The organism is Teichococcus coralli (assembly GCF_009829925.1).
GTDB classification, from domain to species: domain Bacteria; phylum Pseudomonadota; class Alphaproteobacteria; order Acetobacterales; family Acetobacteraceae; genus Pseudoroseomonas; species Pseudoroseomonas coralli.
On the sequence record NZ_SNVJ01000018.1, the window covers coordinates 1 to 54976 of the forward strand.

54 protein-coding genes and 1 tRNA gene (1 of these 55 cut by a window edge) are annotated in these 54976 nt (G+C 71.1%); 29 read left to right on the forward strand and 26 right to left on the reverse strand.

Annotated features, from left to right (window positions below; translation table 11 throughout):
* Window positions 1–783: 783 nt before the first annotated feature.
* Window positions 784–859 (reverse strand) — tRNA-Glu (locus tag E0493_RS17360).
* A 690-nt stretch (window positions 860–1549) separates the two neighbouring features.
* Here E0493_RS17360 and E0493_RS17365 point away from each other — a divergent pair.
* Genes E0493_RS17365 through E0493_RS17390 form a run of 6 tightly spaced genes read left to right on the forward strand, consistent with a single transcriptional unit; the run spans window position 1550 to window position 6281 of the window.
* Window positions 1550–2362: an IclR family transcriptional regulator gene (locus E0493_RS17365; protein ID WP_160938515.1), complete on the forward strand. Its 813-nt coding sequence runs from the start codon at window positions 1550–1552 to the stop codon at window positions 2360–2362.
* A 30-nt stretch (window positions 2363–2392) separates the two neighbouring features.
* A complete protein-coding gene (locus E0493_RS17370; RefSeq protein ID WP_160938516.1) occupies window positions 2393–2971 on the forward strand; it encodes a carboxymuconolactone decarboxylase family protein in 579 nt (192 codons plus the stop codon).
* A gap of 5 nt (window positions 2972–2976) precedes the next feature.
* Window positions 2977–3918, forward strand: a complete 942-nt coding sequence (locus E0493_RS17375; RefSeq protein WP_202397193.1) for an SMP-30/gluconolactonase/LRE family protein — start codon at window positions 2977–2979, stop codon at window positions 3916–3918.
* Between the two features lie 47 nt (window positions 3919–3965).
* Complete coding sequence (locus tag E0493_RS17380; RefSeq protein WP_160938517.1) at window positions 3966–4961, forward strand: Bug family tripartite tricarboxylate transporter substrate binding protein; 996 nt, start codon at window positions 3966–3968, stop codon at window positions 4959–4961.
* A 4-nt stretch (window positions 4962–4965) separates the two neighbouring features.
* The gene (locus tag E0493_RS17385; protein WP_160938518.1) at window positions 4966–5457 is read left to right on the forward strand and encodes a DUF4286 family protein; all 492 of its coding nucleotides are present in this window, start codon (window positions 4966–4968) and stop codon (window positions 5455–5457) included.
* A 20-nt stretch (window positions 5458–5477) separates the two neighbouring features.
* The gene (locus tag E0493_RS17390) at window positions 5478–6281 is read left to right on the forward strand and encodes an SDR family NAD(P)-dependent oxidoreductase (protein WP_160938519.1); all 804 of its coding nucleotides are present in this window, start codon (window positions 5478–5480) and stop codon (window positions 6279–6281) included.
* 305 nt (window positions 6282–6586) lie between these two features.
* Here E0493_RS17390 and efeO read toward each other — a convergent pair whose 3' ends face one another.
* Genes efeO through efeU form a run of 4 tightly spaced genes read right to left on the reverse strand, consistent with a single transcriptional unit; the run spans window position 6587 to window position 10661 of the window.
* Complete coding sequence (efeO, locus tag E0493_RS17395) at window positions 6587–7426, reverse strand: iron uptake system protein EfeO (RefSeq protein WP_202397194.1); 840 nt, start codon at window positions 7424–7426, stop codon at window positions 6587–6589.
* Between the two features lie 44 nt (window positions 7427–7470).
* Window positions 7471–8766: an iron uptake transporter deferrochelatase/peroxidase subunit gene (gene efeB / locus E0493_RS17400; protein ID WP_160938521.1), complete on the reverse strand. Its 1296-nt coding sequence runs from the start codon at window positions 8764–8766 to the stop codon at window positions 7471–7473.
* On the reverse strand, window positions 8763–9839 hold the full coding sequence (locus E0493_RS17405; RefSeq protein WP_160938522.1) for a cupredoxin domain-containing protein: 1077 nt from the start codon (window positions 9837–9839) through the stop codon (window positions 8763–8765). The genes efeB and E0493_RS17405 overlap by 4 nt, the downstream gene beginning before the upstream one ends.
* Before the next feature lie 6 nt (window positions 9840–9845).
* On the reverse strand, window positions 9846–10661 hold the full coding sequence (efeU, locus tag E0493_RS17410; protein WP_160938523.1) for an iron uptake transporter permease EfeU: 816 nt from the start codon (window positions 10659–10661) through the stop codon (window positions 9846–9848).
* A gap of 260 nt (window positions 10662–10921) precedes the next feature.
* Between efeU and E0493_RS17415 the strand changes: the two genes are divergently transcribed.
* A complete protein-coding gene (locus tag E0493_RS17415; RefSeq protein ID WP_160938524.1) occupies window positions 10922–11911 on the forward strand; it encodes a Bug family tripartite tricarboxylate transporter substrate binding protein in 990 nt (329 codons plus the stop codon).
* A gap of 160 nt (window positions 11912–12071) precedes the next feature.
* Here E0493_RS17415 and E0493_RS17420 read toward each other — a convergent pair whose 3' ends face one another.
* On the reverse strand, window positions 12072–13565 hold the full coding sequence (locus E0493_RS17420; protein ID WP_160938525.1) for a polysaccharide biosynthesis protein: 1494 nt from the start codon (window positions 13563–13565) through the stop codon (window positions 12072–12074).
* Between the two features lie 731 nt (window positions 13566–14296).
* On the opposite strand from E0493_RS17420, the gene E0493_RS17425 reads away from it, so the two are divergent.
* Window positions 14297–15532 (forward strand): acyltransferase family protein, encoded by a 1236-nt coding sequence (locus tag E0493_RS17425; protein ID WP_160938526.1) that lies wholly within the window; start codon window positions 14297–14299, stop codon window positions 15530–15532.
* 105 nt (window positions 15533–15637) lie between these two features.
* On the opposite strand, the gene E0493_RS17430 is transcribed toward E0493_RS17425, so the two are convergent.
* Window positions 15638–16099: a DUF4142 domain-containing protein gene (locus E0493_RS17430; protein WP_160938527.1), complete on the reverse strand. Its 462-nt coding sequence runs from the start codon at window positions 16097–16099 to the stop codon at window positions 15638–15640.
* A 566-nt stretch (window positions 16100–16665) separates the two neighbouring features.
* On the opposite strand from E0493_RS17430, the gene E0493_RS17435 reads away from it, so the two are divergent.
* The 3 genes from E0493_RS17435 to E0493_RS17445 all read left to right on the forward strand — a co-directional run bounded on the left by E0493_RS17435 (window position 16666) and on the right by E0493_RS17445 (window position 19003).
* On the forward strand, window positions 16666–17106 hold the full coding sequence (locus E0493_RS17435; RefSeq protein ID WP_160938528.1) for an NUDIX hydrolase: 441 nt from the start codon (window positions 16666–16668) through the stop codon (window positions 17104–17106).
* Between the two features lie 231 nt (window positions 17107–17337).
* On the forward strand, window positions 17338–17982 hold the full coding sequence (locus E0493_RS17440) for a DUF47 domain-containing protein (RefSeq protein WP_160938529.1): 645 nt from the start codon (window positions 17338–17340) through the stop codon (window positions 17980–17982).
* Window positions 17983–17998: 16 nt separating this feature from the next.
* Window positions 17999–19003 carry an inorganic phosphate transporter gene (locus tag E0493_RS17445; RefSeq protein WP_160938530.1) on the forward strand — a complete coding sequence of 335 codons (1005 nt, stop codon included), beginning with the start codon at window positions 17999–18001 and terminating at the stop codon, window positions 19001–19003.
* A 60-nt stretch (window positions 19004–19063) separates the two neighbouring features.
* On the opposite strand, the gene E0493_RS17450 is transcribed toward E0493_RS17445, so the two are convergent.
* The 3 genes from E0493_RS17450 to E0493_RS17460 are packed head-to-tail and all read right to left on the reverse strand — an operon-like array spanning window position 19064 to window position 20574.
* Complete coding sequence (locus E0493_RS17450) at window positions 19064–19504, reverse strand: PAS domain-containing protein (RefSeq protein WP_367614537.1); 441 nt, start codon at window positions 19502–19504, stop codon at window positions 19064–19066.
* On the reverse strand, window positions 19497–20129 hold the full coding sequence (locus E0493_RS17455) for a 5-formyltetrahydrofolate cyclo-ligase (protein ID WP_160938531.1): 633 nt from the start codon (window positions 20127–20129) through the stop codon (window positions 19497–19499). The genes E0493_RS17450 and E0493_RS17455 overlap by 8 nt, the downstream gene beginning before the upstream one ends.
* Before the next feature lie 4 nt (window positions 20130–20133).
* Complete coding sequence (locus tag E0493_RS17460; protein ID WP_160938532.1) at window positions 20134–20574, reverse strand: hypothetical protein; 441 nt, start codon at window positions 20572–20574, stop codon at window positions 20134–20136.
* Between the two features lie 223 nt (window positions 20575–20797).
* Here E0493_RS17460 and E0493_RS17465 point away from each other — a divergent pair, with 223 nt between their 5' ends.
* Window positions 20798–21667: a LysR family transcriptional regulator gene (locus E0493_RS17465; protein ID WP_160938533.1), complete on the forward strand. Its 870-nt coding sequence runs from the start codon at window positions 20798–20800 to the stop codon at window positions 21665–21667.
* 55 nt (window positions 21668–21722) lie between these two features.
* Here the strand turns inward: E0493_RS17465 and E0493_RS17470 are convergent, their stop codons facing one another.
* From E0493_RS17470 to E0493_RS17485, 4 genes are all read right to left on the reverse strand, one after another.
* Entirely contained in the window at window positions 21723–23297 is a 1575-nt protein-coding gene (locus E0493_RS17470; RefSeq protein WP_160938534.1) for an ABC transporter substrate-binding protein, read from the reverse strand.
* Window positions 23298–23934: 637 nt separating this feature from the next.
* A complete protein-coding gene (locus tag E0493_RS17475) occupies window positions 23935–24141 on the reverse strand; it encodes a hypothetical protein (protein WP_160938535.1) in 207 nt (68 codons plus the stop codon).
* Between the two features lie 65 nt (window positions 24142–24206).
* Window positions 24207–24629 carry a DUF3830 family protein gene (locus tag E0493_RS17480; RefSeq protein ID WP_202397196.1) on the reverse strand — a complete coding sequence of 141 codons (423 nt, stop codon included), beginning with the start codon at window positions 24627–24629 and terminating at the stop codon, window positions 24207–24209.
* 185 nt (window positions 24630–24814) lie between these two features.
* Complete coding sequence (locus tag E0493_RS17485) at window positions 24815–25015, reverse strand: DUF1127 domain-containing protein (protein ID WP_160938537.1); 201 nt, start codon at window positions 25013–25015, stop codon at window positions 24815–24817.
* A 125-nt stretch (window positions 25016–25140) separates the two neighbouring features.
* Here E0493_RS17485 and E0493_RS17490 point away from each other — a divergent pair, with 125 nt between their 5' ends.
* Entirely contained in the window at window positions 25141–25863 is a 723-nt protein-coding gene (locus E0493_RS17490) for an ArsR/SmtB family transcription factor (protein ID WP_160938538.1), read from the forward strand.
* Between the two features lie 71 nt (window positions 25864–25934).
* On the opposite strand, the gene E0493_RS17495 is transcribed toward E0493_RS17490, so the two are convergent.
* Both E0493_RS17495 and E0493_RS17500 read right to left on the reverse strand, forming a co-directional pair.
* Window positions 25935–26597, reverse strand: coding sequence for a TIGR04282 family arsenosugar biosynthesis glycosyltransferase (locus E0493_RS17495; RefSeq protein ID WP_160938539.1), 663 nt, complete (start codon window positions 26595–26597; stop codon window positions 25935–25937).
* Window positions 26590–27261, reverse strand: coding sequence for a TIGR04283 family arsenosugar biosynthesis glycosyltransferase (locus E0493_RS17500; RefSeq protein WP_367614538.1), 672 nt, complete (start codon window positions 27259–27261; stop codon window positions 26590–26592). Before E0493_RS17500 ends, E0493_RS17495 begins: the two co-directional genes overlap by 8 nt.
* Before the next feature lie 82 nt (window positions 27262–27343).
* On the opposite strand from E0493_RS17500, the gene E0493_RS17505 reads away from it, so the two are divergent.
* Window positions 27344–28465, forward strand: coding sequence for a PA0069 family radical SAM protein (locus tag E0493_RS17505; RefSeq protein ID WP_160938540.1), 1122 nt, complete (start codon window positions 27344–27346; stop codon window positions 28463–28465).
* 22 nt (window positions 28466–28487) lie between these two features.
* Here E0493_RS17505 and E0493_RS17510 read toward each other — a convergent pair whose 3' ends face one another.
* Entirely contained in the window at window positions 28488–29759 is a 1272-nt protein-coding gene (locus E0493_RS17510; RefSeq protein WP_235913851.1) for a CCA tRNA nucleotidyltransferase, read from the reverse strand.
* Window positions 29760–29847: 88 nt separating this feature from the next.
* Here E0493_RS17510 and E0493_RS17515 point away from each other — a divergent pair, with 88 nt between their 5' ends.
* From E0493_RS17515 to E0493_RS17550, 8 genes are all read left to right on the forward strand, one after another.
* Window positions 29848–30084 (forward strand): CsbD family protein, encoded by a 237-nt coding sequence (locus tag E0493_RS17515; protein ID WP_160938541.1) that lies wholly within the window; start codon window positions 29848–29850, stop codon window positions 30082–30084.
* 124 nt (window positions 30085–30208) lie between these two features.
* Entirely contained in the window at window positions 30209–31564 is a 1356-nt protein-coding gene (locus E0493_RS17520) for a dihydrolipoyl dehydrogenase family protein (protein ID WP_160938542.1), read from the forward strand.
* Between the two features lie 3 nt (window positions 31565–31567).
* On the forward strand, window positions 31568–32497 hold the full coding sequence (locus E0493_RS17525; protein ID WP_160938543.1) for an NAD(P)/FAD-dependent oxidoreductase: 930 nt from the start codon (window positions 31568–31570) through the stop codon (window positions 32495–32497).
* Between the two features lie 77 nt (window positions 32498–32574).
* Window positions 32575–32964 carry a DUF6152 family protein gene (locus E0493_RS17530; protein WP_160938544.1) on the forward strand — a complete coding sequence of 130 codons (390 nt, stop codon included), beginning with the start codon at window positions 32575–32577 and terminating at the stop codon, window positions 32962–32964.
* Window positions 32965–32977: 13 nt separating this feature from the next.
* The gene (locus E0493_RS17535) at window positions 32978–33454 is read left to right on the forward strand and encodes a DUF2214 domain-containing protein (RefSeq protein WP_160938545.1); all 477 of its coding nucleotides are present in this window, start codon (window positions 32978–32980) and stop codon (window positions 33452–33454) included.
* Between the two features lie 60 nt (window positions 33455–33514).
* On the forward strand, window positions 33515–33682 hold the full coding sequence (locus tag E0493_RS17540) for a hypothetical protein (RefSeq protein ID WP_160938546.1): 168 nt from the start codon (window positions 33515–33517) through the stop codon (window positions 33680–33682).
* A gap of 41 nt (window positions 33683–33723) precedes the next feature.
* Window positions 33724–34164 carry a GNAT family N-acetyltransferase gene (locus tag E0493_RS17545; RefSeq protein WP_160938547.1) on the forward strand — a complete coding sequence of 147 codons (441 nt, stop codon included), beginning with the start codon at window positions 33724–33726 and terminating at the stop codon, window positions 34162–34164.
* Between the two features lie 343 nt (window positions 34165–34507).
* The gene (locus E0493_RS17550) at window positions 34508–36265 is read left to right on the forward strand and encodes an ABC transporter ATP-binding protein (RefSeq protein ID WP_160938548.1); all 1758 of its coding nucleotides are present in this window, start codon (window positions 34508–34510) and stop codon (window positions 36263–36265) included.
* Between the two features lie 247 nt (window positions 36266–36512).
* Here E0493_RS17550 and E0493_RS17555 read toward each other — a convergent pair whose 3' ends face one another.
* Window positions 36513–37181: a tyrosine-protein phosphatase gene (locus tag E0493_RS17555; RefSeq protein WP_160938549.1), complete on the reverse strand. Its 669-nt coding sequence runs from the start codon at window positions 37179–37181 to the stop codon at window positions 36513–36515.
* Window positions 37182–37302: 121 nt separating this feature from the next.
* On the opposite strand from E0493_RS17555, the gene E0493_RS23170 reads away from it, so the two are divergent.
* Complete coding sequence (locus E0493_RS23170; RefSeq protein ID WP_202397197.1) at window positions 37303–37485, forward strand: hypothetical protein; 183 nt, start codon at window positions 37303–37305, stop codon at window positions 37483–37485.
* Window positions 37486–37626: 141 nt separating this feature from the next.
* On the opposite strand, the gene E0493_RS17560 is transcribed toward E0493_RS23170, so the two are convergent.
* Together E0493_RS17560 and hemF are read right to left on the reverse strand one after the other, a co-directional pair.
* Window positions 37627–38625 carry a Bug family tripartite tricarboxylate transporter substrate binding protein gene (locus tag E0493_RS17560; protein ID WP_160938550.1) on the reverse strand — a complete coding sequence of 333 codons (999 nt, stop codon included), beginning with the start codon at window positions 38623–38625 and terminating at the stop codon, window positions 37627–37629.
* Window positions 38626–38705: 80 nt separating this feature from the next.
* Window positions 38706–39602, reverse strand: coding sequence for an oxygen-dependent coproporphyrinogen oxidase (gene hemF / locus E0493_RS17565; protein ID WP_160938551.1), 897 nt, complete (start codon window positions 39600–39602; stop codon window positions 38706–38708).
* Between the two features lie 280 nt (window positions 39603–39882).
* Here hemF and petA point away from each other — a divergent pair, with 280 nt between their 5' ends.
* The 4 genes from petA (at window position 39883) to E0493_RS17585 (ending at window position 43649) form a co-directional block, all read left to right on the forward strand.
* The gene (petA, locus tag E0493_RS17570; protein ID WP_160938552.1) at window positions 39883–40455 is read left to right on the forward strand and encodes a ubiquinol-cytochrome c reductase iron-sulfur subunit; all 573 of its coding nucleotides are present in this window, start codon (window positions 39883–39885) and stop codon (window positions 40453–40455) included.
* Between the two features lie 12 nt (window positions 40456–40467).
* Complete coding sequence (locus E0493_RS17575) at window positions 40468–41739, forward strand: cytochrome b (RefSeq protein WP_160938553.1); 1272 nt, start codon at window positions 40468–40470, stop codon at window positions 41737–41739.
* On the forward strand, window positions 41736–42551 hold the full coding sequence (locus tag E0493_RS17580) for a cytochrome c1 (RefSeq protein WP_235913852.1): 816 nt from the start codon (window positions 41736–41738) through the stop codon (window positions 42549–42551). Before E0493_RS17575 ends, E0493_RS17580 begins: the two co-directional genes overlap by 4 nt.
* Window positions 42552–42746: 195 nt before the next feature.
* Window positions 42747–43649 (forward strand): S-methyl-5'-thioadenosine phosphorylase, encoded by a 903-nt coding sequence (locus E0493_RS17585; RefSeq protein WP_160938554.1) that lies wholly within the window; start codon window positions 42747–42749, stop codon window positions 43647–43649.
* Between the two features lie 61 nt (window positions 43650–43710).
* On the opposite strand, the gene E0493_RS17590 is transcribed toward E0493_RS17585, so the two are convergent.
* The 5 genes from E0493_RS17590 to E0493_RS17610 all read right to left on the reverse strand — a co-directional run bounded on the left by E0493_RS17590 (window position 43711) and on the right by E0493_RS17610 (window position 51832).
* Window positions 43711–44070 (reverse strand): response regulator, encoded by a 360-nt coding sequence (locus E0493_RS17590; RefSeq protein ID WP_160938555.1) that lies wholly within the window; start codon window positions 44068–44070, stop codon window positions 43711–43713.
* Window positions 44067–47357, reverse strand: a complete 3291-nt coding sequence (locus E0493_RS17595) for a PAS domain S-box protein (protein ID WP_160938556.1) — start codon at window positions 47355–47357, stop codon at window positions 44067–44069. Before E0493_RS17595 ends, E0493_RS17590 begins: the two co-directional genes overlap by 4 nt.
* A gap of 297 nt (window positions 47358–47654) precedes the next feature.
* Window positions 47655–48629 carry a tripartite tricarboxylate transporter substrate-binding protein gene (locus E0493_RS17600; RefSeq protein WP_235913853.1) on the reverse strand — a complete coding sequence of 325 codons (975 nt, stop codon included), beginning with the start codon at window positions 48627–48629 and terminating at the stop codon, window positions 47655–47657.
* A 162-nt stretch (window positions 48630–48791) separates the two neighbouring features.
* The gene (lepA, locus tag E0493_RS17605; RefSeq protein WP_160938557.1) at window positions 48792–50597 is read right to left on the reverse strand and encodes a translation elongation factor 4; all 1806 of its coding nucleotides are present in this window, start codon (window positions 50595–50597) and stop codon (window positions 48792–48794) included.
* A gap of 173 nt (window positions 50598–50770) precedes the next feature.
* Window positions 50771–51832 carry a glycosyltransferase family 4 protein gene (locus tag E0493_RS17610; protein ID WP_160938558.1) on the reverse strand — a complete coding sequence of 354 codons (1062 nt, stop codon included), beginning with the start codon at window positions 51830–51832 and terminating at the stop codon, window positions 50771–50773.
* 171 nt (window positions 51833–52003) lie between these two features.
* On the opposite strand from E0493_RS17610, the gene E0493_RS17615 reads away from it, so the two are divergent.
* Window positions 52004–53800: an ABC transporter ATP-binding protein gene (locus E0493_RS17615; protein WP_160938559.1), complete on the forward strand. Its 1797-nt coding sequence runs from the start codon at window positions 52004–52006 to the stop codon at window positions 53798–53800.
* Between the two features lie 466 nt (window positions 53801–54266).
* Here E0493_RS17615 and E0493_RS17620 read toward each other — a convergent pair whose 3' ends face one another.
* Entirely contained in the window at window positions 54267–54449 is a 183-nt protein-coding gene (locus tag E0493_RS17620; protein WP_367614539.1) for a hypothetical protein, read from the reverse strand.
* A gap of 203 nt (window positions 54450–54652) precedes the next feature.
* Between E0493_RS17620 and rpsD the strand changes: the two genes are divergently transcribed.
* On the forward strand, window positions 54653–54976 hold the 5' portion of the coding sequence (gene rpsD, locus E0493_RS17625; protein ID WP_160938561.1) for a 30S ribosomal protein S4. It continues 294 nt past the right edge of the window; the window shows 324 of its 618 coding nt (coding positions 1–324); the start codon lies at window positions 54653–54655; the stop codon falls past the right edge of the window.

Here is a 54976-nt window from a genome sequence, read left to right on the forward strand (position 1 = left end):
TCCGGAGGTTCTGTTAGACGTTCTAAGTCGGCGACGCAAGCTCCACAAGCTCGGACGCGCAGCACGCTCCGACAAAGATAGCCTCGCCGTCCTTGTTGTATCCAGCAAAGGTTGGCCGCCCATGGGGCGCTTCCGAGTGGCAGATGCTACATCTGTCCCACTGGTTCACCATTAACCTTTTTAGGCTCCGGGTGATTCGCCCTGAAGATTTCAGACGGGCAAAGACAGCCCGGTCCTCCTCCGTGATCTGAATGCCCGTCATACAACCCTCCAACCGGTGGATGCCGTAGCAGAATAGGCAACATATGTCCGCTCAGGGTCGGAAGCGGCCGTCGCTGATTGGGTTTTCACCCCAGGATGCCCATGGGCCTGCCCGAGTATCCCCGGATGAGACTGGCCACAGACTTCCTCCTGGGAGCTTCCCAGGCCCCGTTTCAAGGCAGATTAGCTCAGATCAGAATACTCACTGCCCCAATCAGCCATGCCCCCAGGTGTTTCAAGAACGCCGGCAGACGCTCTCTTTCCGGGTGGGTGGGGGAGGGCCGGGGGTGGGCCGCCTCTGGGAGGTGGTCGAATGCGCCGAAGGCTGATGCGAAGCGGCGACGGTTGTCGTGTACAGGGTCGGAACGTCTGAGGAGGTCTCGGGAGCGCCGCGCTAAACTTCGGACAGCAATGGCCCGCCCCACGTCAAGGTGCTTAGGTGGGTAAAGTAGGTGGGTAATCTGAAACCCGACGCCCAGAAAAAGCCTTCTAAAACAGAGGCTTGGTGTGTGCTGGATTGGATGGCGTCCCCAACGGGATTCGAACCCGTGTTACCAACGTGAAAGGCTGGTGTCCTAGGCCTCTAGACGATGGGGACCGCTAGCAAGTGGCTGCCTTTGCAGGAGAATCGCGCCTCCGGCAGGCGGGGGGCTTACTACCTCACGCGCCACGGGCCGTCTAGGGCCGATCGACGTTCGCGGGGAACTGCCGCGAGCGGCCGGGGAACGCGGTCCAGTGGCGCGGGGAACGGAGGACCGGCAAGCGGCGCTCCTCCCTGGATGTGCCCAGGGCAGGAACGAATGGGAAGTGGATCCTCCCGCTGAATTCCTCTCGTCCCTGAAGGATCATGCAGCGCCAGCCGCAGGCCTCTGCGCCGCTGCCGGGCCGATTGAGCGGCTCTCAGCGGCAGAGTTGGCCCAGGAACACCGGAGCTTGCGAAGGCAAGGCCGCAGAAGACCAAGGAGGAACTCTGCGGAAACTCCGCCCCCTGCGGTTGTCGCACCTGCCCTCTGCCTTGCTTGACCGCGTGGCATGGCCAGGCAGCCCAGGTCTCCAGCGAAGGTCGGTGCGTGCGGACTTGCCAGGATGAACTCCGGCGCGATGGAGCGCCGGAGAAGCCTTCGGCGCGGCGTCGCCCCCGCCCGGAGCGATCGAAGGTGAGCAGGGCACCGGCCAGACGGCGGCATTCCTGCCCGAGAACCGCGCGGAAACGCGACGGCACCCGTGCTGACTTCCACGCTGCGAAATTGATTTTCACCACACGGATGTGCCGTGCTAGGACCGATCCATGGCCAGCCAGGCTTCCTCCCGCCCGAGGCTTTCCGGTCGGCACGCCGTTCAGGAGGCGGAGCGGACTTCTGCCATCCAGGACGGCGCGCTGCGGGCCGTCGAGCCTACCGCTCCAGTCGGCAGCCTCGGTGGCGACAGCGTGCGCGCGGTGGACCGGGCGCTGGCCCTTCTCCGCGCCTTCCGCGAGGAAGACGGCCCACTCGGCCTGACCGAGCTTTCCCGCCGGGCCGGGCTCAACATGACCACCGCCCTGCGCCTGCTCGGCACGCTGGAGGGGCATGGCTTCGTCAAGCGCCTGCCCGCCGGCGGCTACCTGCTCGGCCCGACCTTGCTGCTGCTGGGCGACCTGTTCCGCCGCTCGCTGCGGCTGGAGCATCATGTGATGCCCGCGCTGGAGCGGCTGCGCGCCGAGAGCCGCGAGAGCGCCACCTTCTTCGTGCGCGAGGGCGACCAGCGCCGCTGCGTCTTCCGCCTGGATTCGCCGCAACTGGTGCGCGACGTCGCCCATGTCGGCGAGGCGCAGCCGCTCGGCCGCGGCGCGCATGGCCGCGCGCTGATCGCGCTGGAGGACCCGGCGGCGCGGCTGCCGGTGGTGAGCCGGGGCGAGCGCCTGCCGCAGATCGCCGCCATCGCCTGCCCGGTGCTGGACGCCGAGGGGCGGGTGGCCGGCTCCATCGGCGTCTCCATGCCGCTCTACCGCTTCACCGCCGAGGCCGAGGCGCTTTGCGTGCCTCTGGTGCTGCGCGAGGCCATCGCCATGACGCGTGACCTGGGCGGCGATCCATCAAGGCTGGAACAGGCCGCGGGCTGACGCGACCGGCAGGGAGGAACAAGAAACACAATGGCCCGCATCGAACTGACGCCCGAGGCCGCGCGCACGCCGGAAGAGCAGGCCGCCTGCCAGGAGGCGATCTCCGGCATCCGCGGCCGCGTGCCGGCGCCGATGATCGCCTGGCTGAAGAACCCCGAGCTGGCGCGCCGTGGCCAGAAGCTCGGCGAGCTGCTGCGCTACCAGACCACTCTGGAGCCGCGCCTTTCGGAACTGGCCATCCTGATCGTCGGCCGGCACTGGACCGCGCATTACGAATGGACGGCCCACAAGCGCGAGGGGCTGAAGGCGGGGATGGACCCGGAGGTGGTCGCCGCCATCGCGGAGCGCCGCACCCCGAAGCTGCGCGACGCGCAGGAGCAGGCGATCCACGACGTCGCCACCACGCTGCTCGCCACCCGCCGCGTGCCGGAGGCGCTCTACCGCCGGGGCGTCGAGGCGCTGGGCGAGCGCGGCATGGTCGAGCTGGTGGCGCTGCTCGGCTACTACACGCTGGTCGCGATGACGCTGAACGTCTTCGAGATCGGCCTGCCCGACGCCTTCGCGCCGGAACTCGGCGCCGAGCCCGGCGATCCGGTGCCGGGGGGCTGAGCGCCATGTGGGAACCGAGCCTCCGCTACCCCGATCCGGCGATCCGCGCGCTGGACCCGAGCTTCGAGGCGTATCACCTCGCTTTGGCCGGCGTGGAGCGGCTCCACACCGGCTGCCGCTGGGCGGAGGGGCCGGTCTGGTTCGGCGCCTGGCGCAGCCTGCTCTGGAGCGACGTGCCGGGCGACCGCATCCTGCGCTGGGACGAGGTGACCGGCCAGGTCACGCCCTTCCGTGCGCCGTCAAACTACGCCAACGGCAACACGCGCGACCGCGAGGGACGGCTCGTCACCTGCGAGCATGGCGGCGAGACGGGCGGCCGGCGGGTGACGCGCACCGAGCATGACGGCGCCATCACCGTGTTGCTCGACCGCTTCGAGGGCAAGCGGTTGAACTCCCCGAACGACGTGGTGGTGAAGTCCGACGGCTCCATCTGGTTCACCGACCCGCCCTTCGGCATCCTCGGCCACTACCAGGGCCTGAAGGCGGCGCAGGAACTGCCGGAGCGCGTCTACCGCATCGACGGGCAGACCGGCCGCGCCACCGTGGTCGCGGACGACGTGAAAGGGCCCAACGGCTTGGCCTTCTCGCCCGACGAGGCGAAGCTCTACGTCATCGAATCCCGCGCCCGACCGCGCACCATCCGCGTCTTCGACGTGGCGGGCGACAGGCTGCGCAACGGCCGCGTGCTGCTGCAGGCCGGCACCGGCACGCCGGACGGCTTCCGGGTGGACGTGGACGGCAACCTCTGGTGCGGCTGGGGCATGGACGCGGAGCAGGACGGCGTCCGCGTCTTCAACCCGGCGGGCGAGCCGATCGGCCACATCGCGCTGCCCGAGCGCTGCGCCAACCTCTGCTTCGGCGGCCGCCACCGCAACCGGCTGTTCATGGCCGCCAGCCACTCGCTCTACGCGCTCTACGTCAACACCCAGGGGGCGCCCGGCGGCTGAGCCGAACCGCCCGACGTCCAAGCGACCACAAGAAGGAACGCCAGACCATGACGACCCGACGCCACTTGGCCGGCCTGCTCGCCGCCGCCGCAACCGTGCCGCTCGGCCTCCCGCTGGCCCGCCCGGCCCTCGCGCAACCCGCCACGCTGCCCGAGGGGCCGATCCGCCTCGTCGTGCCCTTCCCGCCGGGCGGGCCGAACGACCTTGTCGCCCGCGTGCTGGCGCAGAAGCTCGGCCCGCTGCTCGACCGCACGGTGGTGATCGAGAACCGCTCCGGCGCCGGCGGCGTGGTCGGCACCGACAACGTCGCGAAGTCGGAGCCGGACGGGCGCAGCATGGTGCTGACCAGCGCCGGCGCCATCGCCATCTCGCCGCCGCTCGGGGCGCCGATGTCCTTCGACGTCGAGAAGGACCTCGCGCCCATCACGCTCGTCGCGCTGATGCCGGAGCTGCTGGCGGTGAACCCGAAGCTGCCGGTGAAGACCCTCGCCGAGCTGATCGACCACGCGAAGAAGAACCCGGGAAAGCTGAACTTCGCCTCCTCGGGCAACGGCTCCATGCCGCACCTGGCCGGCGAATCCCTCCGCGCGGCGGCGGGCATCGACATCGTGCACGTGCCCTATCGCGGCGCCGCGCCCGCGGTGACCGACCTGATGGCCGGGCAGGTGCAGATGATGTTCGCCGACATCCCGGCGCTGCTCGCGCAGGTGCAGGCCGGCGCGCTGCGCCCTATCGCCATCGGCAGCAAGGAGCGCACGCCGCTGCTGCCCGAGGTGCCGACCATGGCCGAGGCCGGCCTCCCCGGCGTGGAGGCGGACAACTGGTACGGGCTCGTCGCCCCCGCCGGCACGCCCAAGCCGATCCTCGATCGGCTGCACGACGCCGCCGTGCGCGCGCTGAACGACCCCGAGCTGCGCAAGGCCTATGCCGAGCAGGGGGCGCGCCCGGTCGGCAATACGCCGGAGGAATTCCGCGCCTTCATCGCCTCGGAAACCAAGCGCTGGGGCGAGATCGGCCGCCGCGCCGACGTGCGGATGGATTGAGCCGATGGCCGACCTCGCGCTCCTTGACGGCGCCGGCGCCACCGGCCTGGTCTTCGCCCTGGCCGACGACCCGGGCACCCGCCTCGCCTGGGTGGAGCCGGCGCCCGGCGCGGCCCCAACTGGCGGGACCCCAACCGGCGCGTTGCTCTACCGCGCCATTCTTCGTGTCGGCGCGGAGGGGGTGGAGGCGCCCTTCCTCTACACCGTGGAGCAGGATGTCGAGCCCGGCCGCGAGGAGGAGCTGAACGCCTGGTACGCCGACGAGCACATCCCGCGCCTCGCCGCCGTGCCCGGCGTGCTCTCGGCGCGGCGCTTCCTCGCGCTCGATGCCGGCACCAGCCCGCGCTACCTCGCCGCCTACCGGCTGGAGCGGCGGGAGGTCTTCGAATCCCCCACCTGGATCGAGGCGCGCGAAACGCCCTGGACGCGCCGCGCGCGCACCTTCTTCCGCAACCCGCGCCGCACCATGCGGCGCCTCGTGCCGGCCGGCGCGTGACGGCCGGGGAGGGAAGCACCATGGCGGGACGCCTGGCCGGCAAGGTCGCGATCATCACCGGGGCCGGCTCGGTCGGCCCGGGCTGGGGCAACGGGCGCGCGGCGGCCGTGCTCTTCGCGCGCGAGGGCGCGCTGGTCTATGGCGTGGACAGGAACCCCGCCGCCATGGAGGAAACCGCCGCCCGCATCCGCGAGGAGGGCGGCCGCTTCGCCACGGGCCAATGCGACGTGACCGACAGCGCCTCGGTGGCCGCCATGGTGGACGCCGCGAAGGCAGCCTATGGCGGTCGCATCGACATCCTGGTGAACAATGTCGGCGGCTCCGCCAAGGGCGGGCCGGTGGCGATGAGCGAGGAGGTCTGGGACAGCCAGATCGACTACAATCTCAAGAGCGTCTTCCTCACCTGCAAGCACGTGCTGCCGGTCATGGAGGCGCAGGGCGGCGGCGCCATCGTCAACACCGCCTCCACCTCCGGCCTCCGCTGGACCGGCGCGGCGCAGGTCGCCTATGCTGCGGCCAAGGCGGGCATCATCCAGTTCTCCCGCGTCGTGGCCGTCGAATATGCCGGCCGCAACATCCGGGTGAACACGGTGGTGCCGGGCCAGATGCACACGCCGATGGTGGAGGTGCGCCTCGCCGGCCAGCGCGCCGGCGGCGACGTGCAGGCGCTGCTCGAACAACGGCAGAAGCGCATCCCGATGGGCTTCGCCGGCGACGGGCGGGACACGGCCAATGCCGCCCTGTTCCTCGCCTCCGACGAGGCGCGCTTCATCACCGGCACGGAAATCGTGGTGGATGGGGGCATGTCGGTGCGATGCGACTGAACGCCGTGCTTCCAGGCCACCCCGCCGGAAGGGGTTGTCTGGGGCACAGACGTCCCGCATGCGAACCCGCGCCGCCGGGCGGGGGATGGCGCCGCCCTGCTCGACCTGCTGCCGTGGAGGGCGGCGGAAGCGGGGCTCCGGCGCCTGCTCGTCGGGGGTCCCGGCCGGCGCCAGAACTTCCGCTCCTTCGTTCGCGCCGTTCGGGAGGCGATGCCTCCCGGATCCTCCGCCAGGAACCCCGGATGCCTGGACCTCCCCTTCGTTCGGGCTGAAAGCGAGGCCAGGCAGCCTCTCGGCCCGCCGCCTCAGTCGAGGCCGAGCGTGCCGCGCAGCCGAGAAAGATCCTCGGCCAGCGCGGTGATCGGCGCCTGCAGCGCGTTGCGGTCGTCGCGGGTCAGCGCCTCGTAGTTCTTGAAGCCCTCCGGCGTGCGGTAGCGCGCCAGCACCGTGTCCACCTTGCCGAAGTTGGCGTCCACCTTGGCCAGCAGCGGCGCATCGGCCCTGACCAGGAGCGGCCGCAGGAGGTCCACGATCTTCTTCGAGCCGTCCACATTGGCCTGGACGTCGGAAAGGTCGGCGCCGCTGTAGCGGTCCTCCTCGCCGGAGATCTTGGTGGCCGCCACCTCCTCGATCAGCGCGGCGGCGCCGCCCACCACCTTCTCGGGCGGGGTGGTCAGGTCCTGCAGGCGGGTCTGCAACTCCTGCACGTCGGCCAGCAGCTTGTCGGCGAAGGGCGCGAGGCCCTCGGTGCTCTTTTGCGCGAACAGCCCGTACTCCAGGCGGTGGAAGCCGGTGAAGCCCGGGTCCTTCTCCGCCTCGGCATGGTCGTCGGCGCGGGAGTCGATGGAGCTGTCGAGGTCGCTGAACAGCTCGGCCAGCGGCTCGATCCGCTCGTAATGCACGCGGGTGGGTGCGTAGAGCGCCTGCGCCCTCTTGAGGTCGCCGGCCTTGATGGCGGCGGTGAAGGCGCGCGTGCCTTCAACGAGCCGCTTCGCCTCGCCGATCACGTAGAGCTTGTACTGCGCGATCGGCCCGGCGAGTTCCAGCGGCGAGACCGCCGCAGCCCGGGCGGCATGCACGGGCGGCAGGGCGGCGGCGAGCGACAGGGCCAGCAGGCCCGCGCCCGGGAGGAGCAGTCGGCGCATCGGAGTGTCCTTGCGGGGAGGGGTTGGGCGCGGGCAGGGCGGTGTCATGCCTCAAGCAGCCCCTGGGCGAGATAGCCGCCCTCGGTGGGCACGCCGGGCAGGGCGAAGTAATATCCGCCGCCGGTGGGCTTGATGTACTCCTCCAGCGGCTCGCCGTTCAGCCGCCGCTGCACGGCGATGAAGCCGGCTTCCAGGTCCGCCTGGAAGCAGATGAACAGCAGGCCCATGTCGAGCTGGCCGGAGCGGGTGATGCCGCGGCTGTAGTTGAAGGGGCGGCGCAGGATGCGGCTGCCGGCCGTCTCCGCCGTGCGGGGGTTGGCCAGGCGGATATGCGCGTCGAGCGGCGTTCGGGCACCCTCCGGGTCGCGGGCGAAGTCCGGCTCGTCGTGCTCGTGCTCGCCGTCGAGCGGGGCGCCGGAATCCCTCAGGCGCCCCATGATCCGCTCCTGCTCGCGCAGCGGCGTGCGGTCCCAGCGCTCGACCAGGTTGCGAATGATGCGCACCACCTGGTAGCTGCCGCCCGCCGCCCAGCCCGGCTCGCCCGCGCCCGGCGTGGTCCAGACCAGCTCCCGCATCAGCGCCGCATCGGCCGGATCGGGATTGGCGGTGCCGTCCTTGAAGCCGAGCAGGTTGCGCGGCGTCTCCCGCTTGGCTTCGCCGAGGGCAGGGGGCAGGAAGCCTTCCATCTTCCAGCGCAGGCGCAGCAGGTCCGGCGTCGCCTTGATCACGTCGCGCAGCGCATGCAGCGTCGTGGCGGGCGTGTTGGCGCAGATCTGCAGCAGCAGGTCGCCATGGCACCAGTCGCGGTCCAGCGCGTCGTTGGGGAAGCGCGCCATGCGCGTCAGGTGGCGCGGCTTGTGGGCTGCCAGCCCGTAGCGGTCGTCGAACAGCGCGGCGCCGACAGCCACCGTCAGCGTCAGCGCGTCAGGCAGGATCAGCGGGCCGAGGATGCCGGAATCCGCCGGCGGGAAGCGGGGATCCTCGGCGGGCGGCGTGCCGCCGGCCATCAGGAAGGCGGCGCGCTCGGTCAGCAGGCGGAACAGCCGCTCCAGCTCCTTCCGCGAGGTGGCCAGCACGTCGAAAGCCGCGACCATGCCCGCGGCCGGCGGCGGGTTGAGGATGCCGGGCTGGTGCGCGCCATGGAAGGCAATGGAACGGTTCGCCGCCCGCCCGTCGCGGCCGGGCGGGGACTGCATCAGCTCCTCGGCCCGCGCCTCGCGGGCGCTGGCGGCGGAGGGCAGGCCGAGCGCGGCGCCGCCGGCGGCGAGGCCGCGCAGCAGGGCGCGCCGCCTGGTGTCCAGAGGAGCGGAGCCGCCCAGGTGGAAGGGGCACTTGCTCATGCCGCGCCAAGCCTCTCCCGCAGGGAAGTCAGGGATTCCGCCAGCGCCCTGGCGGCTTCGCGCCAGCCGGCCTCGTCGCCGGCGGCGAGGGCCGCGCGGGCGGCGGCAAGCTGCGCCGTGGCCTGTTGGGCCGGCTCCGGCGCGGTGCGGCCAAGCGGCGGTGCCAGCAGCGCGACGACCTTTCCCACCCCATCCAGCATGGCACCGGCCAGCGCGGGGTCCTGGGCGGCGGCCGCCTCGCCCGCCACCAGCGCGGCGCCGGCGAGCATCCGGTCGGGCGGGACGGAGGCGGCGCCCAGCCGCTGCGCCAGCGCGGTGGCATCGGCCTGGATGCCTCGCTCCAGCGCGGGCACGGTGGGGTCGGCGTCGCGCAGCGCCAGGGCGAGGCGGCGGAAGCCGGTGAAGGCAGGGTCGTCCGCGCCGCCGGCGAAGTCCGCTGCGCGGGCGTCCAGCGCCGCGTCGAGATCGGCCTGCAGCAGCTTCGCGGCGGGCCGCAGGCGCTGATAGGCGGCCTGCGCCTCGGCCAGGGCGGCGGGCGCCGCAGGCCCCCGGCCGGCTTCCGCAAGCCGCGCGGCGGCCTCGGCCAGCGCCGCGCCCTCCAGGGTCAGATAGACCTGGTACTCGGCCATGGGGCCGATCAGCTCGCGCAGGTCCGGCGCCGCCGGGGCGGTGCCCTCCGCCGCGGGGCGGACCACCAGCCGGCCGCGCGGGTTGCTCAGCAGCCCGCAGGTGATGGCGTACTCGCCGGGCGCGAGGCGGGCGGTCACCCGCTGGCTGAGGCCGGGGGCGATGTTCTCCCGCTCCTCGATCACCATCACGCCGTCCAGGATCTCCCACTCCAGCGCCCGGTCGCTGCGGTTGACGACGCGGAAGGCCACGCGCCCGGCCGGCACCTCCAGGTGGTCCGGCTCGCAGGCGCCGGCGGTGACGGTCACCACCACCGCGTCGTCCGCCTCAGGCTGCGCGGCGCGGCGTTGGTGCTGCCGCCAATCCAGCACGCCAAGCGCGGCGACGCCGAGCGCCAGCACGCCGACCAGCCCGTAGCCGATCCGGATGGTGCGCTTCAGCGACATGCCGCCTCAGCGCCCGGCCACCGCGGCCGGCTGCCGCGGGCTGGACAGGAAGGCCGGCAGCAGCACGCCGAGAAAGGCCAGGTAGAGCATCACCTCGCCGATGCTGGGACGGGCGGCATAGCCGAACAGGCCGGCCAGCACGGAGCCGAGAACGCTGTCTTCCGGCAGCACGTTGCTGAGGTCGAAGGCGAGCTGCTGGAGCTGGTTCCAGATGCCGGCCTCATGCAGCGCGCGCAGGGCGCCGGCCGCCAGCCCGGCGGCGGCGAAAAGCAGCACCACGCCGGTCCAGCGGAAGAAGCGGCCGTAGTTCAGGCGCATGCCGCCCCAGGCGATCAGCACGCCGGCCACGGCCGCAACGGCGAGGCCAAGCAGCCCGCCCACCGGCACCGACCAGCCGGCGCCCTGCTGCATCAATGCCAGCAGGAACACCACCGCCTCCACGCCTTCCCGTGCGACGGCCAGGAAAACCAGCGCGATCAGCGCGGCGCCGGAGCCGGCGGCCGCCTCCATCCGTCCGCGCAGGTCATGGCCCATGGAGCGGGCGGCGCGGCGCATCCAGAAGGCCATGCCGGCCAACATGCCGGCGGCCAGCAAGCCGACCACGCTCTCGAAGATTTCCTGCTGCCGCTGCGGGAACTCCAGGCTCAGCAGGTCCAGCGAAAGGCCAAGGCCGAGGCAGGCCAGCGCCGCGGCGGCGGTGCCGATCCAGACCAGCGGCATCTGGCCGGAGCGGCCGGTGCGGGCGAGATACCCGGCAGCGATGCCGACGATCAGGGCGGCTTCCAGGCCTTCACGCAGCAGAATCAGAAATGCGACCAGCACGGGCAATGGCTCCCGATGGGGCACCGCGAGCGGGGCGGCGCCGGGCGTCTTCTCGCTGGCGAATAGGCCCCCTGCGAATGCTTCGCAAGCTCGATGATGTCCTCCCTGTGAAAGCCGCATGGCTGCGCCCGGCGCGGCGCAACCGTTCGGCGCGACGGACGGCGCCGGCCTGCCGGCGCGGCACGGCCCTCGCGCAGGGCGAAATTGACCCGCCCGCGCAACGGACGCGATACTGTTCCGATCAACAGGGAGGAGCGCCAATGAAGCGCCGAGGTCTTTTTGCGTCCGCCGCGGGTCTGGCGCTGGGTCCGCTCGCCACGACGCCCCGCCCCGCCGCCGCGCAGGCCGCCGCCTGGCCCAACCAGCCGGTGCGGCTGGTCGTGCCCTTCGCGGCCGGCGGTCCGACCGATGTCGCCGCCCGGCTGGTCGCGGAAGAGCTGGGCAAGGTCCTGCCGCAGCGCATCATTGTGGAGAACCGTACCGGAGCCGGGGTGGTGGTCGGCAGCGAATACGTCGCGAAGGCGCCCAAGGACGGCTATACGCTGCTCTACACCACCATCGCGCATTCGGTGCTGCGCCCGCTCTTTCCGCAACTGACCTTCGACCCGATCGCGGATTTCGCCCCGGTGGCGCTGATCGGCCAGGTCCCGATGGTGCTCTACGTGAACCCGAAGCTGCCGGCGAAAAGCCTGCAGGAGCTGATCACCCTGTTCCGGGAGCATCCCGGCGAGTACCACTACGCCTCCTCCGGCATCGGCGGCGCGGTTCACCTGGCGACCGAGCTGTTCCTCAGCATGGCCGGTGGCCTGAAGGTGCAGCACGTGCCCTACCGCGGCAGCTCGGCCGCCATGCCGGACCTGTTGAGCGGCAATGTGGACATGCTGATGGATGTCGGCACCGGGGCCATGCCGTATGTCGAGCGCGGCGAGCTGCGGGCGCTCGGCGTTGGTTCGCCCACGCGCTCGCCGGCGGCCCCGGATGTGCCGGCGATCAGCGAGGCGGGTGTGCCGGGCTACGAGGCCTATAGCTGGCACATGGTGATGGCGCCGGCCGGCACCCCGGCAGCGGTGATCACCGCGCTGAACGATGCGGTGAACCGCGTCACCGGGCAGGAGGCCTTCCGGCAGCGCCTGCTGGAGATGGCGATGCAGGTGCGGCCTCGCAGTTCACCGGATGAGGCCGCCGCCTTCCTGGCCTCTGAAACGGCGAAATGGGAGCCGATCCTGCGCCGCGTCGGCATGGCGGGATAGCGCCGCCGCCGGCCCTGGGCGGCGGCAGCCCCCGGGGCCGGCAAGGCAGGACGTGGCGGGGGCGCCGGTTATCCCCAGTTTTCGGGGGCAACCTTGTGGATATCCGCGGGGACGGCCTGTGATTTCCCTGGGGGCCGGCGGCTTCGGTGCCGCCGGTGCCTCAGGCGGCGCAGAGCGGTTGCGTCACCGCCTGGAAGCGTTCCGCCCGGCTGCCCAGGCCTGGAATCCCCGCAAACGTCGCCGCGATGTCCTGCAGCTTGCCGTGGGCCGAGCTGTCCCAGTGAAGTCCTGGCTGTGACAGGAGGGGGAGCAGCAGGTCCGCCAGCATGGTCATGATGGGGCGGAAGCGGGTGGTCCCGGCCTCGATCCAGCCAGGCGCCGCGCCCCACCAGAGGATGTCGAGCAGGTGGCCGGGGCTGACGCCGCGGAAGACGGCCTCGGTGACGCCGGAGACGCTTTGCAGCAGCGCCTCCTTCAGGGCCGCATCCGTTTCCGCGCTGCGCAGCCGGGTGTGCAGCCGGTCCAGCGCCTGTTGCAGCGCCGCCTCGGGGCAGGGCGCGATCCGCGCGCCGATCATGGTGCCCGTGCTGTCGTTGACGACGGTCGGCGCCTCCAGCGCGTTCACCAGCGGGTGGTAGTCGCAAGCGCCGCTCCAGTCGAACTGGCCGCGGAAGAAGCTCTCGTCGTAGCCCTTGGGAATGCCGAGGAACCGCACCCCGACATCCCGCCCGCTGCGAACGATCTCGAACAGCGCCAGCTCCAGCGTGTTCACCGGCCAGCCGAGGTCCACGGCGCTCCAGAAGCTGTCCGGCGCCTGGGTGCCGGCCAGGGCAAGCGCATTGACCAGCAGATGCGTGGCCTGGCGCAGGTTCTGGATGTTGAAGTGGCGATCGGGGCCGTGCAGGCCGACCATGCCCTGCGCGATGCCGGCGGCGATGTCGCGCGAGACGATGCCGTTCTCCAGCACATGCGTGAAGCGCGTCATGGCGAAGCTGGTCTCGCCGCCTTCGCGCGCGGCGGCCATCCATTGCAGTTCCGCGAGTTTCTTGCTGGCCGTGTAGACGTGGTCGGTCAGGTAGGCATAGCACTTGCCGGTGGAGGAGTAGACGGCATGGCCGACGCCGTGCCGGCGGCAGGCGGCGATGACGTTGGCCGTGCCGAAGACGTTGGTGTCCACCGCTTCCTGGACCACCAGCTCCGCCTTGCCCGGCTCGCGGATGCTCGCCAGGTGAAAGACCACTTCCGGCCGCGCCGCGCGGAAGGCGGCATCGAGCATGGCGGCGTCGCGGATGTCGGCCTGGAGCCAGCGGCCCTCTCCCTCGTGCGGCGCGATGTCGAGGTTGATCAGGGTGGCCGGGCCGAAGCCGGCGAGAAGCTGGCGCAGCCGGCTGCCGACACACCCGGAGCCGCCCGTCACCAGCACGCGCTTGCCCCGCAGCCGCTGCTCCGCCGCCGCATGGTGCAGCTCCACCGTGCGGGTCAGCGCGAGCTGCATGGGGCTCTCCGCCAGCCGCCCCTCCTTCTGCATCGAGCGGATCAAGGCACGGGTCGCACGCCGGAGCGCGACCTCGGCCCCTCCGCCCGGTGTGGCGGGCACGGCCTGCGAGAGTTCGGCGATCGTGCGGATGAGATCGGCGCTCATGGGAGAGGGCATGGCAGGGATCCGCTTGCTGAAGGTCAATCAGGGGGTGGCGCACCCGGAAAGGCACGTCAGGGTTGTTGCAACTACCGCGTTCTTAAGAGCCTGCTGATGATCTGAACCGGCGGGCGAAGCGCGCTTGGCCGGAGGTGGCGCGCCAGGCCGGGAAATCGCCCGGCCGGGCTGGTTGCAGCACCGCTCCGGCGGCCCGGTTTCAACCGCGCGGCAGAAGTGCAGCCGAACGCCAGGCGCCAGCGGAAGTCGGGCGCCGCCGCGCCAGAACAAGCCGCTGCGGCAAGGGGAAACCAGCCATGCGGCGAGCCACGCGCCCCGGCGGAACGGCATTCTGGATGCGCGAGGGATGCGGAACTCGTCTGCGGAGCATGGTCGATTCCTTTGAGTTGCGAAGCGGCAGGGGCCTCAATGCGGCCATATTGCCGTCCCGTCTCTTGAATGCGACGGAAATCACGTGGTGATCGTTATCAACCCCTGGTGAGATGTGCCTTCCTTGCGCCCTAACCCGTGAGGTGATGAAGCTCTGCTGAACTGTACATTAAAAAGATGAAAGGCAAGGCGGACTCGCGCTGCCCGTGCAACAGGATTCTCACGAATCCTTGACTTCATGGCATGCGGAAATTCCATAATCCTTGCATCAGTCGCAAAATTGCATAATAGCGGTGACGCATGACGCTTCGCGGCATGCGCGCCTTCAGTAAGGCGATATGCGCGTGGTGGGAGAAGGATCGATGTCCGCAGCAACAATCCCGATCGCGCCGGCCGCCGCCGCACCGGCAACGGCTCCGCCCCAGCCTGGCGGCCCGCGCTGGGACTATCTTGATCAGCTGCGCGCGATCCTGATGCTGGCCGGCGTTCCCTACCATGTTGGCCTGGTCTACGCCTCCCATGCCGTCTGGATCGTCGCCTCGCCCGAGCGCAGCACGGCCATGACCTGGTTCGTGCAGTTCAGCCACACCTTCCGCATGCCGGCCTTCTTCCTGCTGGCAGGGCTGTTCGGCATGCTGCTGGTCCGACGGCGGGGCAGCGCGGCCTGGTTGCGGGACCGCCTGCGGCGCCTTGGTGTTCCGCTCGCCACCGCGCTGCTGCTCGTCAGCCCGCTGCTGGTGCTCGCGGGCGCGGTGGCGGAGGGCGGAACGGCGAACGCGGCGCCAGGCCTGCTCCAGGCGCTCCGCGAACCCGGCGCGAACTGGACCGTACATCTGTGGTTCCTGATCTATCTGCTCCTCTATGTGAGCCTGCTGGCCGGCCTCTGGCAGGTGCGGGAGCGACTGCGGCTGGGACGGATCCTTTCCGCCTTCCAGGATGCGGTTGAGCGCCGGCCCCTGCTGGGTGTGCTGGCCGTTCTGGGCCTGGGCCTCGGCACGCTCGCGGTGGCGGTGGCCGCCAAGCTGCTCGATGCCAGCTATCTCCTGGGGGGCATCCTCGTTCCCGCGGAATTCGCCGCCAACGGGCTGGTGTTCCTGTGCGGCGCCCTGCTCGCCTATCGCCCCGCCTGGCTGGAGGCCTTCACGCGGCCCTGCTGGCCCGTTTGGGCTCTCGCATTGGCGGCGGCGGTGCTGATGGCTGTCTGCGAGGGTCTCGGCAACAATGCCGGCCGCGCCGGAACCTACTTCCTGATGCCGGTCGTAGGCATCCTCTTCTCGCACCTGCTGCTCTCGGCCGCGCGGCGCTGGCTCAACCGCTCCACGCCGCTGTCACGGGCGATGGTGGACGGTGCGATGACGATCTATCTCGTGCATGTCGTCTTCGTGCTGTGGCTATCGGTGGCCTTCCTGGCGATCGCGCTGCCGCCGGAGGTCGAGATCCTGATCATCGTCACGCTCTCGGCCGCTCTTTCCTACGGCTTTCACCGCCTCATCCGGCGTAGTCCGCTGCTGATGCTGCTGTTCAACGGCGTCTGGCCCGAGCCGCGCCGGAGGGAGGCCACGGCGCTCGGGCTGCCCTTTCCGGGCGCCCTGCGCTGAGGCGCAGCGGCGCCGAACTCTCGTGCCGTTCCGGCTGGCAAGGTCCGGGGTGAAGCTGTCACCCCGGCGGAGTTCCAGGGCAGGGGCCCGCCCCTGCGCCCGCGTTCAGCGCCGCGGCAACTGTTGCGCCATGCGCAGATGCTCCTGCAAAACCGGCACATGGCGCTCGGCGAAGGCCTTCACCTCCGGGTCCGTGCCGTTCGCGGCCTCGTCCTGGAACGCCTGCAGGTCTTCCTGGTGGTCCTTCACCATGGCCTGGGCATAGGCGTGGTCGAAGGCGCTGCCGCGCAACTCGGCGAGCTGTTCATAGGTCTGCCGGTGCTCGGCTCCGATGTCGCCCGGCGGGGTGATCTGCTTCTGTTGCGCCAAGGCCATCAGCTCGCGATTGACCGGGCTGTGGTCGGTCACCATCTTCTGGCCGAAGGTTCTCACCGATGCGGCGCGCCCGTTCCGCTGTGCGAGCTGCCCCATCTGCACCTCCGCCATTCCGCCGCGAGCCGCGCTGGTCATGAAGGCGGCATCGCTGGTGGAAAGCGTCGGGTTCACCTGCGCCTTCGCCGCAGCCATGGTTGCATCGGCGGCCTTCTGCGTCTCCGCACAGCCGGCCAGAAGCAGAATTGCGCAAGCTGCGCCTCCAAGACGACGCTTCATCGCGGTTCTCCATCATCCCGTGTTCGGCAAGGCCAGCGCGGCACGTCAGGCAGGCCTGCGCGCGGTGGTCCCCTGCCGGCAACGCTTTCGCGGGCCTTTCGTTGGGCATCGGACGTCGGCTGAGGATCCGCCCCTGCGCCTTTCGCACCCTCCGGTGCCGCTGTTCGCGCCGGGCGACGCTGCAGGGCGATCCGGAAACGCGCCATCATTGTTGCAAGCCGCTGGGCTGCCGCCATGGCTGGCGGTGCGAGGCGGGACGAGGGAGGGAAGCAGGCGCCGCCGCCGGGCGCCACCGTCTTTGGTATGCGGCGCGCGGGCACGCCGCAGATGGAAGTGGAAGCCGGCTTGCGGTGCCGCCGCGGTGGCTCCCGCCCCAGCCAGGGCACCAGGCGGAAGATGGCTCCGCTTTCGCTGGACGCGGCGGAGCCGGGGGGGCATGAGAACAGGAGGACGCGAGAGTTGTGAGGGGGGAGGAAGCCGTCGTGCAGGACAAGCGCCAGCGGCCGGGAGGGCAGCAATTCGCTGCGCTTCCCTTTGCCGAGGTGGAGGGGGAGGTGCGTGTTCTGCTCGTGACCAGCCGGGAAACGCGGCGCTGGGTTCTGCCGAAGGGCTGGGCCGAGGAGGGGCTCGCCCCGGCTGAGCTGGCCGCCAAGGAGGCCTTCGAGGAGGCGGGCGTGCTGGGCCGCGCGGCGCCGCGGTCCATCGGCTCGTACCGCTACCGCAAGCGGCTGAAGACGGGGCAGGAGCTTTCCTGCGAGGTCGGTGTCTATCCCCTCCAGGTCGAGCAGCTGCTGGGAGACTGGCCCGAGGCGCATCAGCGGGAGCGTCGCTGGTTCAGCCCGGCACAGGCCGCGGCGCAGGTGCAGGAGGACGACCTCGCCGCTCTGCTGCGGAACCTGCCGGAACTGCCGCCCGGCGCGTAAGAGCCCGTTGGGGAATGGCTGCGGGTCCATTTGGCGGATCGCCTCCAGCACGAAAAATCCCTCGCCATCCCTCCGCCGCCCCACTCTCAAATGGGCTCTGAGCGGCGGTTTGCGTGTTTCGGGGGATTTCGGCGCCGCACCGCCTGGATTATGACGCTCCGGTGACAGCGCCGGATGGCCGGCGGGAAGGGATCTGGGCGGCCGCGGCCGCGCCGAGGAGGACTGGTCCGGATGCTGCGTTGGTTCCGCCGGCTGATGCCGCGCGAGGAGCGGTTCTTTGAAATGTACACGCGCCATGCCGATTGCGTGGTGCGCGGCGCCACCGAGCTGCAGGCCATGCTGGAAGGCGGTGCCGCCGTGCAGCGCCACTTCCCGGCCGTGCTGGCGGCCGAGGATGATGCGGATGCCGTCACCCGCGAGGTGGTGCAGGCGGTTCGGCGCACCTTCGTCACGCCCTTCGACCGCGGCGATATCCAGGCGCTGATCGGCCGGATGGACGACACGGTGGACCAGATGAAAAAGGCCGCCAAGGCGATTGTTCTGTTCGAGCTGACCGAGTTCGACCCCGACTTCCGCCGCATGGGCGACGCCATTCTCCGTTGCTCCGGCCTGCTGCGCGAGGTGGTGCCGCTGCTTTCGCAGATCAGCGCCAACGCCGGCAAGATCAACGCGCTCTGCGAGCAGATCCGCCAGGTCGAGGGCGAGGCCGACGACGTGCACGATGCCGGCGTGACCGACCTGTTCCGCCGCACCCGTCCGGAGGACGCGCTGCGCTTCATCGCCGCCCGCGAGGTCTTCGACCTGCTTGAGAAGGTCGTGGACCGCTTCGACGACGCGGCGGACGAGATCGAGACCATCGTGGTCGAGCACGTCTGAGCCGGACTGGCCTGAGATGGACGCCACCCTGGCCCTGCCGCTGCTCTACGGCCTGATCGCCGTCGCGCTGCTGTTCGACTTCCTCAACGGCCTGCATGACGCGGCCAACTCCATCGCCACCATCGTCTCGACACGGGTGCTGCGGCCGCAATACGCGGTGTTGTGGGCTGCCTTCTTCAACTTCATCGCCTTCCTGTTCTTCGGCCTGCACGTGGCGCAGACCATCGGCACCGGCATCGTGGAGGCGGATCTGGTGACGCCGCGGGTGATCTTCGGCGCGCTGAGCGGGGCGATCGCCTGGAACCTGATCACCTGGGGCTTCGGCATCCCCTCCTCCAGCTCGCATGCGCTGGTCGGCGGCATTGTCGGCGCCGGCACGGCCAAGGCGGGCTTCGGCGCCATTGTCTGGTCGGGCCTGGGCAAGACGCTGGCGGCCATCGTGCTCTCGCCGGCGCTCGGCCTGGTGCTGGCGCTGTTCCTGGTGCTGGTGGTCTCCTGGATCGCCGTGCGCAAGACCCCCTTCGTGGTGGACAGCTCCTTCCGCCTGCTGCAATTCGTCTCCGCCTCCTTCTACTCGCTCGGCCATGGCGGCAACGACGCGCAGAAGACCATGGGCATCATCGCCGTGCTGCTCTACTCGCAGGGGATGATGCCCGGCGGCTTTCATGTGCCCTACTGGGTGGTGCTGAGCTGTCAGGTCGCGATGGCCCTGGGAACGCTGTTCGGCGGCTGGCGCATCGTCCACACCATGGGCTCCAAGATCACGCGGCTGACGCCGATGCAGGGCTTCTGCGCCGAGACCGGCGGCGCCATGACGCTGTTCCTGGCCACCTGGATGGGCGTGCCGGTTTCCACCACCCACACCATCACCGGCGCCATCGTGGGCGTCGGCGCGGCGCGGCGCGTCTCGGCGGTCCGCTGGGGCGTGGCGGGCAACATCGTCGTCGCCTGGGTTGTCACCTTGCCGGCCGCGGCGCTGATCGCCGCCGCCGCCTACGCGCTGGTCGGGATCTTCTCCTGAGGTCCGGATCGCGAAGGCCGTCGGACTTCGCGGGCAGGACACCAGGAAGGCGCCAGCGGCTCAGCCGCGCGCCTTCAGCGCGGCAAGCTCCCGCCGCAGCGCGCGCGTCGCCTCGAAACGCCCGGTCACGTCGCGCAGCACGGCGATCATGCCTTCCATCCCGCCGTTGGCGGCGTGGACCGGCACGATGGTGAACTCCAGCGAGACGCGGCTGCCATCCTTGCGCAGGCCGGGCACGGCAAGCAGGTCGCCGCGACCGTAGCGGCTCTCGCCGGTCTCCATCACCTGCCGGAACCCGGCCCAGTGGCGCGCCCGCTGCGGCTCGGGGATGATGATGTCGAGCGTGCGTCCCAGCGCCTCGGCGGCGGTGAAGCCGAACACCCGCTCCGCTCCCGGGTTCCAGAAGCGGATGATGCCCGCGCGATCGGCATGGATGATGGCGTCCGACTCCGTGCCGAGCAGGGCGCGGCCCAGCCTTTCCCGCTCCGCCTCGTCATTCACGGCATGCCTCTCCCATCCCTTCCCGTTCCCTGGCCGCCGCGTCCCGCTCCGGCCGGAGGGTCCGCTCCGGCGTGATGATCAGGTCCATGGGAACATCATGTGGCTGCGGATGGATGGTGCCGAGCGCGGCAAGCTCGAAGCCCACGCCGATCGCCAGCGGACGCGCCGGCGGCGCGCCCAGCGTCCGGTCATAATAGCCGCCGCCATAGCCGAGCCGGTAGCCGCGCGCGTCGAAGCCGACCAGCGGCGCCACCAGGACATCGGGCCGCACCGCCGCGCTCCCGGCCGGGACGGGGATGTTCCAGACGCCAGGAACCATGGGAATGCCCGGCCACCATGCGCGGAAGACCAGCGGCTTCGCCCGCTCGACAACGACCGGCAGCGCGAGCCGCAGCCCCGCGTCGTGCAGGGCACGCATGAGGGGGCGAGGATCATACTCGCCCTTGAAGGGCCAGTAGAAGCCGATGGTCCGTAGCGGCTCCCGGGCCCGCAGCAGCGCCGCCAGGCGCGGGGTGATGGCGTCGTTCCAGGCTTCCCGTTGCGCGCGGGGCAGGGCAAGCCGCTGGGCAAGCAGGCGGGCACGCTCCGCCTTGCGCCAGGCCCGCACTTCCGGCCAGCCCTGCATGGCTTCAGGCCTGACCACGGCGGTCGTGGCACCGCGTTGCCCCGCGCTCCAGAACGGCGAGCAGGTCGGCCAGGTCGCGCCGCAGCAACGCGTCGTGCAGGCGAGGCAGGGCGTCGCGGAGGCGGCTGAGCAGTGCCTGCCGGCTCAAGGCCGCCGGAGGCGCGCCGGGAGGGGCCTCCGATGCCTCGCCGAGCCCGGCCAGGTGGCGGCGCAGCATGCAGCGCAGCCAGGCCGCCTCCAGCAGCGTGCCGAAGTGTTCCGCCGCAAAAAGATCCCGGAGCAGGGCCGCCACCTCCTCCCGGCCGAGATAGCCGAGATAGCCTGGGTCGAGCTCGTGCAGGAAACAGGGTGGCGAACTATAGGCGGGGGACGGCTCGGGCTCCGCCCCGGGAGGGTTTCTCCTGCCGTTGACCTCGTCCGCGCTCCGGGAGAACGCGCGCCTCATGACTGCGCCTCCCCGCCTTTCTGAAGCGCCGGGATCGCGTGAAGGCGCGGGAGCAGAGCAGACGGTTCCTTGCTGGCCATGACGACGCTCCTCGGTGACCCGGCTGTGCGCCGGTGACCGGTATGGCTTCTCTGAAGGGATCTTGGCTTCCAGGGGTCAACATGCAAACGAGATTCATTGCCGGATAACTGCAGAAATCCTGCGGCCTGGCCGGGGAGCCACCATGGATATCGAACTGGCCCGCACCTTTCTCGCCATTGTTGCTGCCGGCAGCTTCGTACGCGCCGCCGAGCGCCTGAACGTCAGCCAGACCACGGTCAGCGCGCGGGTCCGCACCCTGGAGGAGCAGCTCCGCCGGCCGCTCTTCGTGCGCAACAAGACCGGTGCCTCGCTCACTCCGGCGGGCGAGCAGTTCCTCCGCCACGCGCCGGGCCTTGTGCAACTCTGGGAGCGGGCACGGCAGGAGGTGGCGGTGCCGCCGGGCCGGCGCGCGGTGCTTGCCATGGGCGCCGAGCTCAGCCTGTGGGAGCCGCTGCTGCTCCGCTGGCTGCTGTGGATGCGCCATGCCGCGCCCGACCTCGCCCTGCGCGCGCAGGTGGGCATGGCGGAGAACCTGATGGAGCAGGTCGCCGAGGGCATTCTCGACCTCGCCGTGCTCTATGCGCCGCGCTACCGGGCCGGGCTCCGGGTGGAACTGCTGGCGGAGGAGCGGCTGGTCATGGTCACCACGCCACCTGGCCCCGGGGGCGAGAGGCCGGGCTACATCCAGGTGGACTGGGGGCAGGAATTCGCCTTGCGGCAGGAGGCGCACCCGGCCGCGCCGGGCGAGCCGGCCCTCCATGCCGGCTTCGGCCCGCTCGGCCTCGGCTACATCCTGGAGGCGGGCGGCTCCGGCTACTTCCGCATGGGCGCCGTCCGGCCCCATCTGGAGAGCGGCCGGCTGGCACTGGTGCCCGGCGCTCCAGAATTCCTCCACCCCGCCTATGCCGTTTATGCCGAAACGGCGGAGGCAGGGCTGCTGCGCACGGCGCTCGACGGCTTGCGGAAGGTCGCCGGCGCCGAGGCGAGGCAAGCTCCGCACACCAACGGTTGAAGGCGTGGGCGACGTGCCGGGCGGGGGCGCCCATCACGCCCCCGCCCGCCGCCGGTCAGGCCCGCTTGACGCTCCAGAAGATCGGAAACGGCGCGGGCACGATGTCGGTGATGCTGTTGCGGTAGGCCGTCGGGTAGAAGATCTGGCCGAGCGGAATGAACGGCACCTCCTCGAAGGCGACGCGCTGCATCTCCTCGGCGATCTTCTTCTGCGTCGCGAGGTCCGGCGCGTCCATCCACTGGTCGCGCAGCGCTTCCAGCCTGGGGCTGGTTGGCCAGCCGAACCAGCCCTTCGGCCCGTTGCCGCGCAGCGGCGGATGGCTGGAGGGGTCGGCCACGGTGAGCCCCTCATAGGTGGTGGGGAACACGTTCCAGCCGCCCTGCGCCGGCGCCTCCTTGCTGGTGCGCCGCTGCACCAGCGTGCCCCAGTCCATGCTGGCGAAGTCCACCTTCAGCCCGAGCGACTGGAACAACGCCGCCGTCACCTGCGCGAAGGCCGCCTGCACGGGGTAGTCGGAGGGCGACATCAGCAGGATCGGCTCGCCCTTGTAGCCGCTCTCCTGCACCATCTTGCGGCTTTTCTCGATGTTCCGCGGGCTGGTCAGGATCTCCATGCCGGCATCATTGGCCATCGGCAGGCCAGGGGTGAAGACGCCGGCGGGCACATGGAACAAGTCCGGCTCGGCGCCCACGGCGGCGGCCATGTAGTCGGACTGGTTCACCGCCGAGAGGATGGCGCGCAACAGCTTCGGGTTGTCGAAGGGCGGGTGCAGGTGGTTGATGCCGAGCATCGCCAGCACGCCGACCTTGTCGTTCACCGCCACCTTCACGTCGCGCATGCTGCGCAGCATGGCCACCAGGTCGAAGTCCGGCCGCTGCAGCCAATCCACCTCGCCGTTCTGCAGCGCGCCAACCGCAGTCGCGGAGTCCGGCATGACGATCCACTCGACACGGTCGAAATGCACCACCTTGCCGCCGGCCAGGAAGCTCGGCGGCTCCTGCCGCGGCGCGTACTTGTCGAAGCGCGCATAGACCGCCTTGGAGCCGGCGACCCATTCGTCGCGCAGGAAGCGGAAGGGCCCGCTGCCGACATACTCGCTGATCTGCTGGAAGGGATCGGTGCGCGAGATGCGCTCCGGCATCACGAAGCAACTGTCGGCGAAGGCGCGCGGAATCAGGCTGTAGGGCTTGTTGAGGCGGATCTCGAAGCGCCGGTCGTCCAGCGCCTTCATCTCCTCGCTGCGGGCCAGCAGGGTCTGGCCGAGCGGGCGGCGCTGCGCCCAGCGGTTGATGCTGGTGACGCAGTCGGCGGCACGCACCGGCTCGCCATCGTGGAACATCAGGCCCTCGCGCAGGGTGAAGCGCCAGGTCAGCTTGTCGTCCGAGATCTCGTGCCCCTGCACCATCTGCGGCTGCGGCTCGAAATTCTCGTCCAACCCGTAAAGCATGTCCCAGATCATCGCGCCGTGGTTGCGGGCGATGGTGGTGGTGGTCCAGACCGGGTCCGGGTTAGCCAGGTTGCCCTCGGGCACGAAATGCAGCACGCGGGCCTTGCCCTGGGCGAGCGAGGGGCGGGCCAGCGTGGCGGCGGTGACGCCGGCGGCGGCGCCAAGCAGGGTTCTGCGCTTCATGACGGTCCTCCAGGGTGAGGGGAGCGGCGCGGCCGCCGCCCCGGTGGAGAGGCGATGCGAGGGCGGGAAGGCCGCCTGCCCGCGCAGCCTAGACGCCTTCCGCCCGCTTCCGAAAGCCGGGCGCGCCGGTGTTTCCCCTCAGCCTCTCAGTCCGGCCTCCAGCGAAGGGCCGAGAAAGGGGGCCGCCATCGGCCAGCAGGGCCATCCACCCCAGCACCCCGGTCAGCGGCCCGGCCAGAATGGGGGAGGGCGGCCCGATGATGGCGTGGTTGCGGGTGCGGCCGCATGGCCGCCGGATAGCCGAGCGGAATGGCGAGAAGCGTCTTCTCCAGCGCCCGTCGCCGCCTTCCCCAGATGACCTGCAGGGGGAGGAGAGGGGGGGAGCAGGGAGGCGTGTCTGCCGGGCGCCGGCCCGCTCAACCCCGGCTTGCCGCCAAAAGGAAGGAGAACCGCCGTTCGGCGCCGTCCCTCGCCGGGATGGCAGGTGGTTGCGGCGGGCCGTTGCGAGCCGCAGGCGGCCAGGGATCAGGCGCGGCACAATTCCGGCCGCCGCATGGCTCGGCCTGCCTCGCGAGGCCGGTGCCCCAGGCTCCTGGCATCCGGAAGCGGAGCCTGGGGCGGGTCCGGCCGGCGGCCGTCACGCGCCGCCGATGCCCTTGTTCACGGTGCCCGTGCCCTGGCAGGTCGCGCAGACATGGCCATTGACCTTGCCGCGCCCCTCGCAGTCCGGGCAGAGGTCCTGGCCGGTGGCGGGAGTGCCGGGCGGGGCGTCGTCACCCGGCTTCAGGGGCTCCGAGCCCGCCCCGGGCGAACCTGGCGAGCCGGCGTTGGGTGGGGTGCGCATCTGTGCCTCCGCGATGCTGGTGCACCCTGTTCAACGCCGACCTCCGTCTCCTGTTGCCCGCCGGATCAGGCGGCCTCGAAGGTGATGTCCTTCGCGCCGTCCCACAGCACCGAACGGCAGGCCTTGGCCAGGCGGTCGAGGTCGTCGGTGATGCTCAGGAAGTGGTTGCCGGCGAGCTGCCCTGCCTTGCTGGCGAAGCAGCACGGTCCATAGGCCACCAGGATCTCCGTCTCGCTGACGTTGCTGACATGGCCGGGGTGGACGATGACCTGCCCGGGCGCCGGATAGCTGGTTGCGTTCTCGTAGCCGATCGAGAGATCGCGGCTGCCCATCGGGATCCAGCACGCCTCGCCGCTCCAGCGGACATGGATGATGCGGTCGCGGTAGGGCAGCATGCGGCGGAACTGGGCGCAGGTCTGTGGCGCCGCGGCCTCCTCGAAGCGGGCATGGAACACGTCGCCGCCGATGGCGATGCGGATGTCGGCCAAGTCGGGTCTCCTTCCCTCAGGGTCTTCCGGCGTGCCGGCTGCCGTGCCGGGCACGGCCGCTGAGGTTCGGCGGCTGCGGCCCGAAAGCGCTCCTCGCGTTGAAGCCGCCGGCCAGCCCTTCATGCCAGCGGCGCCGGGGGAGATAAAGTCCCCGGCCTTCCAAACCCCCCTCGGCCGCCGCAGGGTCAGCGGCGGAAGGGCAGGTCCTGTGCGACGTCCGCCCGGGTCAGACCGATGTCGCGCAGGAGGCGGTCATCCATCTCCTGCAGGCGGCGGCGGTCGGCGGTCCAGCGCAGCGCCCGCGCCCAGGCGCCTTCGCCACGTGGCCCGTCGGGGTTGTGGCAAGGTTGTGCAAGGCGGGGCAGGGGGAAGGCCAGGGCGGGCATGGGCAGCTCCATCGCGGGTGGGGCCACCAGGCTCGCCCGCCGCGCGGGCCGGATGTTACGGACATGGCCGAAGCATCCGCGCGCCTCGGCCGCTAGGATGCGCTCTTCCCAGGGGAGGCTTCGCCATGCTCAGCACCGCCGGCTTTGCCGAGACCGCCGCCCTGGTGGGAGATCCGGCACGCGCCAACATGCTCGCTGCCCTGATGGAGGGCCGTGCCCTCACGGCGACGGAACTTGCCCGCACAGCCGGCGTCACCCCGCAAACGGCCAGCGGCCATTTGGCGCGCCTCGCCGGGGCGGGGCTGCTCGCGGTCGAGCGCCAGGGCCGGCACCGCTACCACCGGCTGGCCACGCCGGCCGTGGCGCAGATGCTGGAGGGCATCATGGCCGTTGCGGCCGGCGCCGCGCCGCGCCGTGCCCCGGTGGTGGTCGGCCCGCGCGACCAGGCGCTGCGCCGCGCCCGCACCTGCTACGACCATCTCGCGGGGCGCCTCGCCGTCGCCATGGCCGAGCGCATGGTGAAGCGCGGCCAGCTCGAGCTTTCGGCGGATGGCGGCGCGCTCACCGGGGCCGGCGCCGCCTTCCTGGCGGAGCTTGGGCTGGATCTGGCGCCGCTCGCCGCGCGCCCGCGCCGGGTCTTCTGCCGCCCCTGCCTCGACTGGAGCGAGCGGCGGCCGCACATCGCCGGCGCGCTGGGTGCGGCGCTGTGCCGCCATTGCCTGAGCCAAGGATGGCTGCGGCGCATCGAGGGAACCCGCGCCGTCAGCGTGACTCCGGCGGGACGGCTCGCGCTCGAAAGGGCCTTCGACCTGGCGGCGGAACTGGAGGCCGGGCCGCAGCGCGCCTGACGCGGAGCGGGCGACCGACAACCTTGAGAAAGAAGCCGGGAGCGGAGGAATCCCCGCCCTTGGCCTTTCCTTCACCGCCGCGCCCGCTGCGCCTTTCGCAAGGCCTTCTTTCCGGCCGGCCGGCCGGAGGCCAGGCGCGGCAGGCCCGGTGGGGGCGGCGCCGTCGCCGCGATGGCGGCCAGGTCCTCCGCGGTGTCCACGTCGCGCAGCGTGCGCAGCAGGGCGACGCGGCGCCCGACGAAGTTGGCCAGGGTGTCGGCCAGCGCGTGCTCGGTGGACCAGCGCACCTCGCGAAAGGGCCGGCAAGGCCGCTGGGCGGAAAGCCCGACGAGCCAGTAGCCGCCATCCTCCGCCGGACCGAAGACGGCATCCGCCCGGCCCAGCGCGCGAAAGGCGGCGCGGATGTCACCGGCCGTGATGCCGGGGATGTCGCTGCCGATCACCACCACCCGGCCGCGATGCGCGCGCGTGGTGCGGTCGAGCCGCGCGCCAAGGTCGCCCTGGCCCTGCGGGACGCAGGGCAGCCGCATGGGCCAGCAGGCGCGCGCACCGGGCGGCGTGGTGGCGAGGTGGACGTCCCAGCGGCCATCCCGCGCCACCTCCCGCGCCACGGCGGCGAGCTGCGTCCGGTAGAAGCGCAGCGCCGCCATCGCGCCGATGCCGCGCGCCAGCCGGCGCTTCACGGCGCCGAGCCGCGGCGCGCGGGCGAAGATCAGAACGGTGTCCCTATGCATAGAGCCTCGCGATCAGGCGCGGCGGAAGGCCGGCGAAGTACAGGGTGAGACATAGAAGATTGCGCGCCGAACGGAACAGCCAGCCGTCGCGCCGCCAGCGCGCGGCGGAGGTGACGGCCTCGGCGGGCAGCGCCACCAGCCGTCGCCGGCCGAGCGCCCGCACCAGCGCCACGTCCTCGAACAGCGGCAGCGGCGGAAAGCCGCCCAGCGCGGCATACAGGTCGCGATGGATGAGCAGCCCCTGGTCGCCATAGGGGAGGCCAAGCACGCGGCACCGCCAGGCGACGGCGCGCGTCAGGCGACGGGCCGCCGCGCTCGGCTCGTCGAGCGCGAAGCGGAAATGCGCGGCGCGATGCGCGGCGCCGGGCGTCGCCACGAAACCGGCCACGGCCTCGCGCCAGCCCTCGCCGAGCCGGGTATCGGCGTGCAGGAAGAGCAGCCAGGACGCATCCGCCACGGCCGCGCCGGCGGCGAGTTGCGGACCCCGCCCGCGCGGCGCGGCGATGACGATGGCACCGAGTCGCCTCGCCAGTTCCGGCGTGCCGTCCGTGCTGCCGCCATCCGCCACCACCACCGGCATTTCCTGCAGCGCGGCAAGCGTGCCGGGCAGGTTGCGCGCCGCGTTCAGCGTGGGGATGACGATGGCAAGGTCCCGCAGTGGCACCGGGTTCCTCTGTTCCGGAGATGTTCTTGACTTTGCCGCGCCCCCACGCCCAGAGTCCAGCCGAACGGAAAGGGAACCGAGCATGCCGGAGGGCAGCATCGGCGCCGCTGCCTCCACGCTGCTGGAGGGCGCGCGCAAGGGCCGCGGCGCGACCGCCAACCCGGCGGTGCGCTTCGACCGCCTCGCCACGGAGGCCTTCGACGACGGCTGGCAGACGTTGGAGGAGAGCTTCGCCGAACTGCCGCCGCTGGCCACCACCCTGACCAGGGACAGCGCCCGCTCCGCGATCGCCTGGAACAACTCGCCCGATGTCGGCTTCGACCGCGCGGTGAACCCCTATCGCGGCTGCGAGCATGGCTGCGTCTATTGCTACGCGCGGCCCAGCCACGCCTATCTCGGCCTCTCGCCGGGCCTCGATTTCGAGACCAGGCTGCTGTTCAAGCCCGAGGTGGCGGCGCTGCTGGAGAAGGAGCTGCGCAAGCCCGGCTACGCCGCGCGTCCGCTCGCCCTCGGCTCCAACACCGACCCCTACCAGCCGGTCGAACGGCAGCTCAAGCTGACCCGCACCGTGCTGGAGGTTCTGGAGCGCTTCGGGCATCCGGTCACCATCGTCACCAAGTCGGCCGGCGTGCTGCGCGACATCGACATCCTCGGCCGGCTGGCGCGGCGCAACCTCGTGCGGGTCTGCCTCTCCGTCACCACGCTGGACCCGGCCCTGGCGCGCATCCTGGAGCCGCGCGCGGCCTCGCCCGGTCGGCGGCTGGACGCGCTGCGCATGCTCGCCGAAGCCGGCATCCCCACCGCCGTGCTGGCGGCGCCGATGATCCCGGCGGTGAACGACATGGAACTGGAGCGCATCCTGGAGCGCGCCGCCAGCGCCGGCGCCACGCGCGCCGCCTATATCCTGCTGCGCCTGCCGCTGGAGATCGCCGGCCTCTTCGAGTCCTGGCTGCGCGAGCACATGCCCGACCGCGCCGAACGCGTGCTCTCGCTGGTGCGGCAGACACGTGGCGGCCGCATCTACGACAGCGCCTTCGCCCAGCGCATGGGCGGCAGCGGTCCCTATGCCGAGATGCTGGCCCGCCGCTTCCAGGTGGCCGCGCGCCGCCTCGGAATGGACCGGCGGGACAATGGCAGCCTGGACTGCAGCCAGTTCGCCGTACCTGAGAGCGGCACGGCGGAGCGGCAACTCTCGCTGTTCTGAACGGACGGGAGGTCCTGGACTCTCAGGTTCCTGGCGGCGGGCCGGGGAGGCGGAGACTCTCGGCACGGGCGCGCAACTCGGCGTGGCAGGCGGCAGCGGTGGCGGTGCAGCCGCCCTCCCACCACCAGCGGCGCACTTCGGCCAGGGCGCGCCCGACCGCCGGCCCGGGCGGTATCCCCAGTGCCAGCGCATCGCGCCCCTGCAGCGGAAACACCGGGCGCGGCATGGCGGCGATGCGGGCGCGCAACGCGCATCGGTCCTGTCCGTCCAGCGCCTCGGCGGCCCAGGCGGCGTCCGTTGCGGCAGCCGGCAGGGTATCGGCCAGCCAGCGGCGCAGCGCTCCGCCATCGAGATCCGGCGCCGGCGGCGGCGTGGTCAGCAGCGCCCGCAGCCGCTTGCTCTCCTCCCCCGAGAAGCGCAGCCGCCGGCTCACCGCCTCGCCCTTTTCCGGCGGGCCTCCGCCGAGCAGAACGGAGAGCCGCAGCACCGGCTCCGGCGGCGCGGCAAGGCGGCCGAGCGGAGCGATGTCGCCGGCCTCCGGCAGCATGGCATCAAGCACGCCGCAGTCCCGCATCAGCAACAGGGCCGGGACGATGGCGGGCGCTTCCAGCAGTCGCTTCAGCTCCATCCAGACCCGTTCGGCGGAAAGCCGCGCCATCCCCGGTACCGCCGCGCGGATCGCCACCAGCGCCGCCGGGTCCGGTTCGCCACGGCCGTAGCGCGCCTGGAAGCGGAAGAAGCGCAGCACACGCAGATAGTCCTCGGCCAGCCGCGTCGCCGGGTCGCCGACGAAGCGCACCTTGCCCGCCGCAAGATCGGCCCTGCCGGCGAAATAGTCCCAAAGCCGCCCCTCGGCATCGAGAGAAAGGGCGTTGATGGTGAAGTCGCGCCGCGCCGCGTCCTCGCGCCAGTCGTCGGTCCAGGCCACGGTGGCGTGGCGCCCATCGGTGGCCAGGTCGCGCCGCAGGCTGGTCACCTCCACCGGCTCGTGCTGCAGCACGGCGGTGACGGTGCCGTGCTGCAGCCCGGTTTCGAACACCTTCAGCCCGGCGGCGCGCAGCCGCTCGGCGATCGCCTCGGGCGGCAGGGCGGCGGCGACGTCCACGTCATGCACGGGGCGGCCGGCCAGCGTGTCGCGCACGGCGCCGCCCACGGCACGGGCGCCGGGCAGGGCGGCGAGCACGGCGGCGGGGGCGCCGGTGCGCAGCCAGGTGGGCGGCGCGATGCGGTCGGCGGGCGGGTCGTCCAGGCGGTCGGTCATGGCGGCGCAAGCCAGCATGCGGCGTGGCGGCATGCAACCGCGCATCCAATCTCGGCCTGCGGCGTTTTGCCGGCATACCACCACCGCTGACAGGCGGCCCAGAACCGAAGGAGAGAGCGCAATGGACGAGAATCGCGTGACGGGCGCCGCCCGCGAGGGCGTGGGCAAGGTGCAGGATGCCGTGGGCGGGCTGACCGGCGACCGCGAGACCCAGGCGCGCGGCATGTACAACCAGCAGATGGGCCAGGCGGAGAACTTCGTTGGCCAGCTCTGCGACAATGTGCGCGAGCAGCCGATGACCTCGCTCGCGATCGCGGCCGGCATCGGTTACATCCTGGGCCGTCTGCGCATCCTCTGAGCTCCGGCCCGGCACCCTGGCGGGGAGGGCCAGGCGCGGCCTTCCCCATCGCCGCGCGGCAACCCGCCGCCCCGGCCCGGTGTTGCCCTTCCTGCCCGCCACGCCTCGCAGGAGCGCACGCCGCATGGCCCAGTCCGACCCTCTCGACCTGATCGTCCTCGGCTCCGGCGTGGCCGGCAGCAGCGTCGCCACGCGCTGTGCCTCGGCGGGCTGGCGCGTTGCGCTGGCGGAGGCGCGCGAGTTCGGCGGCACCTGCGCCCTGCGCGGCTGCGAGCCGAAGAAGGTGTTCTGGACGCTTGCCGAAGCCGTGGACCGCGCGCGGCGCCTGGCGCCGAAAGGCGTCGCCGGAGGCGAGGCGGTGCGGCTCGATTGGGGCGCGGCGCAGCGCTTCAAGCACAGCTTCACCGACCCGGTGCCGGAGCACAGCGAGGCAAGCCTGCGGGACGCCGGGGTGGAGGTGCTGCACGGCGAGGCCCGCTTCGTGGCGCCGGACGCCGTGGAGGCGGCGGGCCGCCGGCTGGCCTTCCGCCACACCGTCATCGCCACCGGCGCGCATCCGGCGAAGCTGCCGATCGAAGGCGCGGAACTGCTCGCCACCAGCGACGAATTTCTGGCGCTGGAGCGCCTGCCGCAGCGCATGGTGATGGTGGGCGGCGGCTACATCTCCTTTGAATGCGCGCACCTCGCCGCGCGCGGCGGTGCCGAGGTCACGCTGCTGCACGCCAACGACGAGCCGCTCGCGCATTTCGACCAGGACCTGGTGCGGAGGCTGGTGGCGCATACGCGGGCGCTGGGCGTGACGGTGAAGCTCGGCTGCAAGGTTTCCGCCATCCGCCGGCAGGGCGACGGCACGCTGCAGGTGGAGTGCGAGAACGGCGAGCGCGTCACCGCCGAAATGGCCGTGCACGGCCTTGGCCGCCGCCCCGCTCTGGAATCGCTGGATCTGGAGGCGGGCGAAGTGGCGGTTGAGAAAGGCCGCCTGCGGCTGGACCGCCACCTGCGCAGCGCCAGCAACCCGCGCGTCTTCGCTGCCGGGGACGCCGCGCAGCAGGGGCCCGCCCTGACGCCCGTCGCCGGGCACGATGCGGGCGTGGTGGCGCGCAACCTGCTGGAAGGCTGCCGGTCCGAGCCGGACTACAGTGTGGTGCCGAGCGTGGTCTTCACCATTCCTCCCATGGCCATGGTCGGCATGACCGAGGCGCAGGCGCGCGAGCAACGGCGGGATTTCGAGCTGAAGCAGGGCGACATGGCCAGCTTCCAGTCCGTTCGCCGCACCGGCGAGGACACGGCGGCCTACAAGCTGCTGCTGGAGCCGGACAGCGGCCATGTCCTGGGCGCCCATCTGCTCGCGCCCGAGGCGCCGGAGGTGATGAATCTCTTTGCTTTCGCCATGCGCTTCGGCGTGCCGGCTGCGGAGCTGAGGGCCATGATGACGGCCTATCCGAGCTTCGGCTCCAATCTCAGCGCGATGCTCGGCTAACGCATGGAGCAGGCCTGGGATGCCATTGTCGTCGGCGGCGGGCCGGCGGGGCTGAGCGCTGCGTTGCTGCTCGGCCGCGCGCGGCGCCGTGTGCTGCTCTGCGACTCCGGCGAGCACCGGAACGACCGCGCCGTGGCGATGCACGGCTTCCTGACGCGCGACGGCATCCCGCCCGGCGAGCTGCGTCGCCTCGCGCGCGAGGAACTGCGCGCCTATACCGGCGTGCGTGTGGCGGACTGCCGGGTGGTGGAAGCGCGCCGCGAGGAAAGCGGATTCGTGGTGATGCTGGAAGGCGAGGCGGCGCCGCTGCGCAGCCGCCGGCTGCTGCTGGCCACCGGCATGGTGGACGAGCTGCCCGACCTGCCAGGCCTGAACGCGATCTGGGGCCGCACCGCCTGGCACTGCCCCTATTGCGACGGCTACGAGCGGCGTGACCAGCCGCTGGCGGTGCATGGCGAGGGGCGCCTGGGCGTGAAGATGGCGCTGGAGGTGCGCAGCTGGAGCCATGACCTGGTGCTCTGCACCGGCGGCAGCCCGATCGACGGCAAGGACCGCCGGCGCCTGCGGGAGCTCAGCATCGGGCTGCGGGAGGAGAGGCTGGTGGCGCTTGAGCAGGAGGATGGCGAACTTCGGGCGCTGCGCTTCGCCGATGGCGGCGTGCTTCCCCGCCGCGGGCTGTTCCTGGCCGCGCCGCAGCGGCAGCGCTGCGAGCTGGCCGAGCGCCTGGGCTGCAGCCGGACCCGCAAGGGCATGATCCGCGCCGGGCATGACGGCGGCACCGAGGTGCCCGGCCTCTACGTGGCCGGGGATACCTCGCCGCATGTGCAGCTGGCGATCGTTGCCGCCGCGCAAGGCAGCATGGCCGCCTTCGCGCTGAATGCCGAGCTGCTGCGGGATGACTTGCAGGCCGAGCGCCGCCCCATGCCCGCCTGACGGAAGCCGCGCCGGCCCTGGACGTCGCCCTGGAACGGATTACATGACGTTCATCCGCGATCCTCTGGGAGAGGTCCATGCAAGCCCCTGTCCTGCGTCGTGCCTTTGCCGGCGGCCTGCTGGCGGCGCTGCTGAGCGGCCCGGCTGCCCGGGCGCATCATGGCTGGTCCTGGGCGGAGGATGAGCAGGTCACGCTCACCGGCACCGTGCGAGAGGTCTATATCGGCCAGCCGCACCCCACCCTGCGGGTGGAGACCCCCGGCGATGGCCTCTGGCTGGTCGAGCTGGGCAATCCGCGCCAGACCGAGCGGTCCGGTTTCGTGGAAGGCTCGGCCAAGCCGGGGGACCGGGTCACGGTGCTCGGCAACCGCTCCCGCCAGGCCGGCGAGCGGCGCATGAAGGCCGTCCGGCTCACGCTGGGCGAGCGGCGCTACGACATCTATCCGGAGCGCATCCAGGGAGGGTGACCGGGGCCGCCGCGTGGAGGGCTGGCTGCGGCTGCTGGAGAACTGGCCGGTGGCGGTGGCGATCCGGCAGTCCGCGGTGCTCTACCCGCTGGTCAACGCGGCGCACATCCTCGCACTCGGCCTTGTGCTGGGCGCCATCGTCACCCTGGACCTGCGGCTGCTCGGCCTGTTCCGGCGGCATGCGCTCGCAGCACTGGGGCCGCCCCTCGCGCGCGTCGCGGGGGCGGGGCTGCTCCTGGCCGTGCTGACCGGCTTTCTGCTCTTCAGCACCCGCCCCTTCGCTTACGCCGGAAACCCTGCCTTTCTGGCCAAGCTGGCCCTGGTTGGCCTTGGCGCGCTGAACGCCCTGGCGCTGCGGGCCAGCCCTTCCTGGCGGGCGGCGCTGGCCGGCGGGAGGGTGTCCGTCCGCCTGCGGCTGGCGGCGCTCGTCTCGCTGCTGGCCTGGATCGGCGCGGTGCTGGCCGGCCGCTGGATCGGCTTCCTGCAATGATCCGCCGTCGCCGGGCTTGACCGGCTGCGGGATCAAACCACGCCGCCGCAGCTCGCGGTGATGTCGGCCAGCGTCCTGGCCATCGTCCCGTTGGTGGACAGCGGCTGGACGCTGGCTGGCATCCGGATGCGCCACTTGCTGGACGGCCGTGCCGGGCCGCGGAACCGTCTCGGCGGCGGCGTGCTGATCGGCGCCGGACTGGCGCTCGCCGCTCTCCAGGCCCGCTGAGGGATGGACGGGGGCAACCTGCCCGCAACATATAGTCGGCCATGGACATCCAGCTTGTCGCCACGGAATTGGCCACGCCCGAGGACCGGGCCGCCATCGTCGCCACCCTGACCCGTTTCAATGAGAGCCGGGTCGGCCCCTCAAACATGCGGCCCCTCGCGTTGCTGCTGAAGGATGCCGGCGGGGAGACCCTGGGTGGCCTCTGGGGGCGCACGGGCTATGACTGGATGTTCATCGAGCTGCTGGCGGTGCCGGAGGCGCTGCAGGGAAGGGGGCTCGGGGCCGAGCTGATGCGCCGGGCCGAGGCGGTGGCGGTGGAGCGCGGCTGCGCCGGCATCTGGCTGGATACCTTCAGCTTCCAGGCGCGGCCTTTCTACGAGAAGCTCGGCTATACGCTGTTCGGCGAGATTTCCGGCTACCCGCGCGGCGGCGCCCGCTACTTCCTGCACAAGCGGCTGGAGACGCCTTCCACGCCGGCATGAAGAAAGCGGCTTGGCGAAGGAGCTCCCCCAGGCCCCCCTTCTTTTCCTGGGGGGTTTTTGAGACAGTCGTCGGCCATCTGTTCTTTCCAGCCGACATGCCGCGATGGCTGTCGCAACCGCAGACGCCCGGCCTCTTCGCGGCCGGCTACCTGGCGCGGCCCTTGGGCGGCGCGACGATGGAGCGGCGCGGGGGACGCCTGCGGCCGGGCGGCGAAAACGCCTCTTGGAGGCAGCGCATGGGGCGCGACACGTCCGGGAAGGATCTCCCCAGGCGGGGCGGGCTGGGGCCGGATGAGCAAGGTGGAGCATTCCTTCCGCCCGGCTTCGTGCTACCAGCCCCCGCATGGCCTCCCTTCCGCCTCCCGACACCACCAAGGCCCTGAGCCGCCGCCTCTGGCGCGACTACGTGCGGCACCACCGGCTCGGCATCCTGCTGGCGCTGGTCTGCACCGCCGCCCTGGCCGGCCTCACGGCGCTCTATCCGCTGGTCATCCAGCAGGCCTTCGACCTGTTCACCGCGGGCGACATGCGCATCGTCTGGCTGGTGCCGCCGGTCATCATCGTCATCACCGCCGCGAAGGCCGTGGCGCAGTACGGCCAGGCCGTCTCCGTGCAGGCGGTGGTGCTGCGGGTGATCGAGTCGGTGCAGAACGACCTGTTCCGGGCGCTCACCCGCACCGATCTCGCGATCGTGGCGCAGGAGGCGCCGGCCCGCCACGCCGCCCGCTTCACCGCCGACGCCCAGGCCATCCGCGAGGCCCTGGCCAAGGCGATCAACGCGCTCGCCGACGGGCTGACGGTGATCGGCCTGGCCGCCTCCATGGTCTGGCTGGACTGGCACATGAGCCTGATCCTGGCCGTGCTCTACCCGGTGGCGGTGGTGCCGGTGACGCGGCTCGGCAAGCGCATCCGCCGCGCCTCGGGCGGCATGCAGGAGCGGGTGGGGGAAACGGCGGCCATCCTCGCCGAAAGCTTCGCCGCCGCCCGGGTGGTGCGCAGCTACGGGCTGGAGGCGCAGGAGGAGCGCCGCGCCGCCGGCGCCTTCGCGGCGCTGCGGCACGCGCTGCTGCACATCGTCCGCATCCGCGCCATGCTGGACCCGATCCTGGAGGCGCTGGGCGGCGTCGCGGTGGCCGGCGTGCTGGCCTTCGTCGGCTGGAAGGTGAGCACCGGTCGCGGCACGGTGGGCGAGTTCACCGGCTTCATCACCGCGCTGCTGCTGGCGACCCGGCCGATGCGCTCCCTCGGCTCGCTGAACGCCGCGCTGCAGGAGGGATTCGGCGGGCTGACCCGCGTCTTCGCCGTGATGGACCGGCCGGCCACCGTCACCGTGCCGCCGGGCGCGCCGCCGCTGCCGGAAGGGTCGGGGCGGCTGGAGTTCGAGGAGGTCGGCTTCCACTATGGCGGCCTGGGCGATGCCGCGCTCTCCGGCCTGACCTTCCGCGCGGCGCCGGGCGAGACCGTGGCGCTCGTCGGCCCCTCCGGTGCCGGCAAGTCCACCGCGCTCGCCCTGCTGCCGCGCCTCTACGACGCCACGGAGGGCCGCATCCTGCTGGACGGCGCCGACATCCAGGCGGTGACGCTCGAATCCCTGCGCGCCGCCATCGCCTATGTCGGCCAGGAGGCGGTGATCTTCGACGACACGGTCTTCGCCAACATCGTCTGCGGCCATCCCGGCGCCAGCCGCGCCGAAGTGGAGGAGGCCGCCCGCGCCGCGGCCGCGTACGGCTTCATCGCCGCCCTGCCGCACGGCTACGACACCGTGCTCGGGCCGGGCGGCTCGCGCCTCTCGGGCGGGCAGCGGCAGCGCATCTCGCTGGCCCGCGCGCTGCTGCGCAACCCGCGCGTGCTGCTGCTGGACGAGGCGACCAGCGCGCTCGATGCCGAGAACGAAGCCGCCATCGGCCGGGCGCTGGAAACCCTGCGCGCGGGCCGCACCACGCTCGTGGTGGCGCATCGCCTGGCGACGGTGCAGCAGGCCGACCGCATCGTGGTGATGCAGGAGGGGCGCGCCATCGAGGTCGGCCGCCACGCCGAGCTGATGGCGCGCGACGGGCTTTACGCCCGCATGGTGCGCACCCAGGCCTTCGTGCTGGCCTGAGCGCCACGCTGCGGGGAGGCCGCGTGGCCCCGGAGCTTCCGCCTCGCGCATGCTGCGGAAGATGTGGCGCTGCTCGCGGCCCACCTCCGGCATGTGGTCCGGGACCTTGCCGCCGGCGACCTCCGCCGTGGTGAGCGGGCGGCCTCCCGTTCCTGCCCGGCCGCCCTTCCATGGGGGGGAGCCTGGAGGGCGGCCCCGGGGATGCATCGCGGGCGCGAAATCCGCCCGGCTCACGCCCCGCGCCGGCTCATTCCCGGCGGAGGATGCCGTCCACCAGCCGGTCGGCCCAGGCGCGGCTGCGGAACTCCTGGCGCAGGCGGCTCTCGTCGTAGTCCTGCGCCAGCCAGTCCAGGAAGGGCTTGGGGCCGTGCGCACGGGTGTGGCGGGCATATTCGCGGAAGAAGGCGTCGAGGATGCCGGTGCGGCTGGCGGCCACATGGCCGTGGCGCCAGGAAAGCTGGCGCATCGCTTCCTCCACGGGGCGGCCCTGCAGCATCAGCCAGAATCCGGCCGCCAGGCCGGTTCGGTCGGCGCCGGACTTGCAGTGGAGCAGGACCGGCTCCGGCACGCGGCCGAAGATGCCGGCCAGCCGCTGCAGCCGGTCCTTGTGCGGGGCGCCGCGCGATTCGAGGGGCGCATCGACATGCTCCAGCCCCAGCTCGGCGGCGGTGGCGCGGCCCAGCGCGTCCGAGCCGCAGGCCTCGCGATGGCCGCGCAGGTTGATGATGGTGCGGATGCCCGAACGCTTCGCCGCCACCCGCATCTGCCAGGGGCTCGGGTGGTTGGAGCGGTAAAGCCGCCCCGGCTCGACCACGCCCCAGTTGCGCCAGCCCAGGCGCAGCACCGCGTGGTCGACGAACAGGCTGTTCAGCCAGGCGGCGCGCCGCCCGGCCGGGGTGGTGAGATCCTGGGGCATGGTGCATGAGGTATGGAGGGGCGGCCCGGTGGCCGCAAGGTGGCGGACGCAGGGGCGGGCCACCGCGAAGTGGCCATGCTGCATGCCGAGCCTCGACGCAGCGGAATCAAGGAGGTGCCCGATGACGGCCTGGATGACGGCCCCGATGACTGCCCCGAGCACGCGCCGCATGCTGCGGCTGCTGTCGCTGGCCTTGCTGGCGGGAAGCCTCTCGGCCTGCTGCGGCTCCTGGGGCGGAGGACCCTGCGGGCCCGCGCCAGGTGGGTACAGCGGCCCCTATGGCGGCGCCGGCCTGGGCCGCTGACCGCGCGGGAGCCGCGCGCCGCGAAGGGCGGGCTTGCCGCGGGGTGTGGCGGCGGTGAAAGCTTGGGGGAGATGAACGCCCCCAAGCCTCCTGCTTCCTTCATCGGTTCCGGGGCGGGCCGGGGCGGCCGTGGCCCCTGGCTCAGTTCGCCTGGGCGCCGGAGTTGCGGATGGCGGCCTCCCACATCGGCCGCTCCCGCTTGCCGCGCGCGACAGCATCCTCCGGCGTGGACCAGAGGGTATAGGCGCCGGCCTGCAGGAAGCGCTGCTTCACCGCCTCGTCCTCCGCGATCGCCTTCAGCGCCGCGTTCAGCTTGTTCACGATCGGGCGGGGCGTGCCGGCCGGCGCGACAAAGGCGCCCCAGGAGGTGATGACGAAGTCGTCCATTCCCGCCTCGGCCATGGTCGGCACGTCCGGCAGGGTCGGCCAGCGCTGGGCGCTGGTGACGGCCAGCGCCCGCATCCGCCCCTCCTGGATCACCGGGATGTAGGAGGCGAGGTTGTCGATGGCGAAGGTGACGTCGCCCGAGAGCATGGCCGGGATGGTCTGCGCCGCGCCGCGGAAGGGGACGTGGGTGGCGTCCAGCTTCAGCCGCTCGCGAAAGATCTCGCCCGAGAGGTGGGGCGTGGTGCCGACGCCCGGCGAGCCAAAGGAAACGCCCTTCGGCTGCTTGCGCGCCCAGGTGATGAATTCCTGCAGCGTCTTGGCCGGCACGTGGTCGGACGCCACCACCACCACGTTCGGAAACTCCCAGGTCAGCGAGGCCGGGATGAAGTCCCGGTCGATGTCCCACGGCATCTGCTGGTAGAGGTACTGGTTGATGGAGAAATGGCCAATGGTCGCCGCGCCGAAGGTGTAGCCGTCGGGCGCGGACTTGGCCACGGCATCCATGCCGATGTTGCCGCCGGCGCCGGGGCGGTTCTCGATCACCATGGTCTGGCCGAGGCTGTGCTGCAGCCGCTCCGCGATCAGCCGGGTCAGCACGTCGGTCGAGCCGCCCGGCGGATAGGGAACAATGATCCGCACCGTGCGCTCCGGCCAGGCGGTCTGGGCGCGGGCGGCGGCGGGCAGGGCCAGCATGGGCAGGCCGAGGGCGGGCAGGCTGAGCGTGGCGCCGAGCAGGCGGCGTCGGGTGGCCATGGAAGGCTTCCTCCGGTGATTCATTCTTGGACCGGGGCAGCATGGCGCAACAGCGGCGGGGTGCGCCACCCCCGCACGCCTCAGGGCCAGCGAACCTCCGGGGGCATGGACATCAGGATCGCCTCCACGTTGCCGCCGGTCTTCAGGCCGAACAGCGTGCCACGGTCGTAGAGCAGGTTGAACTCGACGTAGCGGCCGCGCCGGACCAGCTGGTGCTCGCGCTCCGCCTCGGTCCAGGGCTCCTGCATGCGGTCGCGGACAATGGCGGGATAGGCCTCCAGGAAGGCCTCGCCGACGTCCCGGGTGAAGGCGAAGTGGTCGGGCAGACGGCTCGCGTCGGGGTCGTCGCGGCCCAGCCAGTCGTAGAAGATGCCCCCCAGGCCGCGGGTCTCGCCCCGGTGCGGAAGGAAGAAGTACTCGTCGCACCACTGCTTGAAGCGCGGGTAGTAGGCGGGGTCGTGCCGGTCGCAGGCGGCGCGCAGGGCGGCATGGAAGCGGGCGGCGTCAGCCAGCGATTCGGGGGCGTCGAGGCGCATCGGCGTCAGGTCGCCGCCGCCGCCGAACCAGGCATGCCGGGTGGCGATGAAGCGGGTGTTCATGTGCGCCGCGGGCACCCGGGGGGAGCGCATATGCGCCACCAGCGAAACCCCGGTGGCGATGAAGCGGGGGTCCTCCTCGGCGCCGGGGATCTGCTTGCGGAACTCCGGGCTGAAGCTGCCATGAACGGTGGAGACGTTGACGCCCACCTTCTCGAACACCCGCCCATGCATCACCGACATCACGCCGCCACCGCCCGGGGCGCCCTCGCTGGTGCGCTCCCAGGCGGTGCGGGCGAAGCGGCCGGGGGGCAGGCCGGCATGCGGGCCGCTCTCCAGCGCATCCTCGATCGCCTCGAAGCTGGCGCAGAGCCGATCCCGCAACGACTCGAACCAGGCGCGGGCCGGCGCAGCGAGCGGATGGGGAAGGGAATCGGGCATGGCGGTCCTCGCGGCGGAAATGGCGCGGTGCGTCCTGCCGCCGCGCTAGCCTGGGCGAGGCCGCGCCGCAACAGGGGGCCGCGGAATGTTGCAATGCGTGGCTGGCCCCGCCCCGGCGGCGATTGCCACTCTCTATCCCCTGCCCTTATATGACGCGGGCGCATAGGTCGCGGCGTGATTTCACGCGTCACTGGCGCTACCGCGGTTTCGCGGAGAAGGATCAGCGGCCGGCCCGCCTGCCTGGCGATTTGGGGCGGCCGCCAAAAGGGACGGATGAGGCATGGCCGATACGCTTGCGCCGAGCAGTTCCCCCAGCACAGGCGGTGCCCACGGGCCCGAGCAGGGGACGAAACGGGACTTCCTGAAACTGGTGACGGGCTCCTTTGCGGTGATCGGCGTCGGCGCCATCGCGTGGCCGTTCATCGCCTCCATGAACCCGGCGAAGGACGTGCTGGCGCTGGCCAGCACCGATGTGGACCTGAGCCACATCGCCGAGGGCCAGGCTGTGACCGTGATGTGGCGCGGCAAGCCGGTCTTCGTGCGCCACCGCACCCCGCAGGAGATCGAGCAGGCGCGTTCGGTGGAGGTTTCCTCCCTGCGCGACCCCGAGGCCGATGCGGCGCGCGTGCAGAAGGCGCCCTGGCTGATCGTCGTCGGCGTCTGCACCCATCTCGGCTGCGTGCCGCTGGGGCAGAAGCCGACCGACCCGCGCGGCGACTACGGCGGCTGGTTCTGCCCCTGCCACGGCAGCGAATACGACACCTCGGGCCGCATCCGACGGGGCCCGGCGCCGCTGAACCTGGTGGTGCCGGAATACGCCTTCACGTCCGACACCCAGATCCGCATCGGCTGAGGACCGCACCCCATGGCATCCGGCCTGCACGAAAGCAGCTTCGCAAACCCGGTGGTGCGCTGGATCGACCAGCGCATGCCGATCTTCACCATGATTCAGAAGGAGTACGGGACCTTCCCGACTCCCCGGAATTTCAACTACTTCTGGAATTTCGGCGCGCTCGCCATGATCAACCTCGTGATCATGATCGCGACCGGCGTGTTCCTGGCGATGAACTACGCGGCGCATACCTCGCTCGCCTTCGAAAGCGTCGAGCGGATCATGCGCGACGTGAACTACGGCTGGCTGATCCGCTACGTTCACATGAACGGCGCCAGCATGTTCTTCATCGTCGTCTACATCCACATCTGGCGCGGCCTGTACTACGGCTCCTACAAGGCGCCGCGCGAGCTGCTCTGGATGCTCGGCGTCGTCATCTTCATCCTGATGATGGCCACCGCCTTCATGGGCTACGTGCTGCCCTGGGGCCAGATGTCCTTCTGGGGCGCGACGGTCATCACCAACCTGTTTTCGGCCATTCCGCTGGTGGGCGACAGCATCGTGACGCTGCTCTGGGGCGGCTTCTCCGTCGACAACCCGACGCTGAACCGCTTCTTCAGCCTGCATTACTTGCTGCCCTTCGTGATCGTGGGCGTGGTGTTCCTGCACGTGGCGGCGCTGCACATCACCGGCTCGAACAACCCGCTCGGCATCGACCCGAAGGGGCCGCAGGACACGGTGCCCTTCCATCCCTACTACACCGCCAAGGACAGCGTGGGGATGATCGTCTACTTCATCGTCTTCGCCTTCCTGGTCTTCTTCGTGCCGAACTACCTGGGCCACCCGGACAACTACATCCCGGCCAACCCGCTCTCGACGCCCGCGCATATCGTGCCGGAATGGTACTTCCTGCCCTTCTACGCCATCCTGCGCGCGGTGCCGAACAAGCTCGGCGGCGTGCTGATGATGTTCGGCGCCATCGCCATCCTGTTCGTGCTGCCCTGGCTTGACCGCTCGCCGGTGCGCTCCATGCGCTTCCGCCCGATCGCCAAGTGGCTGATGCTGCTGTGGTCGGCGAACTTCCTGGTCCTGATGTGGGCCGGCGGCCGCCCGGCCGAAGGCACCTACGTGCTGATCGCGCGCCTCTGCACCGCCTACTACTTCGCCTACTTCCTGGTCATCCTGCCGCTGCTGTCCAAGGTGGAGCGCCCGCTTCCGCTGCCGGAAAGCATCAGCCGCGCCGTGCTGCGTGGCGGCGGACCCCTGCGCGGCGCTGCCGCGGCCAAGCCGATGGAGAAGGCATGATGCCGTTCCGCACCTTGCCGATGCGCGGCCTCAAGGCCGCCGCCGTCGCGGCCGCCGTCTCGCTTGGGCTGCTCGCGGCACCCGGCGCCCGCGCGCAGGAGCACGAGATCAAGATCCCCGACACCCGCTATTCCTTTGACGGGCTGTTCGGCACCTACGACCGTGGCGAGCTGCAGCGTGGCTTCCAGGTCTACAAGGAGGTCTGCGCCGCCTGCCACGCGATGCACCTCCTCTCCTACCGCAACCTGCGCGACATCGGCCTTTCCGACGCCGAGGTGCGGGCGGTGGCGCAGAGCTATCAGATCCAGGACGGGCCGAACGACAACGGCGAGATGTTCGAGCGCCCGGGCCGCCCCTCGGACCGTTTCCGCCGGCCCTTCCCGAATGATGCGGCGGCGCGCGCGGCCAACAACGGCGCCCTGCCGCCGGACCTTTCGGTCATCACCAAGGCGCGCGTGGGCGGCGCGGACTACATCCACGCCCTGCTGACCGGCTATGAGGAGACGCCCCCTCCGGGCATCACCATCATGGAGGGGATGCACTACAACAAGTACTTCCCCGGCCACCAGATCGCCATGCCGCCGCCGCTGACGGGCGAGGGGCAGGTGCAGTACGGCGACAGCACGAAGGCAACCCCGGACCAGATGGCGCGCGACGTCGCCGCCTTCCTCACCTGGGCGGCCGAGCCCGAGCTGGAGACCCGCCGCACCATGGGCGTGCGGATCATCCTGTTCCTGGTGATCCTGGGCGGCCTCACCTACGCGGTGAAGCGCAAGATCTGGGCCCGTGCCGGCGGCGACCACGTGTCGTAACGGGATGGGCGGCGGGCGGCTTGCCGTTGGCCGCATCCTGCTTCATGGACAGGCTTGGCGATCCCGCCCGGCCTGGCCAGGATGCCCTCAGCGGGCATTCCGCGAGGCCGTCTTTCGGGGCGGCCTTTTTTTGCGCCCGGGCCTGCTTGCGGCCTGCGCCGACCCCCAGAGCGACACCCTCCAGAGGGAAACCCGATGAGCCAGACCCCCAGCAGCGAAACCATCGAACCCGTCATCGGCCTGATCGGTGGCTCCGGCCTCTACGACATCGACGGGCTGGAGGAGCGCGAGTGGCGCCGGGTGGAAAGCCCCTGGGGCGAACCGTCGGACGAGCTGCTTTTCGGCCGCCTCGCCGGGGTGCGCTGCGTGTTCCTGCCCCGGCATGGGCGCGGCCACCGCAAGCCTCCCTCGGCGCTGAACTACCGCGCCAACATCGACGTGCTGAAGCGTGCAGGGGTGACGGAAATCCTTTCCCTCTCCGCCGTCGGCTCGCTGAACGGCGACCTGCCGCCGGGCACCTTCGTCATCGTGGACCAGTTCATCGACCGCACCTTCGCGCGGGCGAAGTCCTTCTTCGAGACGGGCTGCGTCGCGCATGTCTCGGTGGCGCACCCGGTCTGCCCGCGCCTCGGCGACGCGGCAGAGGAGGCGGCACGCCAGATCGGCCTGAAATACAAGCGCGGCGGCACCTACCTGGTGATGGAGGGCCCGCAATTCTCCACCAAGGCGGAGAGCGAACTGTACCGCGCCTGGGGCTGCGACGTGATCGGCATGACCAATATGCCCGAGGCCAAGCTCGCCCGCGAGGCGGAGCTTTGCTACGCCACCATCGCCATGGTGACGGACTTCGACTGCTGGCACCCCGACCATGACCACGTCACCGTGGATGCGGTGGTGAAGGTGATGCAGGCCAACGCGGAGCACGCCAAGGCGCTGGTGAGGACGGTGGTGCCGATGCTGGGGCGGCCGCGCGGCCCTTGCCCCGCCGGCTGCGACCGAGCGCTGGAATACGCTGTTGTCACTCCTGCCGCGTTGCGTGATCCCGCCCTGGTGGCGAAGCTCGACGCGGTGGCCGGACGGGTGCTGGGGGCTGCCTGAGCGCAGCCGGCGGGCGCGTGGCGGGCGGTGGCGTGGCGAACCACCTGCCCGGCGCCGCCGCTCAGCAGCAGACCTGTTCCAGCGCCGCGATCAGGTCACGCGGATCATAGGGCTTGGCCAGCACCGGAACGTCCCGGTGCCGTTCCGGCAGTCCCGCGGCGCCGTAGCCGGTGGCAACCACGAAGGGGATGGCGTGCTCCACCAGGGTGTCGGCCACCGGCGTCGAGGCCTGCCCCGCCAGGTTGATGTCCAGCACCGCCGCTTCCGGCCGTTCCTCCTCGAACAACATCAGCGCCTCCTCCACCGTGGCGGCGGGGCCGAGCACGCAGGCACCGGCTTCCAGCAGGGCGTCCTCGACAAGCATGGCAATCAGTGCCTCATCCTCCACCACGAGGATGCGTCGCCCCTTTAGTCCGCTCATGCGGTTTCCTCTTCAACTTGCGGGCCGTTCACGGGGCGGAAGCGAACCACCGCCACGAAGCCGTCCGCTGCGTAGTCCAGTCCAACCGAGGAGCCAGGGCCCAGTTCGGCCGGCAAGCCCCGTTGCAGCATGCGGGTGCCGAAGCCGCTCCGTGCGGGAGCCCGCACCGGTGGTCCGTTCTGCTCCTGCCATGTCAACTGCACCATACCATCGGATTCGCCCTCCCAGCGAACCAGGATACGTCCTTCCGCGCGTGTCAATGCCCCGTGCTTGACCGCGTTGGTTGCAAGTTCGTGCAGCGCAAGGGCAAGGCCCAGGGTCTGCTTCGGCGCCAGCCAGACCGGCGGGCCGCTCACCACCAGGCGCGATTCGCCCTCTGGCCCTGAGGTGGACTGCCAGGGCGTGAGCACGGCGCGGGCGGTTTCGGCCAGGGTCGTGCCGCGCCAGGTGCGGGCGGTCAGCAGGTCGTGCCCGCGCGCCAGGGTCAGCAGGCGGGACTGGAAGTCCTGCAGGAAGCGCTGTGTGGCCTCCGGCTTGTCGCCCATGGTGCGAGCGGTCTGCAGCGCCAGGGAGTGCACCGTGGCGAGGGTGTTCTTCACCCGGTGGTTCAGCTCGCCCAGCAGCAGCGCCTGCCGAGCCTCGGACGCCTTGGCATCGGTCACGTCGCGCGCGAGGCCGCCCCGGCGCGAGGGCAGGCCCTGCGTATCCAGGATGGGGAAGCTGACGTCGCGGATCCAGCGCTGCGTTCCGTCGGGACGCTGGATGCGGTACTCGACCTCGAAGGTCTCGGCCCCTTGCCGCCCCTTGCGCACGACCTCGAGGCGCGGCCGGTCGGCCGGGTGGATCATCTCCAGCCAGAGATCCGGCTGCACGGCGAAGCGCTCCTGCGCCACGCCCCAGATCCGCTCGAAGGCGGGGCTGACGAACTCCACCCGGTTGGCGGCGGGGTCGGTCATCCACATCACGTCGGGGCTGGCTTCGGCGAAGCGGCGGAAGCGGCTTTCCGAGGCGGCCAGCGCCGCCGCCGCCTGCACCGCGGCCTCCCGCGAGGCGGTCTGCGCCGCCACCTGCCGGGCCAGCGCCTCGCGCGCCTCCACCAGTTCGGAGACGTCCGTGGCGGCGCCGATCCAGCGCCGGATGGTGCCATCGGCGGCGCGTGCCGGCAGGGCCCGCACCGCGCACCACCGCCAGCCGCCCTCCGCCCGCAGCAGCCGCAGCTCGGTGGAGAAGGGCTGGCCCCGGCGCAACGCCCGCTGCCAGGCGCGTTCGGCGCGCTGCTGGTCTTCCGGGTGGATGATGCGCGCGAGCGATTCCATCGCCAGGCCGGGCACCAGCCCGGTGAAATCCCGCAGGCGCGGGTTGACGTAGTCGATCCTGCCGTCCGGCAAGGAGGACCAGACGACCTGCGGCACCGCCTCGGCGAGGGTGCGGAAGCGCAGCTCGCTCTCGCGCAGCGCCTCGGCCGCGCGGCGTTCGGCATCGATGTCGGCAAGCGCGACCACGGCGCCAACCACGCGGCCCTCGGCGTCCCGCACGGGCATGCCGGTGCTGCGGAGCCAGACCATGCTGCCGTCGCCGCGGCGGTACCGGAACTCGGCGCTGCACGGCAGGCCGGTCAGCAGGGCGCGGCTGAGCGAGAAGTCCGGGCCCTCCACCCGCCGGCCATCGGCATGATAGGCTTCCCAGAGCACCGCGTACTCGTCCATGCCGGCGGCGAGCTCGAGCGGATAGCGCAGGATCTCGTCCAGCCGCCGGTTGCCGAGCAGGATCCGGCCGGCCGGCGCCTCGGCCAGGATCACGCCGACGGGGACGTTGTCGAGCACCGCCTTCAGGCGTGCCTCGCTCTGCCGCAGCGCCGCCTGGGCGGCGCGCTCGTCGCTGACATCGCGGAAGAACAGCGTCAGCTCCTCCGCCGAGGGATAGACGTCGGCCGAGATCCAGCGGCCGAGGGCAGGGTGGAAGGCGGTGACGCTTTTCGGCGCGCCATCCGTCAGCGCCTGCTCGCAGGCGGCGCCGAAAGGGCCGCCGTCCCAGCCGGGGAAGCTGTCCTGCAGCGGACGGCCGATGCTGCCGGCGGCGTCCACCGCCTGGGCCCGCGCGCGGCCGTTCAGGTAGAGCACCTTGCCGGCGCGGTCGAGCACCAGGACGCTGTCCGTGGTGCTTTCCAGCACCGTCTGCAGCCGGGCGGAAAGGGTGAGCCGCTCGGCCTCCAGCGCCTCCCGCTCCGTCACGGCGGCGGCGAGCGCCTGGGTCGCCACGTCGATCTCGCGCAGGCCGCTGCGCGGCATCCGGGGCAGGGGAGCGCCGCGGCCGAAGGCGCCGGCGATACGGCCGAGCTCGTTGAGCGGCACGGCCACCTTCCGGTCCACCCAGAAGGCGAGGCCGGCGGTGAAGACCAGCAGCAACCCGCCGCCCAGGAGCACCACCGGGCTCAGCATCCGGCGCAGCGCCCCATCCAGCATCTCGGTGGGCAGCGCGACCAGCACCAGCCAGGGCGTTCCCTCCACCCGGTGCCACGCGGCATGGACGGGTACACCCCGGAAGTCGTGCTTCGCCGCCGAGCCCGAGGCCTGCTGGCTGTCGAGCGCGGTGCGGATCGCGCCGCCGGCGGCGCCCTGCGTGCCGATCAGCTGCGCGACCGCCGGCCGGCGAGCCAGGATGCGGGCGCTGTCATCCGCCACGAGGGCCGTCCAGCCGGAGGGCAGCCCGAGGTTCCGCAGCGGCTCGTCCCAGATCGTGGCGGGATCGAGGGAGGCGCTGAGCAGCAGGGGCGGCAGGCCGGCACTGCGCGGGATTTCCTCGGTGATGTCGATCCGCAGCTTTTCCCGGGGATGCTCCGGAACGTAGAGGGTGGAAATGCCCGCCTTCTGCGGCGCGTGGGTGAGCAGTGGCAAATCGGGCAGGGGCACGGCCGGATCGTGGAAAGGCGTGGCGCTGTCCACCAGCACGTGTCCCTCGGTATCCGTCAGCCGGATGTCGTAGGTATGGCGGACCGCCCGCAGGGCGTGGGCCTGCTCATGGAAGGCCGCGAACTGGCCGGCGCGCAGGGCGGGCGAGGTTCCGAGCGCCACCAGCTCGCCCCGCAAGCCGAGCACTTCGCGCTCGAGGTTGAAGGCGAGGTCGCGCGCGGCGTCGCTGGCGGTTTCGAGCAGGCGGTTGCGCTCGGTCTCGGCCATGCGGCCCGCGAGATGGCCCGCCAGGCCCCAGACCGGCAGCAGCGCAGCCAGGGCGATAAGGAGCAGGTACAGCCGGACCGACGGGGGCTGCTGAATCGCCTGTCCGCTCATTATGGCCGGAGCTGGCGCCGGCGAAGTTGCATCGCGTCTCCCAGGCGGCCTGCAGGGCGGGCTCGCCGCCTTCCGGCCATCACAATCACACGGGGCGAGCCCTGCCGTCCACCAGGGGGGCGCGGGCCGCCTGCCGCAGCATAGCCATAACCCCTTTCAATGCCGCCGGAAATCGTCAGCGACGCTGTTCCTCACCGGGAAAAGGGGCCGCCCCGCGCAACGGCGCGCAGGGCAGCGGAAGCCGCTCAGTCCGCGTACTGCCCGGCGGCCTGGATCACCGGCCGCCACTTGGCGATGTCAGCCTGCCAGAAGGCGCGATGCGCCTCGGGCGTGGCCCGCTCCTGCGCCACCGGCGCGGTGCCGAGGTCGGGCCACCGGCGCGGTGCCGAGGTCGGCGAAGCGCTGGATGAGGGCGGGATCGCGCAGCGCCACCTGCAGCGCGCGGGAGAGCCGCTTGCGGATCTCCTCCGGCGTGCCCTTCGGTGCGTAGAGCCCGTGCCAGATGGTCACCTCCATGCCGGGGAGGCCGCCCTCGGCCGTGGTCGGCACGTCGGGAAGCGAGGGAAGGCGCTGCGGCGTGGTGACGGCGAAGGCCTTCACCGCCCCGGCGCGGATCTGCTCCGTGGTGTTGGTGGTCTGGTCGCACATCAGGTCCACCGTGCCGGCGATCAGGTCCGTCATCGCCGGGCCGGTGCCGCGATAGGGCACGGTGGTCATCGGCGCGTCGATCGCCTTCTGCAGCAGCAGGCCGCAGAGATGGCTGGCGGCGCCGATTCCGGCGTTGGCGTAGTTGAGCGCGGTGGTTTCCTTCCGCACCAGCGCCGCCAGTTCCCGCAGGTTGCCGGCGGGGATGTCCTTGCGGGCGATGATGGTCATCGGCACCTCGGTGACCAGCCCGATGGTCTCGAAACCGCCCACCGGATCGTAGGCGAGGCGGCGATAGAGCGTCGGCGCGGTGCCCATGCCGATGTGGTGCATGAGAAGGGAGTAGCCGTCCGGCTTCGCCTGCGCGACGCGCGCCGCCCCGAGCGTGCCGCCGGCGCCGCCCACATTCTCGATCACCACGGTTTGCCCGAGGTCGCGGGACATGGCCTCCGCCACCAGGCGGGTCACGGTATCGGTCGGGCCGCCGGCGGCGAAGGGCACGACCACGGTGATGGTGCGGCTGGGATAGGCCTGCTGGGCACTGGCCGGCAGGGCGGCGGCGGCGCAGAAGGCGGCCGTGCAGAGCGTGGCGCCCATCAGGGCGCGGCGAAGCATGGAGCGGCTCATCGGATCATTGTCTCCCGGCCTGAAAGGCCCGCCCCACGCATGACTATTCTGTCATGTGGAAGTCAAGGGAAAGTGAGCCGCTCGCGCGGGGCAGGCCTTCGCGCCCCGCGGCGCCTCGTCCACGGCGAAGATGTTGTTGCTCTCCGTGCAGGCGCCGGTGGCTCAGCTGTCCATCTTGAGGGCGGCGATGAAGGCCGACTGCGGGATCTCCACCTTGCCGAACTGCCGCATGCGCTTCTTGCCCTCCTTCTGCTTCTCCAGGAGCTTGCGCTTGCGGCTGATGTCGCCGCCGTAGCACTTCGCGGTGACATCCTTCGACATGGCCGAGATGGTCTCGCGGGCGATGACCCGGCCGCTGATCGCCGCCTGGATGGGGATCTTGAAGAGCTGCCGGGGGATCAGCTCCTTCAGCTTTTCGCAGATGGAGCGGCCGCGCCGCTCGGCCTGGGAGCGGTGCGCCATGAAGGAGAGGGCGTCCACCGGCTCGTTGTTCACCAGGATGGAGATCTTCACCAGGTCGCCCTCGTCGTAGCCGTCCATCTGGTAGTCGAAGGAGGCGTAGCCGCGGGAGACCGACTTCAGGCGGTCGTAGAAGTCGAACACCACCTCGTTCAGCGGCAGGCGGTAGACCGCCATGGCGCGGTTGCCGACATAGGTCAGCTCCACCTGCTGGCCGCGCCGCTCGGAGCAGAGCGTCAGGATCGAGCCCAGGTGCTCGTCCGGCACCATGATGGTGGCCTTGATCCAGGGCTCCTGGATGCTCTCGATCAGCGACGGGTCCGGCATGTCGGCCGGGTTGTGCAGGTCGAAGGTCTCGCCCTTGGTGTTCGTCAGCTTGTAGACGACGCTGGGTGCGGTCGCGATCAGGTCGAGATCGAACTCGCGGGAGAGGCGCTCCTGGATGATCTCCAGGTGCAGCAGTCCCAGGAAGCCGCAGCGGAAGCCGAAGCCCAGCGCCGCCGAGCTTTCCGCCTCGAAGTGGAAGGACGCGTCGTTCAGCCTGAGCTTGCCAAGGGATTCGCGCAGCTTCTCGAAATCGTCCGCGTCCACCGGGTAGAGGCCGCACCACACCACCGGGATGGAGGGCTTGAAGCCCGGCAGCGGCTCGCTGGCGGGGTTGCGGTCGTCGGTGATGGTGTCGCCGACATTGGTGTCCGCCACGGTCTTGATCGCGGCGTTGAGATAGCCCATCTCGCCCGGCCCGAGGCTGTCCACCGCCACCATCTTGGGCGTGAAGACGCCGACGCTGTCCACGACATGGGTGGAGCCCTGGGCCATGAAGCGGATCTTCTGGCCCTTGCGGATGGCGCCGTCCTTCACCCGGATCAGGATGATGACGCCGAGATAGGGGTCGTACCAGCTGTCCACCAGCAGGGCCTTGAGCGGGGCATCGGCGTTGCCCTGGGGAGCGGGCAGGCGGGTGACCAGCGCCTCCAGCACGCCCTCGATGTTGAGGCCGGTCTTGGCGGAGATCTCGACCGCGTCGGAGGCGTCGAGGCCGATCACGTCCTCGATCTGCTGCTTCACCCGCTCCGGCTCGGCCGCCGGCAGGTCGATCTTGTTGAGCACCGGGACGATCTCGTGCCCGGCGTCGATGGCTTGGTAGACGTTGGCCAGGGTCTGCGCCTCGACGCCTTGGGAGGCATCCACCACCAGCAGCGAGCCCTCGCAGGCCGCCAGCGAGCGGGAGACCTCGTAGGCGAAGTCCACATGGCCCGGCGTGTCCATCAGGTTCAGGACATAGGTGTTGCCGTCCTGCGCCGTGTAGTCGAGGCGGACCGAGGCCGCCTTGATGGTGATGCCGCGCTCCTGCTCCAGCTCCATGCTGTCCAGCATCTGCTCCTTCATGTCGCGCAGCGCGACGGAGCCGGTGGCCTGGATCAGGCGGTCGGCCAGGGTGGATTTCCCGTGGTCGATATGGGCGATGATCGAGAAGTTGCGGATACGGGAAAGGGGGGTATCGGTCATGCTGTTCCGGCGCGGCGGGTCAAGGCGGCGAGCGTCCCGCCGAATTCAGCGCCTGAGATAAGGCCATACGCCGCCGGAATCAAAGCCGGATCGGGCCGGCGCAGCGCGGGCGGGAGACCGGATCGCCCGCGCCGCGCGCCGGGGAGGGAGCGCCCTCCCCGGAAAGGGGCGGATTATTCCGCCGCCACCCGCAGGTTGGCCTGGCCGGCCTCGCGGGCCAGCCGCTCGTAGATCGCCACGTAGTCCTCGGCCATGCGGCGGCCGGTGAAGCGCTCGTTGAAGCGGGCGCGCACCGCGGCGCGGGGCAGCGCCTTCAGGCGGGCCACGGCGGCGATCGCCTCGGCCATGCTGTCCACCGCAAAGCCGGTCACGCCCTCGTCGATCACCTCCGCCACCGAGCCGTGGCGGAAGGCGATCACGGGGGTGCCGCAGGCCATCGCCTCGATCATCACCAGGCCGAAGGGCTCCGGCCAGTCGATCGGCGTCAGCAGGCCGATGGCGTTGGCCAGGAAGTCCTGCTTCTGCTGCTCGTTGATCTCGCCAATGAACTCGATCAGCGGATGCGCCAGCATCGGCTTGATCTTGCTCTCGAAATAATCGACGTCCACCCGGTCCACCTTGGCCGCGATCTTCAGCGGCGTGTTGGTGGCGATGGCGATCTCGATGGCGCGGTCGCAGCGCTTCTCGGGCGCGATGCGGCCGAGGAAGGCCAGGTAGCCCGGCTTGGCGCCGGCGGCCGGCACCAGCAGCTTCTCCGGCAGGCCATGATAGACGGTGCCCGCCCAATGCGCCTGCGGCAGCGGCCGGCGCTGGTCGTTGGAAATCGAGACCACCGGCGCCTGGCTGAAGGTGTTGAACACCGGCTGCAGCTCCGGCAGGTCCAGCCGGCCGTGCATGGTGGTGATGAAGGGCACGCTTTGCCGCGAGAACAGCGGGAAGGGCAGGTAGTCCAGATGGAAGTGCAGCAGGTCGAACTCGTGCCGGCGGCGGTAGACCTGCTCCAGCATGAGCGTGAGCGGCGCGTTGGGGTCGCGCACCGAGGGGTCAAGCCGCAGCGCCTTGCTGGACATCGGCGCGAGGGTGGCCGAAGTGATCGAATCCCCGCTCGCGAACAGCGTCACGTCATGGCCGAGAGCCACCAGCTCCTCGGTCAGGTAGGCGACGATCCGCTCGGTGCCGCCATACAGCTTGGGCGGGACGGCTTCCGTCAGGGGAGCGATCTGAGCGATACGCATCGGGTCCGGTCTCCGTATTTCCACTGCCGACAACCTCGCACCTGATTGAGGTGCGGATTCGGCAAACATCGCCACGATTTCGTCTTGTTGCTGGCGTTCCCTCTGGGTGAACGCACAGAGCGCAGCCCCCTCACGCGCATGTGCTCGTAGATCAAGGAGGCTGACCGCCCCATGCAGCGTGCCGATACCAGCGACCTGCTGCGCCTCGCCCGGCGCCCCGTCGGGTTCCTGTTCCGCCACCTGCGGCCCCATGCAGGTAGCCACATCACGATTCTGCTCGCAGTGCTGGGCGCGGTCGGTTGCTCGGTGGGTGCCAATTACGCCGTCAAGCACCTGATCGACACGCTCTCGGGCGGTCCTTCGAACGCGGACGCGGCAACGGTGTGGCTGGCCTTCGCCATCCTGGCCGGCGTGATCACGGCGGACAACATGCTCTGGCGCGTCGGCGGCTGGATCGCCGCCGACCGCTTCCCGCGCGCCACGGCCTCGATGCGGGCGGAGCTGTTCCGCCACCTCTCCGGCCATTCGCCGGGCTACTTCGCCAACCGCTCGGCGGGCACGCTGGCGGCGCGCATCAGCGCCACCGGCACGGCCGCCTTCACCGTGCTGCAGAACTTCACCTGGCACACCGTGCCGCCCGCCGTCGCCGTGGTCCTGGCCATTGCCTTCCTGGCGAGCGTGGACCCGATCATGGCCGGCTGCCTGGTGATCGCGGCCGGTCTGCTGGCCGCCGGCGTCGCCTGGCTGGGCCGCAAGGGCGAGCAGAAGCATGACCGCTTCGCCGGCCATGCCGCCGCGGTGGACGGTCAGCTGGTGGACGTGGTGCAGAACTTCTCCCTGGTGCGGGCCTTCGGCGCCTTCGGCCGCGAGGCGGCGCGCCTGGACGACGCGCTGGCCGGCGAGACCGCCGCGCGCCGCGAGAGCCTGCGCTACCTGGAGAAGCTGCGCCTGGTGCATGGCGCCGCGACGGCGGTGCTGACCGCCTTGCTGCTGGCCTGGGTGGTGCACCTGTGGCAGCTCGGCCGGGCCACCACCGGCGACATCGTTCTGGTCTGCACCCTGGGCTTCACCATTCTGCATGCCAGCCGCGACCTCGCCATGGCCCTGGTGGACCTGACGCAGTACGTCGCCCGCATGCGCGAGGCGCTGGCTGCCCTGCTGGTGGCGCATGACCTGCCCGACGCCGAGAATGCCCATGCCCTGCATGCCCGTGGTGGCGGCGTGGAGTTCCAGGACATCACCTTCCGCTACCCCAGCGCGCCGGAAGGCTCCTCGCCGGTGCTGCAGGGGCTGAACCTGGCCATTCCGCAGGGGCAGAAGGTGGGCGTGGTTGGCCGCTCCGGCGCCGGCAAGTCCACCCTGCTAACGCTGCTGCAGCGCCATTCCGCGCCGCAGGCCGGCGCCGTGCTGATCGACGGGGATGACATCGCCGGAACGACCCGCGAGAGCCTGGCCGACATGATCGCCGTCGTGCCGCAGGACGTCTCGCTGTTTCATCGCTCGGTGATGGAGAACATCCGCTACGCCCGCCCCGACGCCACCGACAAGGAGGTGCTGGCCGCCGCCGAGGCCGCCCGCTGCCGCGACTTCATCGAGGCGCTGCCGGAGGGCTTCGACACCGTCGTGGGCGACCGCGGCGCCAAGCTCTCGGGCGGCCAGCGCCAGCGCCTCGCCATCGCCCGCGCGCTGCTGAAGGATGCGCCGATCCTGCTGCTGGACGAGGCGACCTCCGCCCTGGACAGCGAGTCGGAAGCCGAGGTGCAGCGTGCGCTGGACCGTCTGATGGTGGGCCGCACCGTGATCGCCATTGCCCACCGCCTCGCCACCTTGACCAACTTCGACCGCATCGTGGTGATGGAGAACGGCCAGGTGATCCAGGACGGCGCGCCCGACCTGCTGATGCGCCGCCCCGGCCCTTACCAGGAGATGGTGCGCCGCCAGTCGGAGTCGCTGCAGGTCGCGGCCTGAGCTTCTCCTTCCTTCACGCTGCAGAACCTTTGGGGAGGCGCGAGCCTCCCTTTTTTATCGTCATCGGGGAGTGACCCGGCGGCAGGCGGAACCGGGAAGAATGGGTTCCGCTCCCGGGCGCTGTGCGCCTTCTTCAATCGGGTCCCTTGCGCCGGCCAAGCGGGTTCAACTGGGAGCACCTCCCGGTTCAGCCTGATCAAAATCTCTCAGAAAAAGGAGGGGTTTTGGGGCAGTTCGTCTCCCCCGAAGCTTTTTCCCTCACTTCAACGCAAGGCAGCCGAAGCCCTGCCTCCGCGTCCCCTCATCCGCTGACGGGCCAGCGCATCCTGTGGAAGGCCCGCCCTTCCACCCTGAGGTTGCTTCCCCCCGCCGTTGAAGCATCTGCCGTATGGCCGGGGCGCCCGCATGCGGCGTCCTTAAGCCTACTCCGCATGCGGGCGGCAGGTTGCGCCGTGTTGAACGGGCGCTATTCGCCGAGTTGGCGCGCCAGCCGGCGGGCCAGCAGGTAACCGAGGGCGCCCCCGGCCGGCGCCGCCGGCAGCACCAGCACCCAGCCGGCATGGACGTTGTTGACCACCAGCCCTAGTCCGATGCCGAGCATCAGCCCGCCGACCAGGCTGCCCATCACCCCGGCCGTCAGCCCGAGCACCAGGATTTCCGAACGCGTCACCATGGGGAAACGGAGTAGGGGCAGGCGCACGGGTTTGACAAGCCGGCGCGCGCGGCGCTAAAGGCGCGCCTCCTTCCGGGAATGCGGACGCGCGCCTGCCGTGCGCCCCGCCCTTGGCATGTCCGCCTCGGGACTACCGGGACAACAGCGACACCGTCGCACAAGCAAAAGGAGCCCGCCGCATGACGAAGCGCGCGGAAAGCAAGTACAAGATCAATCGCCGCCTCGGCGTGAACCTTTGGGGCCGTGCCAAGTCCCCGGTTGCCAAGCGCGAATACGGCCCCGGCCAGCACGGCCAGCGCCGCAAGCAGAAGCCGACCGACTTCGGCGTGCAGCTGATGGCCAAGCAGAAGCTCAAGGGCTACTACGGCAACATCGGTGAGAAGCAGTTCCGCAAGTATTACGAGGAGGCCGTGCGCCGCAAGGGCGACACCTCCGAGAACCTGATCGAGCTGCTGGAGCGCCGGCTGGACGCCGTGGTCTATCGCATGAAGTTCGCGATGACC

Coding starts and splice junctions, on each gene's coding strand:
- efeO (WP_202397194.1), bottom strand. CDS start 7,426: ATGCGCCGACTGCTCCTCCCGGGCGCGGGCCTGCTGGCCCTGTCGCTC.
- E0493_RS17540 (WP_160938546.1), top strand. CDS start 33,515: ATGTCGGCCAGCGTCCTGGCCATCGTCCCGTTGGTGGACAGCGGCTGG.
- E0493_RS17590 (WP_160938555.1), bottom strand. CDS start 44,070: ATGAGCGGACTAAAGGGGCGACGCATCCTCGTGGTGGAGGATGAGGCA.
- E0493_RS17525 (WP_160938543.1), top strand. CDS start 31,568: ATGGAGCAGGCCTGGGATGCCATTGTCGTCGGCGGCGGGCCGGCGGGG.
- E0493_RS23170 (WP_202397197.1), top strand. CDS start 37,303: ATGACGGCCTGGATGACGGCCCCGATGACTGCCCCGAGCACGCGCCGC.
- E0493_RS17495 (WP_160938539.1), bottom strand. CDS start 26,597: ATGCATAGGGACACCGTTCTGATCTTCGCCCGCGCGCCGCGGCTCGGC.
- E0493_RS17595 (WP_160938556.1), bottom strand. CDS start 47,357: ATGAGCGGACAGGCGATTCAGCAGCCCCCGTCGGTCCGGCTGTACCTG.
- E0493_RS17515 (WP_160938541.1), top strand. CDS start 29,848: ATGGACGAGAATCGCGTGACGGGCGCCGCCCGCGAGGGCGTGGGCAAG.
- E0493_RS17440 (WP_160938529.1), top strand. CDS start 17,338: ATGCTGCGTTGGTTCCGCCGGCTGATGCCGCGCGAGGAGCGGTTCTTT.
- E0493_RS17455 (WP_160938531.1), bottom strand. CDS start 20,129: ATGCAGGGCTGGCCGGAAGTGCGGGCCTGGCGCAAGGCGGAGCGTGCC.
- E0493_RS17545 (WP_160938547.1), top strand. CDS start 33,724: ATGGACATCCAGCTTGTCGCCACGGAATTGGCCACGCCCGAGGACCGG.
- E0493_RS17600 (WP_235913853.1), bottom strand. CDS start 48,629: ATGAGCCGCTCCATGCTTCGCCGCGCCCTGATGGGCGCCACGCTCTGC.
- E0493_RS17520 (WP_160938542.1), top strand. CDS start 30,209: ATGGCCCAGTCCGACCCTCTCGACCTGATCGTCCTCGGCTCCGGCGTG.
- lepA (WP_160938557.1), bottom strand. CDS start 50,597: ATGACCGATACCCCCCTTTCCCGTATCCGCAACTTCTCGATCATCGCC.
- E0493_RS17510 (WP_235913851.1), bottom strand. CDS start 29,759: ATGCCGCCACGCCGCATGCTGGCTTGCGCCGCCATGACCGACCGCCTG.
- E0493_RS17415 (WP_160938524.1), top strand. CDS start 10,922: ATGAAGCGCCGAGGTCTTTTTGCGTCCGCCGCGGGTCTGGCGCTGGGT.
- E0493_RS17550 (WP_160938548.1), top strand. CDS start 34,508: ATGGCCTCCCTTCCGCCTCCCGACACCACCAAGGCCCTGAGCCGCCGC.
- E0493_RS17560 (WP_160938550.1), bottom strand. CDS start 38,625: ATGGCCACCCGACGCCGCCTGCTCGGCGCCACGCTCAGCCTGCCCGCC.
- E0493_RS17370 (WP_160938516.1), top strand. CDS start 2,393: ATGGCCCGCATCGAACTGACGCCCGAGGCCGCGCGCACGCCGGAAGAG.
- E0493_RS17430 (WP_160938527.1), bottom strand. CDS start 16,099: ATGGCTGCGGCGAAGGCGCAGGTGAACCCGACGCTTTCCACCAGCGAT.
- E0493_RS17445 (WP_160938530.1), top strand. CDS start 17,999: ATGGACGCCACCCTGGCCCTGCCGCTGCTCTACGGCCTGATCGCCGTC.
- E0493_RS17615 (WP_160938559.1), top strand. CDS start 52,004: ATGCAGCGTGCCGATACCAGCGACCTGCTGCGCCTCGCCCGGCGCCCC.
- E0493_RS17420 (WP_160938525.1), bottom strand. CDS start 13,565: ATGCCCTCTCCCATGAGCGCCGATCTCATCCGCACGATCGCCGAACTC.
- E0493_RS17375 (WP_202397193.1), top strand. CDS start 2,977: ATGTGGGAACCGAGCCTCCGCTACCCCGATCCGGCGATCCGCGCGCTG.
- E0493_RS17575 (WP_160938553.1), top strand. CDS start 40,468: ATGGCATCCGGCCTGCACGAAAGCAGCTTCGCAAACCCGGTGGTGCGC.
- E0493_RS17385 (WP_160938518.1), top strand. CDS start 4,966: ATGGCCGACCTCGCGCTCCTTGACGGCGCCGGCGCCACCGGCCTGGTC.
- E0493_RS17530 (WP_160938544.1), top strand. CDS start 32,575: ATGCAAGCCCCTGTCCTGCGTCGTGCCTTTGCCGGCGGCCTGCTGGCG.
- petA (WP_160938552.1), top strand. CDS start 39,883: ATGGCCGATACGCTTGCGCCGAGCAGTTCCCCCAGCACAGGCGGTGCC.
- E0493_RS17365 (WP_160938515.1), top strand. CDS start 1,550: ATGGCCAGCCAGGCTTCCTCCCGCCCGAGGCTTTCCGGTCGGCACGCC.
- E0493_RS17425 (WP_160938526.1), top strand. CDS start 14,297: ATGTCCGCAGCAACAATCCCGATCGCGCCGGCCGCCGCCGCACCGGCA.
- E0493_RS17505 (WP_160938540.1), top strand. CDS start 27,344: ATGCCGGAGGGCAGCATCGGCGCCGCTGCCTCCACGCTGCTGGAGGGC.
- E0493_RS17475 (WP_160938535.1), bottom strand. CDS start 24,141: ATGCGCACCCCACCCAACGCCGGCTCGCCAGGTTCGCCCGGGGCGGGC.
- E0493_RS17390 (WP_160938519.1), top strand. CDS start 5,478: ATGGCGGGACGCCTGGCCGGCAAGGTCGCGATCATCACCGGGGCCGGC.
- hemF (WP_160938551.1), bottom strand. CDS start 39,602: ATGCCCGATTCCCTTCCCCATCCGCTCGCTGCGCCGGCCCGCGCCTGG.
- E0493_RS17470 (WP_160938534.1), bottom strand. CDS start 23,297: ATGAAGCGCAGAACCCTGCTTGGCGCCGCCGCCGGCGTCACCGCCGCC.
- E0493_RS17585 (WP_160938554.1), top strand. CDS start 42,747: ATGAGCCAGACCCCCAGCAGCGAAACCATCGAACCCGTCATCGGCCTG.
- E0493_RS17580 (WP_235913852.1), top strand. CDS start 41,736: ATGATGCCGTTCCGCACCTTGCCGATGCGCGGCCTCAAGGCCGCCGCC.
- E0493_RS17610 (WP_160938558.1), bottom strand. CDS start 51,832: ATGCGTATCGCTCAGATCGCTCCCCTGACGGAAGCCGTCCCGCCCAAG.
- E0493_RS17485 (WP_160938537.1), bottom strand. CDS start 25,015: ATGCCCGCCCTGGCCTTCCCCCTGCCCCGCCTTGCACAACCTTGCCAC.
- E0493_RS17405 (WP_160938522.1), bottom strand. CDS start 9,839: ATGTCGCTGAAGCGCACCATCCGGATCGGCTACGGGCTGGTCGGCGTG.
- efeB (WP_160938521.1), bottom strand. CDS start 8,766: ATGAGCAAGTGCCCCTTCCACCTGGGCGGCTCCGCTCCTCTGGACACC.
- E0493_RS17465 (WP_160938533.1), top strand. CDS start 20,798: ATGGATATCGAACTGGCCCGCACCTTTCTCGCCATTGTTGCTGCCGGC.
- E0493_RS17490 (WP_160938538.1), top strand. CDS start 25,141: ATGCTCAGCACCGCCGGCTTTGCCGAGACCGCCGCCCTGGTGGGAGAT.
- E0493_RS17555 (WP_160938549.1), bottom strand. CDS start 37,181: ATGCCCCAGGATCTCACCACCCCGGCCGGGCGGCGCGCCGCCTGGCTG.
- E0493_RS17380 (WP_160938517.1), top strand. CDS start 3,966: ATGACGACCCGACGCCACTTGGCCGGCCTGCTCGCCGCCGCCGCAACC.
- E0493_RS17460 (WP_160938532.1), bottom strand. CDS start 20,574: ATGAGGCGCGCGTTCTCCCGGAGCGCGGACGAGGTCAACGGCAGGAGA.